Here is a 56673-nt window from a genome sequence, read left to right as displayed (position 1 = left end):
TGACGCGTATCTCCTTTAAATAATAGTTGTCCAGAATAGTTTTTCACTTCCATAATTAAGAAAAAATTAGGTGTTAAAAGCACAGTGTCAATTTGAAAAAAGGAATACTCTCCTGCGGGTAATCGAATATCATGCAATATGAATACATCATTTCGCTTTACCTCTCGTAAAAAGTAATCAACGGTTTGTTCTCCTCGATAACCAGCCTGATGTCTCCCATAAACTTCTTCAATGGCAGCCATTTGACTATGTCTTTTCGGAAGTCGATTCATTAAAATCTCCAATTTCGACAAAAGCAATGGCTTCGAACGTGGTTTCATAATCATGTTATTTATCCTCTCAGTTAAAATGGCTTACATTACCTCTTTTCTTGCTAAGACTTGATTTTCCTTTTAGTGCATAGAGAATTTACATTGTTTTAACAAAAACTCGTTGCTCTTTAAAAAGCTTGGATCAATCAACTATTTCTTTGACCTTGCTACACATTTCTTCAACTTTCCCGCGCTTTCTTCGACCTTGCTACACATTTCTTCAACTTTCCCGCGCTTTCTTCGACCTTGCTACACATTTCTTCGACTTTCCCGCGCTTTCTTCGACCTTGCCACACATTTCTTCAACCTTCTTGCTACCACAGACAAAAGAAGCCACGCCTAAGCGTGGCTTTCACTTTAAATTAGCAAGTTAAACAAAAACGGATCACTGTTGATTTCAATGTATGGAAACCCTTTTTGTTTCATGCGGTTGATGAGCGGGAAGTAGTCTTCTTTGTACTTTAGCTCAATGCCAACAAGAACTGGGCCTTCGTCGCGGTTGTTTCGTTTCGTATATTCAAAGCGAGTGACATCATCAGTTTCTCCAAGTACTTCGTGCAGGAATTCTCGTAAGGCTCCGGCACGTTGTGGGAAGTTGACGATGAAATAATGCTTGAGCCCCTCGTAAATAAGAGAGCGCTCTTTAATTTCCTGCATGCGGTCAATATCATTATTACCACCACTCACAACACAAACAACGTTTTTCCCTTTAATCTCGTCCTTGTAAAAGTCCAGTGCAGCAATCGATAGAGCACCAGCTGGCTCCGCTACGATCGCATTTTCGTTATAAAGCTTCAAGATGGCTGTACATACTTTTCCTTCTGGAATAATGACGATATCATCAAGCACTTCTTTACAAATCTCCATCGTGATGTTTCCGACTTGCTTGACCGCCGCTCCATCAACAAATGAATCAATTTGTTCGAGAGCAACCACTTCATTATTAGCAAGGGACGTTTTCATCCCTGGTGCCCCCTCAGGCTCCACACCGATCATTTTTGTGTTCGGACTAATGCTTTTCACATATGAACCGACACCAGATGCTAAGCCACCGCCGCCAATTGAACAAAATAGATAGTCAATCGGATCAGACATCTCGTTCATAATCTCCACGCCGACTGTTCCTTGCCCAGCAATCGTTCGATAATCATCAAATGGATGGATAAATTCCATTTGCTTCTCTGAACAAAAGCTCATTGCGGCTAAATAAGAGTCATCAAATGTATCTCCGGTTAAAATAACCTCCACATTATCTCCACCAAAAAGTTTCACTTGTGATACTTTTTGTCTTGGCGTGGTAGATGGCATAAAAATGGTCCCTTTAATATTTAACTGCTTGCAAGAAAAAGCTACTCCTTGTGCGTGGTTACCTGCGCTCGCACAAACTACTCCTTTTGCTCGTTCTTCTTCTGACAGGCTATATATAAAGTTGTAAGCGCCGCGTAATTTAAAAGAGCGAACAATTTGCAGATCCTCGCGCTTTAAATAAATATTGCAGCCGAAACGAGCCGATAATAGCTCATTTTTTTGTAGTGGTGTTTGAGTCACCACATCTTTTAACGTTTGATTTGCCATGACGATGTCTTCTACTTTTACTTTCGTTAGCGCACTGCTCACATTTTTCCCCTTCTTTATTTGAATTTTAAGAATTATTCTAACACACTAATAACTCATTTGGATAGAGAATCACGAGAAATTCTCGTGATTCTTTACACCGATCAATCTTTCAATAGCAGCTGCTACTCCATTTTCATCATTGGTGGCTGTCACGTAGTTACATAGTTCTTTCACTTCTTGATTGGCATTGCCCATAGCTATCGGGAAGCCCACACGCTCTAACATAGAAACATCATTGAAATTGTCACCAATCGCCATCGTTTCTTCAAGGGTGATTCCTTTTTCCTTTATGAACTGCTCTAAAGCTATCCCTTTTTGGGCATCACTATGAGTAATTTCGATATTTTCGCTTCCTGAAGAACTAATCGCTAAACCTTGAATAAGAGCGAGCTGTTTTTTAGCTTCGTCTAATTTCTCTTTTTCAAATGAAAAAGCTAAAAATTTGTAAACAGCTGTATCCTCGTCATAAATAACCTCTTCATAGCTGTCCACTAATTGAAGTAACCCTTTTGTAAAACGAATTTTAGCCGCTTCACGGATTTGGTCTTGCGGAATTTCTGAATGAGCCGTTAGAAAAATATTGACCATAATATCAAGTGCTTTGTCATAATCATCTGTGAGTGTGCCTTTTGCTGTATGTATTTCAAAATAGAGTCCGATTTCCTTTAGCATTTGGAAGATACGTGCAGCGGTTTCTTTTTCAATAAAAAAATGGTTCATTACTTCGCCAGAGACGTCCCGAATCTCTGCTCCATTCGCGCAAATGATCGGACAATGAATATCAGCTTGATCGAGGGCATAACGAGCTTCAACATAAGAACGTCCTGTCGCCACAACAACTTCTATCCCTTCTGCTTGAGCTGCTTTGACCGCTCGGCGATTTTCTTCACTAACTTCCATTTTCCCGTTTAAAAGGGTGCCATCCATGTCTGTCGCCATACATTTAATCATTTTTCTCACCTGCTATATGTTGTATTGTATTCACTTACTTATTTTAGCATGAATGGAACTCACTATGTTTTTCAAGAAAAGTAGAGAACTTTTTAACAAATCCCTCTGAACTTTTTGTCTAATTTGTGACATTCTATCTTTTCAATTATATATTATTATGTTATAGTTTTTAAAAATAATTCGAATTGTTTTTATATTGAAAATACAAGGAAATTGTAGATTTTTAAGCCGAAACGCATTAAAATTAGTATTTCTTAATAATTATACAAAGAGAGGATAACTAACAAATGGAAAAAACAAACAAATACTCAATCTCACATATTTTACTTTTCCTCATCCCTTCTTTAATTGGCGTCATTTTGTTTATGATCCCAGTAAAAATGGGCGACGGGTACACTATTCCGATCGCCATATTGTCAAATTCTTTAATGGATGCTATAGGAGACTATATTCCAGCGATTATGACCGTTTTGATTATCATATCAGCAGCCGGCACATTATTTGTGAAAGCACTCCGCCCACAATTTGTAAGGAATTCTCATTTTTTAGCTTCTTTGTTTGATATTACTCCTTTTTGGGCAATTGTACGTGTGTTAGGAGCTATTTTTGCTACCCTTACCTTGTTGAAAATAGGTCCTGAAGCAATTTACTCAGAGAATACGGGTGGACTACTCTTAACCGCTTTGTTACCAGTTTTGTTTGCTACTTTCTTATTCGCTGGGTTGTTATTGCCTCTACTTTTAAATTTTGGACTACTTGAGTTTATTGGCTATTCATTGACAAAAGTAATGCGTCCACTATTTAAATTGCCTGGGCGGTCATCTGTCGACTGCCTTACGTCTTGGCTCGGTGACGGTACGATTGGGGTACTATTGACGAGCAAGCAATATGAAGAAGGCTTTTATACGAAAAAAGAAGCCGCGATTATCGGTACTACTTTCTCTGTCGTTTCTGTTACTTTCTGTTTAGTCGTCATTTCTCAAGTCAATTTAGCCGACCATTTCATTGCTTTTTATGGCACGGTCATTTTCTCAGGAATTGTTGCGGCCCTCATTTTGCCGCGCATCCCACCACTATCTAGAAAAGAAGATACATTTATCAACGGAAACGAGAGAACAGCATCTGAAGAACGGATTCCTGCAGGTTTTTCTCCGATTTCTTACGGCTTTAATCAAGCGATTGAGCAAGCACAAAAAAATAAACCTACTCAAGTAGTGAAAGACGGAATTCATAACGTAATCGATATGTGGCTTGGTGTAGCACCGGTAGTCATGGCGTTAGGTACAGTAGCTCTAGTAATTGCAGAAACGACTCCTGTATTCCAATGGCTAGGAATGCCGTTCATTCCATTGCTTGAACTCCTGCAAATCCCATTTGCTGCTGAAGCATCTGAAACGATTATGGTTGGATTCGCAGATATGTTCTTACCTTCTGTTATTGGTGCAGGAATTGAAAGTGAATTAACACGTTTTGTTATTGCGACACTTTCCGTTTCTCAGCTCGTCTATATTTCAGAAATGGGCGGTCTAATCCTAGGAACAAAAATTCCAGTATCATTTAAAGACCTGATCTTGATCTTCCTATTAAGAACACTCATCACCCTACCAATCATCGCCGGAGTCGCCCACTTAGTATTTTAATCGAAATGCGGAAGGCGCCGTTTAGCGACGTATGGACTGGAATGATCCGCACGAGATAAAGGAAACACGATGAACGGTAGTGAATCGATGTTGACTTATCGCAGTGAAAAACCGGCAACGCACCCTCGATTCATCACGAGCGTGTGTTGCCGGTTTTTTATGCTGATTATCCAAATCTGTATGGAAAAGGGTTTCTCTACCACTCTTATCTCGGTATAATAAAGCTAGTAGAGAAAGGAAGTGAGTGCATGACTCATAAAAGTTGGTTTCAATTTGGGATTGGAATTATTCTTCTACTTATCATTATTATGCTATTTAGGGAAGTACAAGATATTTTCTATCCATTGATGATTGTGGTGCAAACCGTATTTTTACCGATTTTATTAGCTGGTGTTTTATTTTACTTAACACGTCCGATGGTTAACTGGCTCGAAGGGAAACGTTTCCCTAAATGGTCTTCAATTTTAATTGTATTCATTTTACTTTTTGGAGTATTTTGGATGTTGTCAACCATTATCGGCCCACTTGTAAATGAACAAATGACGAAGCTGATTAAAAATACACCGCGAATGTTTCATGCAGCCGAAGAAGGCATTAGTTACATAATGAACCAACGTGAGCGACTACCAGAAAGTGCCGTTCAAGCGATTGAGGAAGCCCTTAATAAAATTCAAATAATGGCTATGTCTTTCGGTACTTGGCTCATTAATTTTATTCAGTCATTGCTTCAAGCAACATTTTCGATCGTATTGGTTCCATTCTTCTTGGTTTATATGCTGAAAGACCGTGAAAAGTTCGCTCCTTTTATAACGCAATTTTTCACTGGGAATCGCAAAGAGTGGATTCAGAAGACGCTAAGTGATTTAGATAACACATTAAAATCCTATATACAAGGACAACTATTTGTTAGCTTTCTCATAGGGGTTATGCTCTTTATTGGATATTTATTCATCGGATTGGATTATGCACTCCTTTTAGCGCTGTTCGGTATGGCAACGAATGTTATTCCGTTTTTAGGACCTTATTTGGCGGTTGCTCCTGCTCTATTAGTAGCGTGGGCACAAGACCCTCAACTAGTGATTTACGTAGCGATCATTATGCTAGTAGCGCAGCAAATTGAGTCGAATTTAATTTCACCAAATGTGATGGGGAAAGCGCTTGATATCCATCCATTAACCGTCATCACTGTCATCCTTACCGCTGGAAATTTAGCTGGTATTTTGGGAGTTATTTTAGCTATTCCTGCTTACGCCATCATCAAAACGGTCGTCGTTAACTTATATGATATGCGTCAGGAAATTAAACAAGCAGCGACTAAAAATGTGTAGTAGGACTGTCCTCGGACAGTCTTTTTCTCTTGAAAGATATTTCTATCGTTAAAAGAACATACTTAAGATGAAAGGAGAAAATAAGATGAGTCATCTGAGAAAAAACACCTTAATTGTACTCCTTACCATCTTTACTTGTATCGGTTATTATTTACTTACTCAAACAAAAGCAGCGACTGCTCCACCCTCTAACGTTACGGTATTTGTTCATGGCTATAAAGGGACCGCAGTTTCCTTCCGTTCGATGCTCCATCGTTTTGAAAATCAGCATCATTGGGGAAAACAAGCAATCGTATGCAAAGTGACGAAAGACGGTCGCGTGCTGACCTCTAAAGTACAGCGCTACACAGAAAATGATCGCTTGTTCGTTCAAGTCGTATTTGAAAATAATCGTGCAAGCTTTGAAGATACAGCCTACTGGCTCTCTGAAGTGATGCATACATTGAAGTCGCATTATGGCATCGATCGAGTCAATCTAGTTGGTCATTCGATGGGTGGTATTGTGTCCACAAAATTTTTAGAGGATTATAGACACAGAAGCAAATATCCACATGTTGAAAAGCTTGTTGTGATTGGCAGTCCATTTAAAGGGGTAAAAAGTGAGGATTACTTGAAAGCGAACACAGGAGGAGCTGCATATGACTTGATACCTAATTCTCCTGCCGCTCAACAATTAGATGACAATAAAGAAGCTTTCCCGAAGCACGTAAAAGTGCTTACGATTGCTGGAGTCGGTGATCAACTAGTGGCTGTTGATAGTGCGTTAGCGATCAAAAACATCGTTCCTAAAGAAAACTATACCGAAGCCATCATTGTAGACCGCAACATTAACCATAGCGGCTTACATGAAAGCGATGAAGTCGATGCACTAATCGGACAATTTTTATGGAACGAGAAATGAGGGCCAGAAATCTCTTCTGACCCTCTCTCTTTAAATCTTTTGTAAAATATGGTGGCAAACGTGACTGACGATCATTGGATCTTTCCTTTGTTCATACAATGTTTCGATCTGATCTTTGTATTGCTTACTTTCTGCTAAATAACGAGTTGCTTTTTTCATTAAGTCACTGTATTGATCGGCCACTTTATTTATTTTTGTTGCATTTTTTTCATCGGTTCCCTCTTCAATAATCTCTTCATAAAGATCAATAATACTATCAGACGGTCTGTTAGGAAAGTATTCATGCGGGGCGGTGCTATCGAATATAGCAAAGTCCAGCTCCCTAATGATTACCATATCGATACTGTTTGGGTCAAATCCACAATGATACACTTCTGTGTCATACCCTCGCTCTTCTACGGCAGCGGCAATTTTTTTCATCATCGTTGACTTCCCTGACCCCGGTCTCCCTTTAATAAAGTAGCGATTGTTGAGATTCTCCGTTAAATTATCGATGAAATCAACCGCTCCTTTCGGGGTAGCCGCCCCGAGAAAGCGGTGTTTACTTACCACTGCCTCCCGATGTTGATCATTTACAGGAATAAGTTGCTGAATAATGTTGGCCGTCAGTTGATTGGCTCTCCGTTGATCGAGTGCTTGAATGTAAATATGCTCCCATTCATCATGTACATCAAGCGCTTTTCTAAAACAAGCGTAAGCCTTTGTTGTAGCTGTATTCGCTTTTTCTACAAGCTCAAGCATTTCCTGTGCTGCTTGTTCAGAGACAGGCTTTCTTTCTGGAATAGTGACATATTGTTTGTTTGCCCCCGCTATTTCTTTAGTAGAAAGGCTATACGCATACACAGCTGTTTTTTCATCTGTCATAATGATCCCTTCAAGAGCATCTGGGTCAGAAGCACAATGAATGAATTCCACATTCATCCCCAATTCTACACAGCGCTCAGCCAATTGTCCGATACAAGCCTTTCTGTCCACTTCTGTTCCACCATCTACAATAAACACTTGCTCGATCCCCTGAAGGTTCGTTTCAAGTAAGCTATAAAACCCTTTCGCCGTGTTTCCCCGTGTAAAATAACGAATCGCTTGACCGCTCATATCTACACCTCTTTATTGATCGATTTAGACTGGTTTCACTTTATATATATGATGATCAAAAGTGGTTTATGTTCAGAGAGTAGTGTTGGGAAGTCGGAGAAGACCCGCTAATGTCCATCAAATTACTTGAATGTCGAAGAATCCTCTCTAAAGGTCAATCAAATTACCCAAACATCGAAGAACTGCCACATAAGATCGAAGAAATCCCTCGAACACACGAAAAAGAAGTAGCCCCAGTTCGGAGGCTACCTCTCATGTAACAATAACAATTGTCGTTGTTCAGATCACTTACTTGAAAATTTCCCGGTGAGCTTCTTTGATGTTGTTCAGTGCATCATCTAGGCATTTATATTCTTGCCCGATTTTGTAGCTTTTCACGTTCATTAGTGAGCAATCTTCACCTGGATTGTGTAGTACTTTTAAATATTCTTCTGTAGATCCTTCGACTTCTCCAAATCTGCCTTCATGAAAGACTGCTTGAGAATGCTGAAGTTTTTCGTAAATAACTAGGAAATCCTCTTTAATTTCACCGTCAAAATAATTTCTTGAATCAAGTAAGTTGACAACAACCATTATTATTTTTCACTTCCTGTTCTTTTATTATGTCCACATTATATCTCAAAAAAAGCAAAAAAATACCATGTTCATTATCTTTTCATCAAAAAGTCACATAACATTAACAGAAGCTTCACATAATATTCAAGAATGTCATATCTTTTACTTGATCAAATCAAATTGTGCATTGCCTTTTGTCAAATGAATCAAATCAGTTGTTTTTAATTCGAGCTGGATGCCGATTTTTCCTCCGCTAGCAATGATCGTCTCTAACGAGTTGGCACTTGCATCAATAAAAGTGGGATAGAGCTTTTTCATTCCAATCGGTGAGCAACCACCTCGAATGTAGCCTGTATGCTTTTGAATATCCTTCACGGGTATCATTTCAAGCTTTTTCTCTCCCGCTGCTTTCGCTGCTTTTTTCAAATCTAATTCTTCTGCTACTGGAATCACGAATACGTATAAGTCCTTCGCTCCACTCGTGACTAACGTTTTGTAAACCATTTCCTGATTTCTACCTATTTTATTGGCAACGGAAATACCATCAATTTTTCCGTCCTTATTTTCGTATACTAATGTTTCATAAGTCAATTTAGCGGCATCAAGCATCCGCATCGCATTTGTTTTCGCTTTGCTCATTAATCTCTTCCTTTCTTCCTTCTTTCATATGATCTTGATAAGATAAGTATATACGATAAGCAAGAAGAGGTGGAGATTATGGATCGTCTTACAGTGACTTCTATTATGGATGTAATGAGGACATTTCTTCCATACAATACGTCTGTAGCTGTATCAGACTCAGAGAAATTTATTTATTATCAGCCGAGTAAGCTTGTGGATTTGCAAATCCGTCCTGGTGAACCTTTTAAAAAAGGAGGTGTGACAGGAAAGGCAATTTCAGAAAAACATACCGTTTCTGAATATATCGATAGTGAGGTGTATGGCACACCTTATTATGCCATGGCCGTGCCACTATTCAACGGAGATCAAGTGATCGGTGCGGTGACGACGATTTTCCCTGCAAAGCCGTCGCCGATTTCAACCAATTTTTTTACGATAAAATCAGAGGATTGTTGGTATCCTATTCCTTATAAAGATGTGATCTATCTGGAAGCGGAAAGTCGTAAAACAAAGGTGCAAGCTGTCAACAGAGAGGGCTATCACAAAATGAATTTAACTGAGCTTGAATTTTTATTGCCGATGGATCATTTTATTCGCGTCCATCGTTCTTACATTGTCAATGTCAACTTCATTCAGGAAATTCAACCGGATTCTCACTCTACTTTCCTGCTGATTATGAAGAATAAAATGAAGATACCAGTTAGCCAAACCTACTCCAGTTTGTTCAGAAAAGCACTTAACTATTAACTTTCTGTTTCATGTGTGATATATTCTGTTTCGGTGCAAATTAAAGGCTTTTCATGCAAAAACGGATGAGCAAGCACCGAAAAGTTGATAGAATATTTAAAAAAGTAAAGAGAGGGATTATTTGTGAATTCTCGAATCACAGAACGTTTGCGCAATGCACAATTGCAATCGTTAATTGTATCTGCCGATGAGGCTGCCTCTTGGATTAAGGACGGAATGACTCTTGGATTAAGTGGTTTTACACGCGCTGGCGATGCGAAAGCTGTCCCAATGGCGTTAGTAGATCGTTCTAAAGATGAACCATTTAAAGTTGATGTATATACCGGAGCTTCACTTGGGTTTGATATCGATAAATTAATGGCGGAAGCGGGGATCGTCAATAAACGCTTACCGTTCCAAGCAGACCCAGCGATGCGCAAGAAGATCAATCAAGGAGAAATGTACTTCACAGATCAACATTTATCTCATGTCGCTGAGATGGTGCGAGCTGATGTACTAAACCCCATTGATTTCGCTATTGTCGAAGCGGTAGCTATCACAGAGGATGGAGCGATTATCCCAACAACATCTGTCGGAAACTCTTCCATTTTCTTAGAGAAAGCAGAAAATATCATTATTGAATTGAACGTGGCTCAACCATTAGCTCTTGAAGGTCTACATGACATTTACGAAGTGGGTGAACAAGGTAAACGCTTGCCGATTCCATTAACTTCTGTAGATGCCAGAATCGGTACGAAAGGCATTTATGTAGACATGAATAAAATTAGAGGAATCGTGTTAACGGACGACTTAGATTCTCCTTCAACGATCACTCCTCCAGATGAAGATACAGCAACAATGGCTAACCATTTAATTACCTTCCTTCGTGAAGAAATTAAAGCTGGCCGTTTAACGAATAAACTGGCTCCATTACAATCAGGAATTGGCACAGTTGCCAACGCTGTTCTCCACGGATTATTGGATTCGGAATTTGAAGACCTGGAAGTGTATTCTGAAGTATTACAGGATGCAGTATTTGATTTATTAGATAACGGCAAAGTTCGATTTGCTTCTGGATGTTCCATCACATTATCCGAAGAAAAAATGAAGCAAGTGTTTGCGAATATGGAAAAATACAGTGACCAACTTATGTTGCGTCCACAAGAGATTTCTAATCACCCTGAAATCATTCGTCGACTCGGCCTAATTTCTATCAATACAGCTCTAGAAGCAGATATTTATGGAAATATTAACTCAACTCATGTTGGTGGCACGAAAATGATGAATGGGATCGGCGGTTCTGGAGATTTCGCTCGCAATTGCCGTTTAGCGATCTTTGTCACTAAATCAATTGCAAAGGATGGCAAGATTTCAAGCATTGTGCCGTTCGTCTCTCATGTCGACCATACAGAGCATGATGTCGATGTCCTTGTCACAGAACAAGGCTACGCTGATTTACGTGGTCTTGCACCGGTGGAACGCGCTCGCGTCATCATTAATAACTGCGTTCATCCAATGTATAAAAAGCAAATCTCTGCTTATTTTGATGAAGCACTAAAACGCGGTGGTCACACACCACATGTATTAGAAAAAGCATTTTCTTGGCATACAAATTTTGCTGAAAATGGCACGATGCTAAAAGAAGAATTTGCTGCAACTAAATCATAACCTTTGATAACGTCTGCAAGGTAGTTTAGACACCTTTGTGAAGACTAACCCCAGACTTCCAATCTCAAAAATGCGCTTTTGTCTAAACTGCCGGGCGTTAATATAAAGTGAAACTTCAATCAGTGGGGGTTCTGTTCATCCCCCACTGATTGTTAGTTGAACCAATCGGGCGTTTATGGGCTGTTGATCCCCACCTATACGCCTGCGTTTCTTTTGCTCTGTTAAGGTGGGGATCTTACAGCCCGTTAATGCGGGATAAATAATACACTCCCAATACTGTCAAAGAAGAGGGTTGCTTATAAATAGCAACCCTCTTCTTTCTTGTTTAACGACTAACGGAATCGCTCGACTTCTCTTTTGTTGTCTTTTCTGATGTTACTTTTTGTTGAATATTGGAAGGCTCTAATCCATGTCCAAGCGTCCCAAATTTTGTGCCTGGAAATGGATCGACTAGCTCGGTCTGGTTACTGTATATACGCGGTGTTTTGTAAAGAGCAGCTAACGCCTGCGCCATCGGCATTTCATGATAGCGCTCCGGCCAACGTTTTTTCAGTTCGGCTTTCACGAGCGGATAATATTTAGAGCTCATTCCAGGAAATAAGTGATGCTCTGTATGATAAGAAAAGTTGAAATGAAGCATGTCCACCCACTTTGGAACGGTAACGCTTAAACTGTTAGCGAGCGGATCATTCACCGGCGTCATCGGATTTAAGCGATGATTCGTCGCAATGTAAGCCATGACAATAAAATTACCGATTAACAACGGAATAACAAACGCAAACAGCCATTTTAACGGGCCGATTAGGAATAGAAGCCCAATCCATGTCGCCCATGGCAAAAGCAGCTGCAACCAAACAGACACGCGTTTATTTGGCTTAAACTCTAAAATAAACCGTTTAAACATTCGGAGCGAATGAAACGTAAACGTAATCGCTAAAAACGCCATACCTAAAAACCCGCGAAGTGAAGTTGGAAGTTTGTATATACCCTTTAATAATGGACTTTTGGCAAACTGTTCAATCGTCGGCCATGCATCCGGGTCCTTCTCTTCATCTTGCGTGTGGATATGATGCGTCATATTATGCCACTTTCTCCATAGACGTGGTCCTGTACTTAACGGAAAAAAGGCGATTCCTCCTGTTAAATCACGTATCCATGCTTTTCTAACAACGGTTCCGTGTAAAATCTCATGACCAAGTAGGCCCATTGAAGCAAAAGAAGAGCCTAAGATCACAGCAATCGGTACATAAAACCATACATTCAAATCAGTCAAACTAATCGTCAATATTCCTGCAATGACAATCAATAAATGAACTAAACCGGCCCATAGTCTTTCGGGAGCGGGCTTAAACGCTTTTTTGGGAAGATGCGGCGCAACTCGGGCAGCATACCAACCAAATGATTGAAGCTCTTTCACTAAACGTCCCTCATTTCAATTTTTTGTTCTTCTTCAATATTGTCCGAAAACTCAAAATTATAAACCCTATCCTACCACTCGATTTTCACCCTTGTCAATCAAAATTATGACTTGGTATTAAAATAAGATATCATAAATAGATCATAAAATAAAAACATCCTGAAATTTTACGAAAAAAAGCCGAGATTCAACGATAACCTTGAATCTCGGCTTTTGATTATTTCTTCATCATTTCAAATACTTGCTGAACGTCTTTATCACCACGTCCAGAAATGTTAACAATAATAATTTGATCCTGCTTCATCTCTGGAGCCATTTTGATCGCATGAGCGACAGCATGAGAGCTTTCAAGAGCTGGGATGATCCCTTCCGTCCGCGACAGCGTTTGGAAGGCATCCAACACTTCCTGATTAGTTACCATATAATACTCAGCGCGACCCGACTCTTTTAATTCACTGTGCTCTGGACCAACACCTGGATAATCAAGCCCAGCTGCAATCGAATAGGTCGGCTGGGGATTGCCCTCCTCATCCATTAACACGAGGCATTTGAAGCCGTGCAAGACAGCTGGCTTTCCTTTCGTTAAAGAAGCTGCTTGATCTGGCTCCACCCCAATGAGGCGAACAGATGGCTCTTCTAAGTAATGAGCGAACGCTCCAATCGCATTGCTTCCACCACCGACACAAGCGATGACCGCATCCGGCAAGCGCCCTTCTTTTTCAAGGATTTGTCGCTTCGACTCCTCGCTAATAATCGAATGGAAATGCTTCACCATCGTTGGATACGGGTGAGGGCCAACTGCAGAGCCTAACAGGTAAAAGGTGTTTTTATAATTAGCGATAAGATCATTCAACGCTTCGTCTACAGCGTCCTTTAAACGACCTTGCCCCTTTTCAACAGAAACGACTTTCGCTCCTAACAACTCCATCCGGAATACATTCAATGCTTGACGGCGGATATCCTCAGCACCCATATAAATGACACATTCCATACCAAACATGGCACAAACAGTCGCAGTTGCTACGCCGTGCTGCCCCGCACCTGTTTCAGCGATGACCCGCTTCGCTCCCATCTTTTTCGCTAGCAAAATTTGTCCCATGACGTTATTGATCTTATGTGACCCCGTATGGTTTAAATCTTCCCGCTTTAAATAGATTTTCGCTCCACCTAACTGCTCTGTTAACTGACTAGCATATGTCAGCGGATTTTCACGACCAACGTATTCTTTTAAATAATATTTAAATTCCTCGACAAACTCTGGATCATCTTTATACTTATGAAATTGCTCGGCAATATAATTCAATGCCTCTTTCATCTCAGGCGGCACAAAGCTTCCACCAAACTGTCCAAAATATCCCTCTTCTAACTGTACTTTACTCATCTCTATCTCTGCTCCTCTCAACTTTCGAAAAACTATTCTGAAAATTTATCTATTACTATAACAAAAAAAGCCACCCTTTTTCAACCTTTTTATAAGTTCTTTAAGGGTAGCTCTATGCTAATTAATGAAAGACAATTGTTTTATTTCCGTGTACAATCACACGATCTTCTAAATGCCATTTAACTGCACGCGCTAGGACACGACGTTCAATCGACTGACCAATTTTCTTCAAACCAGCTACATCGTCACGATGGTTCACCCGCTCAATATCCTGTTCAATAATCGGACCTTCATCCAAATCATTCGTCACATAATGCGACGTGGCTCCAATTAGCTTCACTCCGCGTTCATATGCTCGCTCATACGGTCTCGCACCGATGAAGGCAGGAAGGAAAGAGTGATGGATATTAATAATTTGATTCGGAAAATGGCTGACGAAATCCTCTGTTAAAATTTGCATATAACGTGCCAAGACGATGACATCGACTTGATGTTCTTTCAACAATTGAATTTGTTGCTGTTCTACTTGCTGGCGAATGTCCTTATTGGCTGGGATATAATAAAATGGAATGCCAAGCGATTCTACCATCTCTCTCGTACTCTCGTGGTTACTAATAACAAGAGCAATATCGGTTGGAAGATCACCACTTTGCCACTCCCAAAGCAGCTCAAGTAAGCAATGAGGTTCTTTAGAAGCGAAGATCGCCATCTTTTTTCGTTCCTCAGCATACGTAAATTGATACTCCATAGCAAACTCAGATGCTAGCGTCTCAAAATCTTTCTCCATTTGACCAGCATTCTCTGCTAAATTCGGGCGATCGAACTCAATTCGAATGAAAAAGGTGCCGCCTTCGGGATTATTAGAATATTGATTAGACTCAATAATATTGGCTTCATGTTCAAATAAAAATTTAGAAATAGCCGCGACAATTCCCGGACGATCCGGACATTTGACTAGCAATCTTCCGCGACTACCTAGCTTCTCCTCTTGAAGTAAAGGTTTTGTCTGCACGTTCGTTTTCATAGTTTGAACCTACCTTTTTACGATAATTAATTATCCATTATACCGTAAGAAAAACAGAATGAAAATAATTTTCTGACACCAACATCCTTATAAACCATATAAGTTACATTTATCATACAAGCTCGTTTTGCTAATGCCTAATAACTTAGCTGCCTCTATTTTATTATTTCCTGTCTTCTTCAATGCCAGTCCTAAAGCAGATTTCTCCGCTTGAGCTAACGTTTGTTTTAATGGAAGCACTGCTTGCTCTTCTCGTTCAGGTAATTTCGTGATAGCGGGTTCTTCCTGCAAATAAAGAGGTAAATGATGCAATTGAATGACCTTGCCATCTAAGACATTAACAGCCCGCTCTAATACATTTTCTAATTCTCTAATGTTGCCCGGCCACGAATGGAGCAACAAACGATTCATCACTTCTAAAGAGATCGTCAGTTGCTCGCGACTAAATGTTTTTGCTAACTTCTTTAATAACACGTGAGCAATGGCGAGCAAATCCTCTTGGCGCTCTCGTAAAGAAGGAATATCAATTTTCATGACGTTGAGTCGATAATATAAATCTTCGCGAAACTCTCCCTTGTGCACCATCTCTTCTAAATTGCGATGAGTAGCAGCGATAACGCGAACATCAATCGGAACTGGTCTTTGCCCACCGATTCTCTCAATCTCTTTTTCCTGTAGCACGCGAAGCAGCTTGCCTTGCATCGGTAGTAGCATATCTCCTACTTCATCCAGAAAGATTGTTCCACGGTGAGCAAGCTCGAACTTTCCTTTTTTCCCCCCTTTCGTTGCCCCAGTAAAAGCTCCGTCCTCATAGCCGAACAGTTCTGATTCTAACAATGGCTCAGGGATCGCCGCCGAATTCACTCGCACAAATGGAAAGGGCGCTCGCTGGCTCTTTCCGTGAATCGCATGAGCAAATAATTCCTTTCCTGTCCCAGAGGGTCCCATCAATAGTACGGATGATTGACTTCCTGCCACACGCTGGGCTAACTTTTTTGCTTCTTTAAACTGGGGATTCTCGCCGATTAAGTCAGCAAAGCTATACTTGCTTTTTAACTCTTTTTCAAATTTCTTTTTATAATATTTCAGTTCCTCGAGAAAGGGTTGAACTTTGTCCGAATATGCCATCCAATCCTCAGAATTGCGAAACATGACGGTACCGACAGCTCCAACTAGTTCTCCGTTAACGTATAAAGGATAGCGGTTGGCAATCATTTCATTTCCTTTAATCGGATGAATCGAAGCGATTTCCGGCTGTGACGTCTGGACGATCAGGTGCATTCTCGTATTTTCAATGACATCACGCACATCTTTCCCTATTGCTTCCGAGACGGTTGTTCCAAGATAGTCGCAATAAGCTGCATTAATATAAATAATGATGCCACGCCGATCAACTACTACTACCCATTCCGTGGCGATATTAATGATTTCCTCCAGCCATTCATACGGCAACTCACTGACTAGCCCCTTCATACCTACAATCCCCGTCCTTCCCTTTTCGTTACTACTATTATAGTAACAAAAATTGGGATAAAAAAACCTTTCAAGCAGTGAATCACTTGAAAGGCTGTTATTTTCTATTGTACTGTATATCCTCCATCGAGAACCACCGCTTGACCGGTCACTCCCTTTGCTTTCTCACTAGCTAGGAAAATAGCATAATCAGCGATTTCCTCCACACCTAGCAAACGCTTTTGTGGAACGAGCGGATAAATGACTTCCTCTAATACATTTTCTAATGGTACATTTCTCGTTTTCGCTAAATCCTCCAGTTGACCGCGCACAAGCGGTGTGTCCACATACCCTGGACAGAGAGCATTGACTGTTATGCCGTGAGCAGCCGTTTCTAGCGCAGCGACTTTCGTTAAGCCAATGACGCCATGCTTAGCACTGTTATAAGCTGCTTTCCCAGCAAAGCCCACAAGACCATTAATAGACGCCATATTAATAATTCGACCCGAGCCATTTTTCTTCATAATCGGCAAGGCGTGCTTGATAAAAACAAAAGGTGCGGTCAGCATCACTTTGATCAACAGCTCAAATTTCTCTGTTGAAAATTGTTCAAGCGGTGCAACATGCTGTAACCCTGCATTATTCACTAAAATATCGACCGTTCCAAATTGATCAACCGCAAATTGAAGACAATCCTGTACTTGCTGTTCATTCGTCACATCGCAAGCAACCGCTGCTACGTCAAACCCCTGTGCTGTCAATTGCTCCGCCGCTGTTTTAGCCGCCTCTTCCTTTAAATCAGCAATGATCACTTTTGCCCCTTCTTTCGCAAAAGAACGAGCCACTTCTAAACCAATTCCGCTCGCTGAACCTGTCACTAAAGCTACTTGTCCTGTTAACATTTTTCTTCCCCCTTTACACTAATCCCGTTAAGCTATACATCGCAATAATAAAGAAAACCGCTACTGTTTTAATAATGGTGATTGCAAAAATATCACGATAAGATTGGCGATGTGTTAAGCCCGTCACCGCTAGTAACGTAATAACCGCTCCATTGTGCGGCAATGTATCCATTCCGCCAGAGGCCATCGAAATGACACGATGCATCACTTCTGGTGGGATATTAAACTCATTGATAGCAGCCAAATACTTGTCCGCCATTGCGCTCAAAGCAATCCCCATCCCGCCTGAAGCAGATCCGGTGACCCCTGCGAGAGCAGTCGTTGTTACCGCTCCATTGACGAGCGGGTTCGTAAACGTTTCAGAAATCCCTTTACTGATGACCGTAAAGCCTGGCAAAGAAGCAATCACGCCGCCAAAACCATACTCAGCTCCCGTATTCATCGCTGCCAGCAAAGCTCCTCCAATCGACGCATTGATCCCCGCTTGAAAATTAAGTTTAACTCGCTTCCAATTGTATAACAGTGCCGCAACAATCCCTGTTACTAATGCCATTTGTACGGACCAAATCGCCACAACTGATGGCAGCTCTATTTTTCCGAACGCCTCTAACCCAATGTCGGCAAAGTCAAAGCCATTTGGATACCATTTCGGCAAAGCGTCTGTAAATACTTTATTCATCACCGCCACGAGAATGAGTGGAACAAATGCCAATACTCTTCTAGCAGTCGATTCTTTTTCTTTTGAGATCCCATCATTCGTTTCTTCTTCAACCACTTCATGATTAATTCCGTAATAACCTTCACCTACGCTTGCCGCTTTTCGACGGCGACTTTCAAGATAAAGCATCCCGATCATAAAAACAAAGATCGCACCAATAATCCCAAGAGTAGGAGCAGCATAAATATTTGTTTGAAAAAATGTTGTAGGAATGACATTTTGAATTTGTGGTGTACCGGGTAATGCATCCATCGTAAACGTAAACGCCCCAAGCGCAATCGTTCCTGGAATTAATCTTTTCGGAATGTCTGCTTCCATAAATAAGTTTTTAGCAAACGGATAAACGGCAAAAACAACAACAAACAAGCTAACACCGCTATACGTTAAAATCGCACACATCAGCACAATCGCTAGCATCGCTTGCTTCGCCCCAACCCACTGAACGATCGTCTTCGCAATCGACTCAGCAATTCCGGACATTTCGACCACCTTACCGAAAATCGCTCCTAACAAAAACACAGGAAAGTAAAGTTTAATAAATCCGACCATTTTCTCCATAAAAATATTAGAGAAAAACGGAAGCACAAAGTTCGGATCTGTCAAAAACACCGCTAACAATGCGCAAATCGGTGCAAATAAAATAACAGAAAACCCTCGATAAGCCACAAACATTAATAGTCCTAATGCCAACAAAATAATGACTAAATCCATTCGTCAACCCCCTTGTTTTTAGTCCTTGCTTTTAACTAAAAATGCAAATTCCATGCCAAATACTGAGAATATGTAAATACCAATCTTCTCAAACGATGAACTTCCTATTTTTCGGAAATATTAAACGTTTATTTTCCGGAATAACGGAAACTTCCGAAATATCGGAAATGGGGCAACTAGACAAAATTTCTCCCTTATTAGTAACCCATTCACTCCGCTGAATTGCCACACACCCCTCAAATGAATTATTATCAGAATAGAAAGAATATTAAGGTGCGAGGAGGAGCGAAATGAACATTTTTTCAAAAGAGTATGCGAAATCATTAGATCAGCAAGATGAGTTAGCTCATTTTCGTGAGGAATTTTATTTGAAGGCAGGTCGGATTTATCTCGATGGGAATTCACTTGGATTGCTGTCTAAGCGAGCGGAAAGAGCTGTGCTTGATTTGCTTCACTCATGGAAGGAGTACGGAATTGATGGGTGGACGCAGGGAAAGCACCCGTGGTTCCATTTATCAGAATCTTTAAGTGAAGAAATGATCATGCTTACAGGATCGGATGCCGAAGAAGTCATTGTCACGGGATCGACTACTTCTAACCTCCATCAATTAGTAGCTAGCTTTTATGAGCCAAAAGGAAAGCGAACGAAAATTTTGGCCGATGAGCTGACGTTTCCAACAGATATTTATGCATTAAAGAGCCAACTGCAATTAAGAGGTTACGCCCCTACCGAGCATTTAGTTCTTGTTAAAAGTGAGGATGGGCGACTATTGAAAGAAGAAGACATTATCGTAGCAATGACCGAGGAAATCGCCTTAATTATTTTACCAGGTGTGCTGTATCGCAGCGGACAAGTGCTGGATATGGAACGGCTGACAAAAGCGGCTCATGAGCGAGGAATTTTGATCGGCTTTGACCTTTGTCATTCAATTGGCTCGATTCCCCATGAGTTAAGTCGTTGGGGTGTTGATTTTGCTTTTTGGTGTAATTATAAACATGTAAACGGCGGGCCTGGCAGTACGGCGGCGCTCTATGTTAATAAGAAGCATTTTGGTCAAGTACCGGGGCTTGCCGGCTGGTTTGGTTCAAAAAAAGAGACGCAGTTTGATATGACATTGGATCTAGATCATGCTGAACATGCCGGAGCTTATCAAATGGGTACGCCACATATTTTAAGCACAGCACCATTAATTGGCGCATTGGAGCTGTTTAACGAAGCGGGCATCGACCGTATCCGCAACAAATCATTGCAACTGACAAATTATATGATGGAACTAATCGAGCATGAGTTAGCGGAATTCCATTTCACAATCGCGAATCCTCGCCATGATCGTCAGCGCGGCGGTCACTTATTTCTTGAGCATATAGAAGCGGCACGCATTTGCAAAGCGTTAAAAGCTCATGAAGTCATCCCTGATTTCCGAGCACCTAATGGCCTTCGATTAGCACCAGTTGCTCTGTACAACACGTTTGAAGAAGCTTGGCAGACGGTGCAAATCTTGAAAGAAATCATGGAAACAGAGCAATATAAGCAATATAAAAATGAACGGGATGTGGTCGCGTAATGAGTTCTAAGTGGATCGATATTACGCAGCCACTCAACAGCCGAATCGCTCATTGGCCGGGAGATATTCCTTTTTCCTATGAACTTTCTTATACAAAAGCAGAAACAGGCTCCGTCAACATTGGAAAAATGACAACAAGCTTGCATACTGGCACTCATGTTGATTCCCCTTTTCACTTTGATAATGAAGGGAAACAAATCCATCAACTAGACGTTGAAATTTTTATCGGCAAAGCACTAGTGATCGATGCGTCTAGCCTAGATTCTATTGGACCGCAACAGCTAGAGGCTTACGCATTAGATGGAGCAGAACGATTGCTGCTACGAACCACTTCGAAGAGCGAGCCAACATTATTTCCCGGGAAAGTGACTCCCCTTGATCCAGCACTTGGCCCATTTTTAAAAGAAAAAGGAATTTGTTTACTCGGAGTAGATGTCCCTTCAGTGGATGATTTAAATAGTAAAGAAATGGCGGTTCATCATTCATTGCACAAAAACGGAGTCCATATTTTAGAAAACATTGTACTTGATCATGTCGAACCAGGGTTGTATGAGATGGCTGCGTTACCACTATTAATTGAAGGGGCTGATGGTAGCCCTGTACGAGCTGTTATTCGACCAGTAGAAGAAAGGGGAAAATCACATGACAATGAATGAAAAATCGATTCATACCGATTTCACGAACAACATGACCTACGGAGAATATCTTGGGCTCGATCAGCTACTCAGCGCTCAACATCGGTTGTCTGGTCATCATGATGAAATGCTCTTTATCATCATTCATCAGGTGAGCGAATTGTGGATGAAGCTGATCATTCATGAAATGGAAGCAGCGATTAAACTTATTGCACAAGATGAGCTACAACCTGCCTTTAAAATGTTAGCCCGCGTGTCTAAAATTCAAACGCAGATTATTCAAGCGTGGGATGTCCTCTCTACGTTAACACCAGCTGAATATATGGAGTTTCGCGAAAAGTTAGGCCAAGCTTCCGGATTTCAGTCCTATCAATACCGGCAAATTGAATTTTTGCTCGGCTATAAAACGGCGCACATTTTAGCAATTTATCAAAAAGATCCGCAACTTCATGATATATTAGAAAAAGCTTATCATGCCCCAAGCATTTATGATGCGGCGATCGAAGCATTGGCACGTGCCGGCTTTCCGATTAATCCAGACTTAATCGGCCGCGATTATTCGGTGACTTATACAGGTGACCCGACGGTTGAAGCGGCTTGGCTTTCAGTCTATGCCGATGTGGAAAAACATTGGGCGCTCTATCAACTGGCGGAAAAGCTAATCGATATTGAAGACTGGCTACAGCAATGGCGATTCCGCCATATGAAAACGGTCGAACGAATTATCGGCTTTAAAATGGGAACCGGTGGATCATCGGGGGTGCAATATTTGAAAAAAGTGCTCGATCATCGCTTTTTTCCTGAGCTTTGGGATTTACGCACGAAGCTTTAATGAAACAGGAGGGATTTTATGGACAATAGAGAACAATGGTCCTCACGTATCGGATTTATCTTATCATCAGCAGGAGCCGCGATCGGTTTGGGAGCGATTTGGAAATTCCCGTACGTAACTGGACAAAGTGGCGGCGGCGCCTTTCTTCTTCTCTTTATATTATTTACGCTATTAATCGGCTTGCCGATGTTGATTTCAGAATTTATCATTGGTCGCGGCTCTGGAAAAGAAGCGGTCAGTGCTTATAAAAAATTAGCGCCAAGTAGCTTTTGGACGGTGACCGGAAAATTGGGTGTCATTGGCTGCTTCCTATTGCTATCGTTTTATAGTGTGGTTGGTGGCTGGGTGCTCACCTACACGGTCATGTCACTTGGTGGAAAAGTGATTGGAAACGGTGCCGATTACGGGGCAATGTTCGGACAAATTACTAGTTCCCCCATGATTACGATCGGTGGATTGGCAGCGTTTTTACTCATTAATATCGTTGTCATTGCATCTGGCATTCAAAATGGGATTGAAAAAGCGAGCAAATATATGATGCCGCTATTATTTATCTTCTTTATCGTGCTCGTCATCCGTTCACTGACATTAGATGGCGCAATGGAAGGCGTTCGCTTTTTCCTACAGCCAGACTTTTCGAAAATTACTGGTGAAGCAGTGCTTTATGCGCTTGGACAATCATTCTTCTCATTAGCAGTTGGATTTTCGTGCATGGTGACATACAGCTCGTATTTAAATAAAAACGTGAGCATTCCAACGTCTGCCGGATCGGTCGCGTTAATGAATATTTTCGTATCAGTGTTAGCAGGGCTTGCTATTTTTCCAGTTGTTTTTGCGTTTGGCTTTGAGCCGACAGCAGGACCAGGTCTTCTTTTCATCGTTTTGCCGTCTGTATTTTCACAAATGCCGTTTGGCGAATTATTCTTATTTATGTTCTTATTGCTCTTCTTATTTGCGACGTTAACGTCTGCTTTCAGCTTATTAGAAATCATTGTAGCCGCCTTTCTCGAAAATGGAGCATCAAGAAAAGTGGTCACTTGGGTCGCTGGTATAACGGTGTTTATTGCCGGTATCCCTGCTGCGCTTTCTTCTAGTCTGCCCGCAGACGTCAAGATTTTTGATAAAACGGTCTTTGACGCAACCGACTACCTTGTCAGCAACATCATGCTGCCGCTCGGCAACTTGCTCATCGCCCTATTTATCGCTTGGAAGATGAACCAACAACTCGTCAAACAAGAATTTATGCTCGGCCAATCGCTAGCTCCAAGCACTTATACGACTTGGCAGTTATTAATGAAATGGGTCGTACCACTAACGATTATCGTTGTCTTTTTAAACTCACTTGGTTTAGTTGGCTAAGACCTAAAAAGGAGACCCCCGCAAAAAGAGGTCTCCTTTTTTCTCTTATAAAATATCCAACCAAATTTTAATCGCTGTTGCCGCAATTAAAATCGCCAGCAACCATTGTAAAACTTTTGTGTTCATCTTTTGTCCTGCTTTCGCTCCAAGCGGTGAAGCGATGACGCTCGCAACAATCATGATTACAGCCGGCCAAAACAGCACTTGCCCTGTCATGAGCTTCCCAGCTGTTGAGCCGATTGAGGAAATGAAAGTAATGGCTAAGGAGCTAGCAATCGTCATTCTCGTTGGAATTTTCAACACAACAAGCATAATTGGAACTAAAAGAAAGGCTCCCGCTGCTCCGACAATACCCGCACCGATTCCGACAATAAAAGCTAGAGCCGCCGCGAGCCAGCCATTAAATGTGACTTCGCTCATTGGGCGATCATCGAGATTTTTCTTCGGAACAAACATCATAATGGCTGCTAATGCCGCAAGAATCCCGTACACGACATTGATGACTTCTTCTGACAGCCCTTCAGAACCGAAGCCGCCGATAAAACTACCGAGGAGAACCGCTCCCCCCATGTATATAATTAATTTTTTATTTAAATAATCGCTTTTGCGATACGCCCACACACCTGCAATCGTCGCAAAGAACACTTGAACCGCACTAATTCCAGATACCTCATGCGCGCTAAATGCCGCAAAGCCAAGCAATGGTGGAATATATAACAACATCGGGTATTTAATAATCGAACCACCGATGCCGACCATACCAGAAATAAATGAACCGATAAAACCGATCATAAAGATCAAAACCCAATACATGAGATCCATTTGTGCCCCTCCCGTACTCCTTTTACTATGTAAAAAATAGATTGACGTTTGTACTTCTACTTCAGTATAGAAAAAAAAGAAGCGTTCATACATAGGGGGGTTCCCCTATCGAAGTAGTAAATATGAAAATTTATTGAAGGTTTCAACTGTTGAAATAGAGAAAATACTGAAATAGGTGAAGTGATCGATCACTCTCGTAATAGAAAAACGCGAGGCTCGTCCCCGCGTTAATGGATGTCACTGAAGTAGTTTTTAATCCCGTATTGGATCATTTCGTGTTTTTGTTTTAGCCCTAGCTTGTTCATCATATTTGCTTTATGATTTTCCACGGTTTTGGTGCTAATGTGCAACTTTTCTGCAATTTCTTTATTCGTATAGCCAAGGACGTTTAAACGTAATACTTCCTGTTCTCGCAAAGTTAACGGTGAGATAGGCTTTTCTTTTTCCTTCATCATCTTTTCAATCTGTTCCTCACTCAAGTCCGTGTTGTAATAACGGCGCCCGTGGTAGACATGATAGAGCGCTTCATGCAGTTCGCTTCCTTGGCTCTTCTTTAAAATATAGCCGTGTGCCCCTGATTGAATGGCTTTGCGAATGTAAGCTTCTTCATCATGCATCGTTAACAGCACAACTTTAATGTTCGGCTGTTGCAAAAGAAGCTGCCTTGTCGTTGTGAACCCATCGAGTCCGTTCGGCATCGAAATATCCATTAAGACGACATCCGGCTCCGTTTGCATCGCTAACACCAACGCTTCATTTCCATCTCCAGCATCAGCTGTTACTTCAATATCTTGATAATTTTCCAGAAGTAAAATAATCCCTTTTCTTATTAAATCATGATCATCGACTACCATCACTTTCATTTGCGATTGCCTCGCTTTCATCTATCATCATTGTAGCCATAATTCGTGTGCCTTCACCTGATGCTGACTGAATGAAAAAGCGGCCATTTAACTGCTCAATTCGTTCCCGCATATGTTCAAGACCAAGTCCGCCTTTTACCTTCTCTAAATCAAAACCGACGCCATCATCATGCACTTCAACAATGAGCTGCTTCCGTTCTTTCCAAAGAAACAAGTACACTTCGCGTGCCTGTGCGTATTTCACTATGTTATGCAATGCTTCCTGTACGGTACGATACACATTGATTTCCACTGCAGACGGCAAACGTCCACTAATATTCGTTTTAAAAGCGATGGACAGAGGAGAGGTAGATTCAACAGACTGAATGAGCGTTTCTAAAGCGGATACTAACCCTAATCGATCTAAGCTCGTTGGCCGAAGCTGATGAGAATAGGCTTTAATATCAGACATCGCTTTGTCTAATTCAGCTCTCACCTCATTTAAATAGTCAAGGAGACGAGCATCTTCAACTGTTGATTCAATCGCCTGCAAAGCAACTGAGATCGTATACAGTGATTGGCTCACCCCATCATGTAGCTCATGAGCAAGACGCTTATGTTCTTTTTCCTGAGCTTCAATCAACTGCTTAATCACTTTTTTTGATAGTCTGACTTCTTCCTCTTTTTGCCGTAATGTTTGATCGCGAAGCACAAGTAAATACTCTTTCTCTTGGCTGTCTTGATCTTGATAAATTAACGCTGTACTCATTTCCACATCTAGCTCATTGCCATGATAAACGGGCATTTGCGATAAAAAATAGGGTACTTCATTCCTTGCGATTAAATAACAGCGATTTTCTCCATGAGAAACTTTTCGTTCTTGACAATAAGAGCAAAAAGGAACTTGACCACCAATGTTCCAGCCTGTGAGTCGATGGGCCGCTGGATTCATTAGTAATATGTCCCGATTTTGATTCATTACGATGATCCCATCTTGAATATGTTCAAAAATTTGGTGTAAATATTTTTGTTCCACAGGATACTGTTCCATTGATCTATTTCCCTTCTAAAGCACTTTCTTTTATTGTAAACGAAAAGCCGCCAGTGATAAATTTTCACCGGCGGTTTCATCAATAATTATTTTACAGCTTCCAGTACATCTGTCTTCCAACGTGAGTAGCCACCTAACAGATTCGTTACGTTTTTAATTCCTTTTGCTTGAAGCACACTTGCTGCGATAGCAGAACGGCCACCAGCAGCACATTGAACAAGAATCGGTTGATCTTGCGGCACTTCATCTAAGCGATCTGGTAATGTGCCGAGCATCACATGGATCGCGCCAGCAATATGCCCTTCATCCCACTCTGTTTGATTGCGAACGTCAAGCACTTGAATGTCGCCTTTTTCCACTTTTTCTTGAATTGCAGCTGGTTCAATATTTTCATAGCTTTCAAGCTCAGATACTTGCTCTAATGCGGCATTGACATTCATGTAACCAACGGTGTTGTCGATACCGATCGAACGAAGCGCCTTTAAAATGTCTGATAGATTTCCTTCTTCAATAAGCAAGTAAAGTGGTGCTTCATAATTAACAAGCCAGCCAGCCCAATTTGTGAAAGACTTATTGAATGGAATGTTAATCGTGCCCGCAATATGACGTTCACCAAACTCAGAAGAAGCACGAGTATCAATCACCATATCATTTTCAAGCCATTCATGAAGAGCGGAAGCATCCGTTGCTTCAACTGGTACTTGTAAATCTTTAAATAAAGCAGGACCGACTTTATTGACACGCTTCATCACAGCGAAATATTTTGGTGGTTCTGGCTGACCATCGAGCAATGCTTTCACAAACTCAGCTTCATCGTCAAATTGCAATGCCCAGTTGAACATTTTTTCATAACCGACAGTCGAAGAAGGAATAGCACCTAATGCTTTACCACAAGCACTACCTGCCCCATGAGCTGGCCATACTTGCAAGTAATCAGGAAGCTGCTTAAAGCGCTCAAGCGACACAAACATGTCTTTCGCTCCTGCATCCGCTGTGCCCTCATAACCTGCCGCTTTCTCTAACAAGTCTGGACGACCGACGTCACCAACGAACACAAAGTCACCCGTGAAAATACCCATCGGACGATCCGCACCGCCACCGTTGTCTGTTAGGATAAAAGAAATACTCTCAGGTGTATGACCGGGTGTATGCATCGCTTCTAACGTTAAGTTACCAATCTTAAATTTGTCGCCATCTTTCAGCAGTTGATGATCAATGTTTTCAAGATTTTGATACTTCCAGTTTTCATCGCCTTCATCAGACACATACATTTTCGCTCCAAAACGATCGGCAATCTCGCGAGATCCAGCAACAAAATCAGCATGAATATGTGTCTCAGCCGCCGCTGTTAACTTGAGCCCTTCCTTTTCCGCTACTTCAATGTATTGCTCAATATCACGAGACGCATCAATGACGACCGACTCCCCCGTCTTCTGACATCCCACTAAATAAGACGCATGCGCTAACTTCTCATCATAAAAATAACGTAATAACATTCCAATCGCTCCTTTTTTTCGGTGGAGGTGCCTGTCACTCCCCGGTTTTTGTCGAAAAATCGTTATTGTTTTTTAGGCAAGGTGTCAATTAATGCTTGTACGTAAGACAATCCTCGTTGGACGGATGGGTCTTTCATCCATTTTAAGATGGTGAAGACGGAAATGTGTTGCGTATTGGCTTCCGCTTTCATTTGGACTTCTTCCCACAATGTCTTGCCTTGTTCTACTTTTTCTTGAATAGGCTCCAAATATCCTTCTGCGCTCTTTTGCAAGTATTCGATTGATTTTTGATCTCCTAACACTTGCTCCATAAAGTGGACAACCGTTTCAAGTTTTTCAGTTAGCTGTAAAAGCAAAGGTAATTTCTCTAGCAGGCGAAGGCCAGCTTCGAGCGTATCTATATCTACATTAGTGTAGTCGAGCTTCATTTTCACTTTTTCCATTGTATGCTGATCTTCCATCGCAGCTTGGCCAAAAGATAATATGTTATCGACCTGTTCTAGCTTTTCCGTTAAAGTAGGCAGCTTTTCTATTAGCTTTTGAAGAGAAGCTTGTACTTCCAGTTTATCTAACTCATCGACCCAGTCTTGTTTTGATAATGAGGTTGCCATCGCTCTTCACTCCTTTCCTGCTATTACATAATTCCTTTCAGCATACCGTCCCAATACATAATTGGCAGTAAATCCTTTTTCATAATATACATGCTGCGGCGTTCCTTCGCTTGGTTCACCGGGAAGGACTCGCTTGGGATTTTACCATATTTAAACTCTGCTAATACTAAGCTGTTATAGCCTGTGACGAGCGGACAAGAGCTGTAGCCATCATATGTCGCACCCATCGGCTCTTCTTTCATAAGAGACATCACATTTTCTGCTACAACAGGGGCTTGCTTACGAATCGCCGCTCCTGTTTTTGAGGTTGGTAAGTCGGCACAATCCCCTAAAGCAAATACATTTTCATACGTTTGATGCTGTAATGTATAAGGATGAACATCGACCCAACCTGCTTCACTCGCTAACGGACTTTCACTAATGAAAGAAGGAGCTCGCATCGGTGGAGTGACGTGAATCATATCGTAATTGACCACCGTTTGTTCGTGTGTATCTAAGTTTTCGAACACTGCTTCTTTTTGATCTGCTCTAATTTCAATTAAGTTCTGACGGAAGCGGGCATCAATCTTTTTACGTGCCACGACTTTCTCCAATGTGTCACGATATTTCTGAACATCAAAAATCGCTGGATTCGCCGAACCGAAGATCACATTCGTTTGATCTCTCATTCCTGTACGACTAAAGTGATCTTCTGCTAAATACATAATCTTCTGAGGAGCGCCACCACATTTGACTGGTGTAGCTGGGTGAGTAAACACCGCATTTCCACCTTTAAGCGTCCGAATAGCTTCCCACGTATAGTCTGTATATTGATAAGAATAGTTACTGCAGACGCCACCTTTACCAAGGGCATCCTTCAAACCTTTTATCCCATCCCAATGAATCTCGATTCCTGCAGCTACAATTAAATAATCATAGGAAATCTTTTCTCCGTTCCCTAACTCGACGATGTTTTGCGTCGGGTCAAATGAAGCCGCGGCTTGTTGAATCAATACAACACCTTCAGGAATTAATTCTTCCATCGTGCGCTCTGTATCCTCTTTCTTCGCAGCTCCTCCACCGACTAGCGTCCATAATGGTTGATAATAATGATGCTTCGCTGGATCGATAATCGCTACCTCTTGTGCAAGCGATTTCATTCCATTCAACAATCTAGCAGCAGTACTAATTCCTGCTGAACCGCCGCCCACAATTACTACCTGATAATGCTTATTCATCTTTATCTTCCTCCTAGTCATAATCAATGACAAGTTCAGGGGCGAACCCTGTGAGTTGTTATAGCTGTTTATACATTTATAATAGTGAGAATATTTCATTCATACCATAGGGGGTTACCCCTATATTATCGATAGCAACTACTAATCAATCACTCAGGGGAAAAAAACAGGTTCACCCCTTCTCAAACTGGGTATAAGATAACTACACAGAACTTTCCTACAAAACATTTATTTCCTATATCATTTCGGCATTGATTTTATATCTTATTGGCATTGACGGTATCGATCATCAGGAATTATTATTTAATTAAAGGAAATAATTGAAATTTTCAAACGAACGGATGGGGGATGAGAGTATGACAGTAACGAAAGAATGGACTCAAAACGCTACGCATACAGCGAAAAAATATGTGCAAGAAGTATTTGAAACGGTTCAAAAACGCAATCCAGGGGAAAGCGAATTTCATCAAGCAGTAAAGGAAATTTTCGACTCGCTTGTACCGGTGTTCGCTAAGTACCCTAAATATATGGACCAAGGCATACTAGAAAGAATCGTGGAGCCTGAGCGTTTAATTACTTTTCGTGTGCCTTGGGTAGATGATCAAGGAAAAGTTCAAGTCAACCGCGGCTTCCGTGTTCAATACAATAGCGCCCTCGGTCCATACAAAGGTGGACTTCGTTTTCATCCCTCCGTTAATGCCAGCATCATCAAGTTTCTAGGCTTCGAACAAATTTTCAAAAACTCCCTAACGAATCAACCGATCGGCGGCGGAAAAGGTGGTTCGGATTTTGACCCGAAAGATAAGTCCGATGCAGAAGTAATGCGCTTTACGCAAAGCTTCATGACGGAGCTGGCTCGCCATATCGGCCCGGATACAGACGTGCCAGCGGGTGACATCGGTGTTGGCGCTCGTGAAATCGGTTATATGTTCGGTCAATATAAACGCATTCAAAACGCTTATCATGCCGGTGTATTAACTGGTAAAGGTCTGCATTACGGCGGTAGTTTAACAAGAACGGAAGCAACAGGCTACGGTACTGTTTACTTTGTTGCCGAAATGCTGAAAGATAGCAGTTTAAGCTTTAAAGACAGCACTGTCATTGTTTCCGGCTCCGGCAATGTTTCTATCTATGCAATTGAAAAAGCAACACAGCTCGGTGCAAAAGTCGTTGCTTGCAGTGATTCTAATGGCTATATTTATGATAAAAATGGTATTGACCTCGCAACAGTTAAACGTCTAAAAGAAGTAGAAAGAAAACGAATTAGCGAATACGTTCTCAATCATCCGGGAGCAGAGTATGTAGAAGGCTGTTCTGGCATTTGGAACATTCCTTGCGATATTGCTCTTCCATGTGCAACGCAAAACGAAATTGACGCAACAGCAGCTGCTACCCTCGCTAAAAACGGAGTGAAAGCCATTGGTGAAGGCGCTAATATGCCAAGTACGCTAGAAGCGATTGATGTTTTTCTAAAAGCAAACGTATTGTTCGGACCAGCAAAAGCAGCTAATGCCGGTGGTGTCGCTGTTTCCGCACTAGAAATGGCTCAAAACAGCATGCGGATGCCATGGACATTTGAAGAAGTAGATGACAAACTACACACAATTATGAAAAATATTTACAAAAATAGTGTGCAAGCCGCGAATGAATTTGGCTTCGAAGGAAATCTCGTCGTAGGTGCCAACATTGCTGGCTTCCTCAAAGTGGCCGATGCAATGATCGACCAAGGTGTTGTGTAAAAAAAGCGAGAAAGGCAGGCTCTGAAAAAAAAGAGCCTGCCTTTTTACATTGAGGGAGAAAATACCTTTTCTTTTTAGAACAAACATACTATGATTAGAAAGTTATTTATTTTTTATTTGATGAAAGGCTGGGAATATTTTGAGGAAATTTCTGAAAAGTTATCAATTTACTTTTCTATTATTAGCCGGCATTATTATTGGCGGCATTGCAGGTGTCGTGTTTGGTCCTAAAGCGGCTATTGTCAAACCTTTTGGGGATTTATTTTTAAATTTAATGTTTATGCTTATCATACCGCTCGTATTTTTCAGCATCGCCTCAGCGATTGCTTCGATGGACGGAATGAAGCGTCTAGGAAAAATTATGGGCAGTATTTTTATCGTCTTCTTCGTCACAGCGATCATTGCAGCTGTTGTAGGCATGGTAGGTGTGACGTTGTTTAACCCGCTTGCCAACACAGATGTATCAGCTATTAAAGAGTTAATGGTTCAATTCGAGCCAGTAGAAACTGAAGCAGAAGACTTAACTCTGCTCGGACATCTTGTAAACACATTTACAGTAGCTGATTTCTCTTTATTGCTGTCTAAAAGCAATATGCTACAACTCATCGTCTTTTCGATTCTGTTCGGTTTAGCTACCACAATGGCAAAAGAACACGGCAAACCGATGGCGAACTTTTTAGCTTCTGGTACAGCCGTTATGATGAAAATGGTATCGATCATTATGTACTACGCTCCGATTGGACTAGGTTGCTACTTTGCGGCCATTATCGGGGAACTAGGACCACAAATTCTGGGTGGCTATGCTCGAACATTCGTCTTATACCTAGGTTTAACTGTGCTTTATTACTTCGGCTTCTTTACGCTGTATGCGTTTATCGCAGCTGGAAAAGACGGCGTGAAGGTATTTTGGAAACACGCAGCTGCTCCATCGGTCACAGCGATCGCTACATGCTCAAGTGCCGCAAGCATTCCGGTCAACTTAACCGCTGTGAAAAAAATGGGCGTTCCGAAAGATATCGCTGAAACGATTATCCCACTCGGTGCCAACACACATAAAGATGGCTCCGTATTTGGTGGCGTGTTGAAAATCGTCTTCCTGTTTGCGCTGTTTGGCAAAGACATGACAAGCTTAACGAGCATTTTAAGCATCATCGGCGTCTCTTTCCTTGTCGGTGCGGTCATGGGGGCGATCCCAGGTGGTGGAATGATCGGTGAAATGCTGATTTTAAGCGTATTTGGCTTCCCTCCTGAAGTGTTGCCGATCATCGCCGTTATCAGTACGATCATCGATGCACCAGCTACATTGTTGAACTCAACAGGAAACACCGTTTGTGCGATGCTCGTCACACGACTAGTCGAGGGGAAAAACTGGCTACAGAGACAACTAGTAATCAGCAGTTAATCAAAAAGAGTGAAGACCTCGTTAGGTTTTCACTCTTTTTGATGGGTATAAGGGCAACGCAAATCTACAAAAACCTCTTTCTGATTTCCGAAGAAGGCAGCATACACTGATCTTTTTTGCCGAACCATTTGTATCTATTTTTCGCCACCCATTGATACACCTTATCTCTGAGCGGTCGAGGAATGATTAATAGATAATAAAATAACTTCCATCCCCCTGATAAATGTTTGCATATACGAAGAGCCGCTGTTGACTGATGATAACAACTTTCACCATCAATCAGTAGTAAACTATCAATATTAGAAGGGACTTGATGCGATCCCACTAAGCTTTGTCCGATGTCACTTTGTAACGAAGCAAATTTATAGTGCGCATTCGGATCTCTTTTAATAATAAATTGCACACTATGATCACAAAAGTTGCATTCGCCATCAAATAAGACAATCTTACTCATTGACGCTCCCCCTTTTTTTATCATTTTAACAATATGTAAACATAATTAATAACTATTTTGCTTCCTTATCATTTGTAAATAATAACCTTAATATTGTAACATATAGGAAATCTGCAAATGAGGAGATCTTAATGATGAACAACTACTTATAACCTGTTATCTATGACCTCTGGGCTCGACCACCTCCGAATACTGCCCTTATTTGATCGACAAATAAATATAAAAAACGGAGGAATATAAAGATGAGTAAACCAGATTTAACTGTTGCTTTAGTATGTGGACCTGATTGTGATATGGATTCTAATGCGATTCGTTCCGCTATTGAATATTTTGGAGGGCGTGTCATTACTTATTGGATTGGAAGACCAAACGATTTAATAGGCGTACTCTCTGGAGAGGAGCTGTACCCGGACACGGATTATATCATTCTTAATTTCCACGGCGATGAAGGTCAATTCGTTATGCCAGAGTTAGATGAATCCGTCTATGGGGTCAATGAACCAAAAGGCGATTTCAGTCCAAATGATGTAAAGCGATTTGCCAAATTAAAGGATAAAATTATTTTAGCGAATGGTTGTACACTAGGAGTACCGCTATTGGCGCAAGCCTTTATGGATAGTGGCTGCCAAGCATACATTGGCCCCGATGATTACCCGGATGGAAATGCAGCACTTATGTTTGCCTTACGATTCTTTTATGAAATCATTCAGAACAAAAAAAGCGTAAAAGAAGCGTTTGAACTAGCGAAAACAACTGATGAAGAAATGTCTATGTACCAATTCTACGAGAGAAAATAATAAAAAAGGCGAGTACCTATTTTTTCGGTACTCGCCTTTTTGCGCCAATATTCTGTTATCATGAAGGAAAGCTTGTCGATTGGACGGAGTTGAATATGTGTTGGACTTGTTGATGATTGTGTTGCCAGCCTTTCTTATTTTTTTCACTGGTTTTGTTGGTCAAAAATTGATAGGATTTGAGATTCGCTCGATTTCGATGATGGCTCTTTATATTATGTCGCCATTTCTTGCGTTTCGCACCTTTTATACGAATAAGCTGACGATGGAGTATGTCTATATTATTAGCTTCTGCTTTATCCTCTGCTTTGTATTAATCGCCATCGTTGCGGTCACAGGCATAATGATGAAAGCTTCAAGGCAAAAAATAGCGGCAATGATTCTTGGTGGCGCCTTTATGAATAGCGGTAACTACGGAGCACCGGTTGTTCTTTTCGCCTTTGGAGCCGTCGGTTTTGATTATGCGGTCATCATGATGGTGTTCCAGTCGCTATTAATGAATACGATTGGGCTATTTTTCGCTTCTCTCGGCAGCAAACAGAGGATGACATTCAAACAATCATTACTCCGGGTCCTGCGCATGCCTGTTATTTACGGTACCTCTTTAGGACTTACTTTTCAGCTACTGTCAATTGATCTGCCGAAACCGTTTATGGATGCGATTAGCTTAGTTGCCAACGCCTCAATTCCGACGATCATGCTCGTTCTCGGTATGCAACTAGCAGTGATCGCAAAAAAACGAGTGGCTTACCGTTTTGTGTCTGCTGTCACGACTATCCGTTTGATCGCTTCGCCAGCACTTGCGGTCGTGATCACATCGTTTCTTCCTCTGAATGACTTGTTAAAAGATGTGCTCATTTTGCAAGCGGCGATGCCCGCAGCCGCCAACACGACATTAGCAGCGATACAGTTCGGCACGGAGCCAGATCTCGTTTCTTTTAACACGTTAGTCACGACGTTATTAAGCATCGTAACCATCCCTGCTACACTGTTCTTTTTAGGTGTATAAATGAAAAGGCTGTCTTTGCAACAGCCTTTTTATCGTCTTACTAACAATTCCTCTCCTCGTTTACATCCGTTGATCGGCTGATCCACCATAGCAACCTCTGCTTTCGCTTCTTCCTCCTTCTCCGCTTCCTTTTCCTCTTCCTTTTCATTCGAAGTCAGCTTTGAAAAAGGAATCGGTGCTGGCAAAGTATTTAACACTTGCTCTGGTATATCAGGACTACCTGGCGTGTACACATCGAGAAAACTATTGGCCATTTGCAAATAGCCGGCCGTGTTCGGATGAACATCTTTCGGATTTGGAAGCAAAGACTTCGCACTATTGCCAAAACGCGAGCTCACCGGCACAAAATGAGCACCAGCTCGTTCCGCTTCTTGTTTAATAATTTGGTTTAAAATCCCCAGCTGTTTTTCGACAGATGGCTTATGCTGTTCTTTCACATGGGGGTATGGAAAATAATAGCCCATCGCATACACCTCTGCATGAGGATTCAACTTTTCAATTTTATCGAGCAATTGAATATACGTTTTCCGCACACGATTGAGGGCAAATGCCGCTGGAATCGGCTCGTAGCTAAGCATGCCGCGGACGGAATCATTGCGAATAAGCGGCAATAAATCATTCGCTCCAGCGGAAATTGTAATGATATTCGCTTTACGAACATCTTGCTGGGCTCCTTTTTTATCGAGTTGCTCGAGCACTTGCTCTGTTGTATAACCCGGAAACGCCCAATTTTTCGAAAAGCTCGCTAAGCTACCAGACTGCTGTAAAGAGAGAGCAATTAAGTCCGCATAACCCGCCCCAATCTCTTTGTTCGGGGTTTGTCCAGCTGCTAATGAATCACCCAATGCTACGTAATGAAGTCCCGCCGCCTCTGCTTTCACCGGCAAGGCGGTAGCAACCGCTAGCAAAAAGACAACAACATATAAACAAATTCGCTTCCTCATAGAATTCTTCCTTTCTTCACGATATGCTATAATTAAATCTTATCATAACTCAAATATATGGAGGCTATATGCTAACTTTTGAAGAAAAACTGGAAATTATTGAATCTTTCCCACAACTTGAGCGTAAAAATGTTTCTCTTGGCCGCGTCAATTTTCACTTTGAAGACAGTGTAACAGATAAGAAAAATATTGTGTATCATCTCCACCCAAACGGAAACGGTTTTGTTTATGCTGGCGAATTGTCTCATTATCCAACCGACTCTAAGGGAATGGTCAATATTCGTGATTTTTCAGCGGAAGAACTACGAACGGTCCTAGATGAAGCTATTCTTTCGCTATCACCGAAATCAAATGAAGAACAAGCGATTATTGGAGATGCTTATGAAGAGAAATGGGTTAATGAAGATGGACATACATTACTACTCATTGAAGAAGATGAAATGTGGAATGTGTATGCTGGCTTGAATTTAGACGGTACGTTCCATACGTACGAAGCCGCTTTACAATACTTAGATGAAGAAGGCTTTCGTCGACTTTCTTAATCTGAAAAGAGCGTAACTGCCTAATCATATAAGTGGCAGTCACGCTCTTTTATTTTCACATCCGTTATTTCGTTCTGTCTTGCAAATGAGCCAGCAACGTCTCGGTAATGAGTCCTGGCTTCCCATCCCCAACCTTTCGGTGATTAACAACCGTTACTGGCAGTACTTCACACAGCGTACTCGTTAGAAAAGCTTCATCTGCTTCAACAAGCTCTGCCTCCGTAAATGCCCGCTCGATAAACGGAATCGCTAGCTCCTCAGCGATCGCTTTGACGGCGATACGCGTAATACCAGGTAAAATATAGTTGGTCAGCGGTGCCGTTTGAACGCTTCCTTCTTTCACAATGAAAAAGTTAGAGCTCGACCCTTCCGTAATAAATCCGTCTCGCACAAGCACCGACTCAAAGCAATTCTGCTCATATGCTTCCTGCTTTGCCAACACATTCGGCAACAAATTCAGCGATTTAATATAGCAATTTTTCCAGCGTTCATCTTCTAACAGTAAGACTTTAACTCCTTGCTGACGTAATTCTTCCGAAATAGGTTGAGAAGGCTTGACTGTCATAGAAATCGAAGCTGAGCATTGAGGGAATAGATGCTGTCTCGGTGCCACTCCCCTAGTTGCCTGCATATATAAGTCCGCATTCTTTAGCCCACTGCTCTCGACTAGTTCAAGCATCGCCTTCTCCAATTCTTCCGGCTCGCTTCCAATCGTAAGCTTAATCGCCTTTGCACCACCGTACAGCCGCTCTAAATGCTCTTTCATCATAAACGGCTTCTTGTTGTAAAAACGAATCACTTCATAGACACCGTCACCAAACTGATGACCACGTTCCTCAATCGGAATGACCGGCTCCTGTCCATCAATGAACCTTCCATTAAAGTAAGCGAACGTCATCTCCATCCCCTTTCCACACCTACTGCCTATTGTATGCATTATAGCTACCGTTTTTTCTAATCCATTACAAAGAACCCTAGATTCATATCTAGAGTTCTCCAACCTACTTATCCGAGCGCTACATCTAAAATCATCATAACAGTAAAACCACACATCACACCTGTTGTCGCAAAGTCGGTGCTTCCAGACGATTGCGATTGCGGAATCAATTGTTCAACGACGACAAAGATCATCGCTCCAGCCGCAAAAGCAAGCGCATACGGTAGAATCGGCTGTACAGCGAGCACAGCAACCGCGCCAATCACAGCCGCAATTGGTTCAACAATAGCCGATAATTGTCCGTAATTGAAAGCTTTTACACGAGACAGCCCTTCTCCACGCAACGGCACAGAAAGAGCAGCGCCTTCTGGCATATTTTGAATACCGATCCCGATAGCAAGCCCAATTGCCCCAATTACAGAAGCATCGGAAAGACCTAAAGAGGCTGCCCCGAAAGCCACACCGATCGCTAACCCTTCAGGAATATTATGCAGCGTAATCGCCAAAAACAATAACGTCGACTTGTTTAATTTCGTTTTAGGACCTTCCGCTTCATGTTCAGCTAAACCAATATCAAGATGAGGCACAACCACATCGAGCAGTCGGATGAACAAGCCTCCCGCTAAAAATCCAATCGCTGGCGGAAGCCATGGAATTTGGCCATTTTGCTCACTGAAGTCAATTGCTGGAGCTAACAATGACCAAAAAGAAGCCGCAATCATTACACCTGCTGCAAAACCAAACATCGCGTTCATCCAGTTTTGATTCATTTGACGAAAGAAAAAGACCATGGATGCCCCAAGCGCCGTCAAGCCCCACGTCATTAACCCACCAAACAACGCCTGAATAGCTGGGTTTAACTGAGAAAACCACTCCATAAACATGTGTACCGATCCCTTCCTTTAAGCTCATTTCTTTATTATTGTGCATCAAGGAAAGTTTTACAGTCAATGGACAACTTCTCCTTAACTCTTAATTTTATGACAGTTTTGAACGAAATGAACCCCCTTATTCTTTCAATTTTTGATAGACTTAGGGAAAAATCACCCATTTTGGAGGTTCAGATGAATTCATTTCAAAGTAGTCCATTTATTAGAGCCCTTGAGTTTAAACAAGAAAGCGTTCCTTCTTTTCAACGATATCCCTTTCACTTTCCTTTTGTTCAGTCGGAGCAAATCTCTTTCCATCCGAAAGTGACTTATATTATCGGGGAAAACGGAATGGGCAAATCGACCTTATTAGAAGCGATTGCCATCGCCTCAGGGTTTAATCCAGAAGGCGGCACATTTAATTTCAACTTTTCTACTCATGACTCTCACTCAGAATTGGAAAAATACACAAAACTGATTAAAGGCATCTTAAAGCCAAAAGATGGCTTTTTCTTGCGCGCAGAAACCTTTTATAATTTAGCATCGAATATTGAAGACCTAGATAAAGAAGGATTCGGCGGACGGATCATCGATTCTTATGGTGGCGTTTCGCTTCATGAGCAATCCCACGGAGAATCATTTTTTGCCGCCTTTACCCACCGATTCAGCGGAAATGGGCTTTATATTCTCGACGAACCAGAGGCCGCTTTATCGCCTTTACGACAACTGTCGATGTTATCCCGAATGCACGAGTTAGTAGCAGAGAACTCACAGTTTATTATTGCTACTCACTCTCCGTTATTAATGGCTTACCCTGAATCGAAAATTTTAGAATTAACAGAAGGTGGCCTGCAAGAGAAACCGCTAGAAGAAACCGGACATTATCAAATCATGAGACAGTTTTTTGATGATAAAGAGCGGCTGCTGCATCATTTATTGAAGGAATAGAAAAACTAATTTGCAACTATTTTTTCATAAAGTAAAAGATATAATTTGAAAAGTCATTTATTTTTTTACTATTTTCTCCTTTTGACCTCCACAACTGACTTTCATAAGGCTACAAAGTTTCCCTAATGCCAACCTTGTTGCTCTAGACCCACACGATTTTCACCTGTTATGCTAATGTCTAACAGTTGAATGAAAACTGGAGGAATGAAGAAATGGAAACATATGAAGATATAAAAAAGGGAGAAAAAGGCGCATGGATCAGCATTATCGCTTACATTTTCCTCTCGGTATTAAAGCTAACGGTTGGTTACATCGGAGGCTCTCAGGCGCTCCAAGCCGATGGATTAAATAACTCAACAGATGTAGTTGCCTCGATTGCGATTTTGATCGGGTTGAAAATTGCTCGTAAGCCACCAGATGAAGATCATCGATACGGTCATTTTCGGGCAGAAACGATCGCTTCTTTAATCGCGGCCTTTATTATGATGACCGTTGGATTTCAAGTACTCATTGAAGCAGGCCGGTCACTCTTTTCAGAAGAACAAACGACACCAAGTATGCTTACTGCTTGGGTCGCTTTATTCAGTGCCATATTTATGTTCGGAATTTATTTTTACAACTCTAAACTAGCTAAAAGCATTAATAGCAAGTCGCTAATGGCAGCGGCACAAGATAACCGTTCCGATGCACTCGTTAGCATTGGTGCCTTCATCGGTATTATAGGGGCACAGTTAGGCATCGACTGGCTCGATGTGCTAACAGCCTTCATCGTTGGACTCATTATCATTAAAACCGCTTGGGAAATTTTCAGGGAGGCGTCTCATGCCCTGACTGACGGCTATGATGAAGTAGAATTGGAAAATATTAAAAAAACCATCCAACAAGTCGTTGGTGTTCAAAACGTGCGAAGCATCAAAGCCCGCTTACACGGCAACTTAACCCTCGTCGATGTCGTCGTCTGCGTCAATCCCGAACTCAATGTCACCGAAAGCCACACAATCACCGAAAACATCGAAGCTATACTCTTAAAGAAATACAAAATCCGAGACGCCATCATCCATATCGAGCCCGCAGACGACCACTTCCATCCGATTTAATAGAAAAGTGGAAGGCGCCGTTCAGCGACATATGAACTGGAACGAGCCGATCGAGACAAAGTGTGAAAAAGAGTGTAATTCAGTAAAAAACAGGCCATGTAGAAAGTCAATTCTCACAGACTTTCTACATGGCCCTCTTTTATTTTTCAACAAAATCCGGGGCGTGACAGGCACCTGCCAACCCATGCATGATCATGTGCACCGTTAAGTTGATTTCTGCTTCGTCGTTCCAGTCGGCTTCTGGCATAAATAAGTATCTCGCTAATAAGTAACCGAATATGCTGGAAGCGACAAAGCGAATAACGCTGTATGGTGGAATTTCCACAATTTTACCTTTTGCTTGATAATGCTCAACAATTTGCTTTAGTCTATCAAATACTTTTGTCGCCACGTGTTCTTTAAACTGTTCTTTTAGCTTCGGCTGGAACGGTATTTCTTGAATTAAAATGCGAAAAAGCAGCAAATTATTTTTAAGGAATTCCGCCCGGTTTTCAATCATCGCTTTTAAAAAATCTTCAAAGTTTTCATGCTCTTGATTCAGCACCTTATTTAAGTCTTTGATTACAAACGGAGCAATAAATTTCGCCATAATGGGCGAGACAATCGACAACAACAGCTCCTGTTTCGTTTTGTAATGTCGAAAAATCGTCCCTTCCGCAACGCCCGCCTTTTTGGCAATTTCACTCGTGGATGTGGCGGCGTAGCCCTTCTCAGCGAATGATTCAATCGCCGCTGCTAAAATCTTCTTTTGCTTCTCAGTCAATCCATCGTCCATATGAAATAGTTCCTCTAACATTTGATCTTCAACAGACATCGTCTTCTATCATCCTCCTCCGAACTACACTTTCCGATACTTTCTAAGAGCTAAAATGTTCAACGCCATAAACAAGATCGAAAAGCCTGCTAGCGCCAAAAGATCGAAGCTGATTTCCTCCCAGCCATACCCTCGAATCATCACATCTCTCAAACCTTCTGCTGCGTAATAAAGCGGTGTCAATGGCCCGATCCAACTTAGCCATTCAGAGATTGTTTCTAAATTAAACAAACCTGAAAAAAAGAATTGTGGCACGACAACAAGCGGGATGAATTGAATCATTTGCAGTTCATTATTAGCAAACGCCGATAATAAAATACCGAGAGTAAGCGCCGTTAACGATAAAAGCAACGTAATCAGCAACACATATCCGAACGCACCTTCCATCAACATCCCAAGCACATAAATCCCATATGAAGCAATGATCGTCGCTTGAATCATCGTAAAAATTCCAAATCCAAGCACATAGCCAAGGACGATTTCCCATTTTCGCAGCGGACTAGCAAGCAATCTCTCAAGCGTCCCCGTTGTGCGCTCTCTTAAAAATGAGACACCCGCAATTAAAAACACAAAGAAAAAAACAAAAAAGCCGAGTAGTACAGGTCCAAAATAATCAAATTGCCCCATCTCACTAGAGCCATGTAAATATTCGAGCGTCAGTTCTGGCGCTTTTTCATTTTTTTGCAACGGCTGAAGAGCCGCTTGTAGCCATTTAACGGTCGCTCCTGTGACAGTTGGATCACTTCCTTCTAAATAAACAGAAGGAGTTCGCTGATCAAACACGACATATCCATCAATCATTTGCTTCTCTAAACCTTCGAGCGCTTCCGCTTCATTTGCATATTCATGAATATCAGCACCTTCTAAGTTCAATTGCGTCATCATCGGTTCCGAAATATCAACTAAACCGACTTTAGGTGTATAATCATCGCCATTAAAAACTAAATGAAGCATCGTTAACACAAGAATTGGCGCAAAAATTAATAATCCCATCGTCCGTTTATCGCGTACAATTTGCCGTAAAATTCTAATCACTAACGCTTTTACTCTCATGTTAAGCCCCTCCATACACAAGAAATGCTTCTTCAATCGTGGCCGAATCGGTCTGTTTCTTTAATTCATTAGGTGTACCAACAGCAATCAAAGAGCCATCTCGCATCAATGCTAAACGATCACATTTTTCCGCTTCATCCATGACATGAGTCGTGACAATCAATGTCGTTCCTTTCGCCTTTAACTTGTAAAAGGCATTCCAAATGCTTTTGCGTAAAACGGGATCGATACCAACAGTAGGCTCATCAAGGATGAGAAGCTGTGGTTCGTGAAGAAGGGCAATGGCTAATGAAAGTCTTCTTTTCATGCCACCAGAATAAGTAGAAACGAGCTTGTTCACGTGATCCGTTAACTGTACAACCTCCATGACAGCCTCTATTCTTTGCTGTTGCTTTTTTCCTTGTAAGCCATACAATGAAGCAAAAAACTGTAAATTCTCCTTGGCAGACAACTCCCCATATAACGCATCAGATTGTGCCATATAACCGATTTTCTCAATTAATTTTAACGAGGGCATTTTCTGTTGAAAAAGAAAATTCTCACCAGATGTCGGCAAATCCAATCCCACTAATTGCTTCACTAACGTCGTTTTCCCCGCGCCAGACGGACCTAGAAGACCAAAGATTTCTCCACCGTTAATTTGTAACGTAATATCCTTTAACACTTGATGCTTTCCAAACGCTTTAGAGACATGCTGAACAGAGACAATTGCATTCGACGAGCTCATTTCTATCCCTCCCCATAATGATAGTGAGTAATCACTCATTATCATTATAACACAAGTAAAGTGAGTGATCACTCACTATTTACTTAAAAATAGCGGCATGAAAAAGCCAAGGTGTCACTTTAAGAGTTATAGTAGAATTTATAGTTGACGAAAAATCGGAAAATAGCCCCAACCCCTTATTTTAAGCGTATGCAAAGATTCTTTGCTTCCCTATTTAAGCTATGCAAACTCTAATTGCTAGGTTTTTTCATCATGACTTCCAATAATAGAGACAGAAGGAGGAAACAGAATGAAAGTCGGAAAGACAATATCTGAAATCAGAAAAACCAACAAAATGACACAAGAGGAATTTGCTAGTTTATTTCATGTTACTAGACAAACTGTGTCGAATTGGGAAAACGAAAAAAGCTATCCAGATTTACAAACACTAGTAGATATTAGCAATAGGTTTGATGTATCGCTGGATAGAATGTTAAAGGGGGATACCGTTATGGTGAAAACAATTGATAGAGAAATCAAAATAGGGAAACAATTTAAAAAAGGTATTATTGTTTTGGGTAGTATTTTAATAGTTGTGGGTATGATATGGTCTATACTTTGGAATATCAATAAAAATACAGTTGAGGGTAAATTTCAGAGTGGCGTAGAGGAGTTAGGGTTTATTTACAACGAACAACTGGGCTATTATACGAAAGAGATGGGAGATGGAACCACATTCAAACTTCCAAATCAAAAAATGCCTGATCTATTAGATTTTTCTCTTGATTTTCATGCAAAACATTTAGATTATTATACTGAAATTAGAGATGAACCATTATGGCTAAGATGGAGTGGAAAGGATAAAGATGGGCAGAATCCTGTGAGTATCCACCTACTAGAAGGAAGCTTATCTAAAAAGGAAGAAGAAGATCTCAAGAACGGAACTGAACTTTCTAATATCATAGATGAAGCAGAAAAGATATATGAAACGGTGTATAAATGACTTTTAACTCCAAATAAACAATTGGATATTTATATCACAAAAGGAGTAAATTCTACGGAGTTTACTCCTTTTTCATATTTACCTTCTTATAGCGCAAAATAATGCTTAAAATAAGCGCAAATTACCTCCTAAAGTGATAGCCAAGGCTACACTATTTTTTTTTCCTATTCGGAATCGTACGTAATACTTCTGAAACGATGAGTCCCATCGCAATCGCTCCCGAGATCATGAAGGCTTTAGCCGCTAACGTCAAGGCGGTGTTGTAATCATTTTGAACAAAACTACGCATCGCATTGTAAGAAATTCCTCCGGGAACGAGCGGAATAATGCCCGCCACCGTAAAAATAATAATCGGCATTTTGTATCTTTTGGAGTACACGTGACTAATAATAGCGATCACAAAAGCGGATATACCAGTCGAGAGCACGGCATTGACGCCTTCTTTCCAAAACAGATAATAGACGATCCAGCCAATCATCCCAACGAATCCGCTTGTGAGAAGTGATTCTTTCGGTGCGTTAAAAATAATCCCAAAGGCCGCTGCGGCTATAAAGCTCGTGACTAGCTGCACAACAATGTCCATCTAAAATCCTCCATTCTGAAAAAAAGTGACAACAACAGCGATTCCTGTACCAATCGCAAAAGCAGTCAAAAAGGCTTCTGCCCCCCGCGCCAAGCCGGAAATTAAATGCCCTGCCATTAAATCACGCACAGCATTGGTAATTAGCAAGCCAGGTACAAGTGGCATCACCGAACCGATAATAATTTTATCCAATTCCTTACCCATTCCCACCCAGACAAAAAAGTAAGAAAGTAAACCGATAATAACCGCCGCCGTAAATTCAGAGAAAAACTTGATCGGTATCATCCGGTGCAAATAAATGACCGATGCAAACCCCACTCCTCCAGCAATCATCGCTGGAACAAAGTCATACCAACCACCTTGGAACATCATCAAAAAACAACCGCTAGCAATAAAAGCAGCCACAATTCGCATGGAGAGCGAAAAGGCCATACCCACCTTTTGCAAATCCTTTAACTCCTGATACGCTTGCTCCACCGTAAGTTCACCGGCACTAATCTTTCTCGAAATACTGTTCACCATACAAACTTTTTGCAAATCTACCGTTCTCTCGGAAATACGAATTAATTTCGTCTTCGTCGGCTTTTGCGTCTCTATCGAAAACATAATGCCCGTTGGTGTCACGTAACAATGGGATTCCTTAATACCAAAAGACTGAGCAATTCTTATCATCGTATCCTCTACTCGATACGTCTCTGCCCCGCTCTCTAACATCATCTTGCCCGCCAGTAAGCTCACATCCATAATGTCGTATTTTTCTTCTAATTGAGGTTCCATCGTATCTCTCCATGAGTTTTTTTTATCATTATACCCATCAAAGTGACGAAACGAAAACTAGGTTTAGGTTAATTTTTTTACTATTTAGAAATTAACAACAACAATACGTCTTGTTAAGGAGACTGATTTATAAAAAAAGGCGCCATCCCTGGCACCTTCTCTTTGATTAGTTCTCCAACATCATTTGCTCTAATGTCAACGGCTCGATGTATTCCCCATGCTTATATGCACGCATATTACCACCAGAAATTTCGTCAATTAACACGATTTGTCCATCAGCTAAACGACCAAATTCAAATTTAATATCGTATAATTCGATTTCTTTCTTTGCTAACTCTTCTTTCACTGTGTGAGCAATTTTCTGTGTTAGCTCTTTCAACACTGTATATTCTTCTTTTGTCAAAATCCCCAACATATCAAGAGCGTCCTCTGTAATTGGTGGGTCTTGGCGATCATCATCCTTTAATGTCACTTCCACGAAAGCATCTAACGCTTGACCTTCTTCTGCATACATGCCATAGCGACGAAGAAAGCTTCCAACTGCTCGGAAACGACAAATCACTTCTAGCCCTTTACCGAATACAGTCGCTGGTTTCACTGTCATAGTTGCTTCTTCAATGTTGGCGTCAACATAATGAGTCGGAATCTCTTTTTCTTGTAAAACTTCAAAAAAGTGTTTCGTTAAGCGAAGCCCCGCGCGGCCTGCTCCTTCCATCGTTAAACCAACTGTGTTAGCTCCTGGATCAAACACTCCATTTTCTCCAGTTACATCGTCTTTAAATTTTAAAAGATAATTTCCATCCTCCAGTGCATAAACATCCTTTGTTTTCCCTTTGTAAGTTAGTTTCATCAATTATTCCCCTTTTATAAATTTTTTGAATCCTTTCTTATTATGCAACAATTTCATTCGAAAAAGAATCTTAAAAATGACGATTCCTGTCACTCCGATTGTAGAAATTTGATATGCTTAAGAAAAAGAGACAGGAAAGGAGTTGAATGAGCCGTGGAACTATTAAAAAAAGCACGAGCCATGAAAGATAGCCAAACCGCCGTTCCCTATTATGAACAGGTCGAACACAAGTGGTTTGAAGCGAAAGACTTCGCTGTGTATGCAGAAGGTCTCCATTATATAGGGCGAACGCAAGAAGGAATCGCCATTATTGAAAAGGGGCTAACACATTTTCCGGATGATGCTTACTTACATGGAGTGGCTGGTCATATTTTTAGAGAAGATAACCGCGAGGAAGAAGCTCTGATCTTTTTAAACAAAGCGATTAGCCTAGAAGACTATTATTGGTATTATTATACAAGAGCACTTGTTCACCAAGATTTAGGATATATTGATGAAGCATTAGCTGACTATAAACAAGCGATTAAACGTGAAGAGGAACTCGGTCACCCACAAGTAAATTCTTCTTGGTATGAATATGGCTACGTGTTATTTGACCATGGGTTTGTCGACAAAGCACTAGCTGCTTTTCAACAAGCTGTTCAATCAGAGGACAATGCCGTTCCGATGTTTTATTACCGTTTAGCGAAAGCCTACGAAGAAAATGACGAACTAGATGCAGCTTTAGAAAATATGGAGAAAGCCTGTCAGCTTCTCGCTTTTTTCCAATCTATGGAGGATGAAGGCTTGCAGCTATATTGGGATCGAGCACGCTATTCCGCTGATGCCGTACATACTTTTCAATCAATCATTAAAGAGGGCTTTGACTTTCTGCCCGATTATGCCCATTTATTACTTGAAACTGATCAAACAGAAGAGGCGGAAGAAGCATTAAATGAAGCTATACATCGCTATCCAGATGCCTTTAGCTTATATATTGAACGCGGAATTCTTCTATTTGAGCTAGAAAAATACGAAGAAAGCTTGGCCGATTTTCATCGAGCACAGGAACTAGATGAAAAAGACCCCGATCCTCAATATTGGTTAAGTCGTGTCCATTATTTCTCGGGAAATTTACATCAAGCACTCGTTCATTGTCATGAGTTAGTCAAGCTAGATAGTGAAGATGCGAGCGTATACAAACTAAGAGCCCAACTCTACGGAAAACTCGGTCGCTTTGAAAAGGCGGAAAATGATTACACCATCGCTTTAGAAAAAGAAGAAGATATGAAGGATCAAACGTTACGCGAAAGAAGCTTCGTACGCTATCAGCAAGGAAAGTTTGAACAAGCCTATGATGATTTACTATCCGCTTTACAAGAGAATCCATCACTGAATGAAGTGAGCGAGTATGCACTCGATGAAGGAATGGTGTTGCTTGGAATGGGGTACTTAGAAGAGGCAGAGCAATCCTTCACGAAAGGAATCGAGCTAGAGCCTGATTCGCCTGTCATTTTAGAAAAGCTAGCCCGCTGTCGGCTTTCCCAAGAAAAATTCCAAGAGGCGCTAGAAGACTGCGATATAGCGATAGAAGTAGCGCCAGAATATACGGCTTTATATCATTTGAGAGGCTTTATTCATTTGCGTATGGGACAGTTAGAGCAGGCTCTGACAGATATCGAGCAGTTTATTGAACGTGTTCCAAGTAGCTTCCAAGGATATGTCACTTTAGGATTGATCTATGAATCACTCGGGAAAGATGAAGAGGCAGAGGAACTATATAATATGGCCATCACTATCAATGCTTTTATACCTGAGCCCTATTACCGAAGAGCCTTCCTTCGTGCAGAGCAAGGCCTGCTCGATGAAGCCGCCTCCGACTATGTACAATGGGTGTCTTTATACGGTAAAGAACTCTCCACCGATACATGGCCCCTGCTACTCGAACAAATTGAAGACATCGATAAGACAGTACTCAAACTAGCTCAAAAGAAAATCAAACAAATTTACGGAAAAACCCCGCATCTTCTATCGTGAAGAGCGGGGCTTTCTCTTGTTTTATCAATAGGCTGTATCCAATGAAACGGTAACTTTGAACAGGTCGCCGTCTACTTCAATATCAAGCTGCCCATCGTGTAAATCAATGATGGATTTGGCGATGGCAAGCCCTAGACCTGAACCATCTGTATGACGAGAGCGATCGCCACGTTTAAAGCGTTCGAATAGTTCATCGAGATTGTCTCCAAGTTCATATTTCGTCACATTTTTAAAAGTGATTACTGCCTGATTCCCCTCCGTTTTCATCGAAATATAAACCCTCGTATTTTCCAAGGAATATTTCAAGATGTTGCCGATTAAATTATCAAATACTCGCCAAATTTTCTGACCGTCCACATAAGCGTAGACAGGCTCATCTGGATTGGTCACTCGAAAATGCAAATCGGATTCACCGATTGTTTCGCTGTATTCCGCTAATGCTTGCTGAAGCAGTTGAACGAGATCCGCTTTTTCTTTAACCAATTCAGCATTTCCGCTCGCCATTTTTGACGCTTCAAATAAATCATCAATCAACACTTTTAACCGCTTCGATTTACGGTCGATGATCTCGGTATAGGCTACCCGCTCTTCTTCTGCCAAGTCTGGCGTTTTCAACAGCTCCGTATAAGAAATAATCGAAGTAAGAGGTGTACGTAAATCATGGCTGACATTCGTGATTAGCTCCGTTTTTAGCCGCTCGCTTTTTGCCTGCTCTCTTTGCGACACCTTGACGCCTTGCTTCAATTGATTCATATTTTCCGCCATTTTGGCAAACACTGACTTCCCTTGGACCGGAAGATCCGGTTCTGGATATCCAGCCGCCACCCTCTCTGTATGCTGAGCGATTTGGTTAAAATAAGCGATACGCTTGAATAGTAGAAAAAGGGTAGGCATCGTAATAATGAAAAACAGTAATAGATACAACAGCAATACTTCTACATAGCCATCCCACCACCATTCTATAACTACAATCGGCACCCCAAAACCAGTAAAAAAGAACACCGACAACAAAAGGAACAATTGAACGCCAACCGAGCGAACTTCGAATACATGTTTCACTAACTCAACGGTTCTCATGAACAAACTGTTTTTCCATTCTGCTTCTATTCCTGGGCCCTCTTTCATACGTAGCAATAGTAGCTTTGCTTGAAAGACCATAACCGCTGTAGAAATAGAAGATAAAACGAAGATAAATAATACCTCCGTAACCAAATATAACGGGTTGCTATAATAATGAAAATTATAATACCTACCCACAAAAATGAACGTCATAAAAGTCGTGATCAGTAAAGCAACAATGCTCACATCTGCTGGAATTTTATTGTAATAATGACTAAATTTCTTACTGATAACGGGTGGAATCACTGTCCTTTTCCAGCTAATTATTATACTAACGACTAATGCCAGTAATCCACTAATCACGAAGATAATAAAGTTTCTCTGTGACCTCTTGAAATAAGAATACTCAGTGACAACCGGAGCAGAATCTCGTACATGCTTAGTAACCGCGATTCTTCCTTCATAAGTACCTCCTGTAGTCGTCTGAATTTCTATATTATATCCTTCTGGTTCCATAACAACTTCACCCGTTGTAAAATACGTTAAATTTTTATCTGTATACGTGGATGAATCATCAAACTCTAAGTAATTCGGCGAATCGTATTTGCGAATATGAAACATATCCTTGTCATTAAATACATCACTAAGCGAGCCGTCTGACAAATTAACATTCGTATACACGTCACCCGTGGAAGTATTTTCTAAATAATATTTAAATACGTCCCCATACTCATCAAATTGACGACGTTCATTTTGATGGGTCACATAAAACTCATCAACCGCTTTTTCTTTTTCTGCTTGAATTTTTTTCCGCACATAGTCATCGCTTTTGAAGTTATTCGTGATATCTTTAATCTTCTTGTCTCTTTCCTCTTCGTACACTTTCGCCACTTCTTGGTTTTCCGCTAAAAGAGCCTCTTGAATCTTCCCAGCATATCGCTCTTTAATCGTCGTCACTTGCTCCGCTAAACTCCCGTAGTAATTGCGATGTTCTTCAATTTCCTCTTTCGTGACGGTAATCTTCTTCTTCGCTTCTGCCGCTGTTGTACTATTTAACTCATATATATTTAAATCATTGATAAATTCTTCAAGTTGACTTTCAAATTGAGGGGTATCAAAATAATCTTTTTTCAAATACGTACTTCCATGATTCATTAAAGCAATGATCGCACTTAATCCATATGTAAATAACAACAGCCAACCAATAAATTTTAGATTATTTCTCCATTTTGTATCCAATTCCCCACACCACCTTTAAATATCTTGGATTTTTCGGATCGATTTCTATTTTTTCTCTAATTTTACGAATATGGACGGCCACGGTATTTTCGGCATTATACCCAGGCTCTTGCCAGACACGTTCATAAATTTCATTAATCGAAAACACACGACCAGCATGAACCATTAACAATTCCACGATTTTATACTCGGTCGGCGTTAATTTAACTGCCTCCCCATTAACGGCCACTTCCTTTGCCGATTGATCGAGAGTTAAGCCGTTTAAATCAATGACCTGTGTCACGCCTTCATATGTACCCAACCTGACGTATCGACGCAACTGTGACTTCACTCGCGCCACTAGTTCCATCGGGTTAAACGGCTTCGTAACGTAATCATCGGCCCCGACTTGCAAGCCTAAAATTTTATCGGTATCTTCACTTTTGGCACTAAGAATAATGATCGGGATATTTTTTTGTTCACGGATTTTAAATGTCGTCGCAATGCCATCTAATCGCGGCATCATCACATCGAGAATAATGAGATGGATCGAATGCTCATTCAACTTTTCAATCGCATCGATTCCGTCCTCCGCTTTGATCACAGTTATGCCTTCATTTTTTAAATATATTTCGATCGCATCGCGAATTTCTTTTTCATCATCAACGACTAACACATTATATTGGGTCATTTTTCCTCACACTCCTTTCGAAAGTATATCATTTGTTCGTTACTGTGATTATAGCGAGCAAATCTTAATAAACGCCCAGCATAAATCTTAAGAATTTCTTAATAAAAAAAGAACCTGCTTCGCGACAGGTTCTTTACTGATTTCCAATATAAGCATGGACTAGTCCATGCCCGCTATCATCTAAATCTTTGGCTAGCTTCTCAAGAGCGACTAAGAAGGCTTCTCTACTCCCGTCACAAATGGCTAGCACAGGCCAGCTATAATCTTCTCTTCCTTCCTTTAAAAAACGAATGAGATGTTCGCGGTTGCTATTGAAGCCAAAGCGCCCGCACATATAGCCTTGTTCCCCGCTATGACGATATTTAATTGCTCTCAGCAATTCAAAAATATCATAGTATCGTTCAAACTCCGCTTCATCAAAAGCAAGCTGCGTGTCGATGAACACTTTTTTCATATATGGATAAATAAAAACAGTTTCCATCGGCAAATGATAGGCTTTGTCGGACGAAACGTAGTGAAATAAACGTCCAAGCCCTAATGAGGGTGAGGTATATTTCAAAAAAGAAAGGTGATGACTGTAAGGATCATGTACTTTCGGCCGGGTAAAAAGCAGGTTGAGCAGATGATAATTTTTCTTCATCACAGCCGCAATGCCGACACTGTAAAGAGCAGCTTGGAGCGGCATTTGCTGCAAGCTAAGTAGATGAGGTTGTCCGCGATGCTTTCTGGACCCGGTCAACCGCTCTAATGTTTGCATAAGGAGCGCCTCTTGCTCCTCTCTCTTCATATAATATGATAGAACAGCGAGCAACATCGATAACGCTCGACTTTGCTCCTTAACCGTTTCAATTTTTTCAATCATAGACTCTGGAGTGATATGACCGTCGTATTGTTGCTGCATAAGAAAAGACACAACTTCTTTCGTATGTTCCGTTACCATCTCGCGCAAATCGATTTCTTGATCATCCGTTATATACCGCTTTAACCGCTTCATCTTAATTTGAATATGCTCTGGGCTGATTCTCTTCACCTTTGATATATTGGCTACATTTTCATGTAAATCAGTAAAGAAATGATCTGCTCCACGCGTATCGACAATTTTACACGCGTCACGAAATTTAATGAGTTCCTCCGCATGAGGAGTTAAGTTTTCCGTAAAAGCATGCCAGTACCACGAATAGCGTCTCCCCTTTACCGATTTAATGATATCGCGCAAAGCAGTATCCCATTCAGCAGACCAGCCTGAAACAATGACACCATATTCATCAAATACCCGATGAATCATGCTTTCAAGTGATTCCGAATAGTGATCAAGTTCATCCGTCACATTTTTAAAACGCGTATCACGATAGTCCCCGTTAATTTTCAAAATCGTACATTGGGCGTGAGCAAGCGGCTTCATCCCTTCGATATCCGTTTGATGATACACTGTTTGATATTGAATACTTAACTCATCTAAAGCATGCTCCAAAAGCCGATCAAAATTGGTCGTCACAATCACTTTTACATACCCTTTTTGAACTAATTTGGCGAGCGCATGATGAGCATCGGTCGGTATTTTTTGCTTCTCCTTAATTTCTTCAGGTGTCGGTTCGAAAAACTCTTTTAACAAGCCATTGCGTTCTGACGATGTTTTCGCTAATATTTCAATCACTTCATTATATAAAGGTGTTTTCCCATACTTTTTTTCATACCATCCCATTGGGTCTTCCTCATTGTCACCGCTTACCTGCATCATCCGCCGGCAAAGCTCACGTAACACCCCGCGTCCTGTAGGGATTCCCGCTGCATAAGAAATGCCAGAACCAAGCAGCAACGCATACACCCCTTTATTCGCTTCCACTGAAAAAGCTAACGATAACAACTTCTCATCCACTCTATGACGGCCTCCTCTCTGAACGAAAACGTGAAATAATCAATGTAACTATGTATATGAACCACTTCTCGAATCTATACCCGAAACCCTCTAATTTTACTTTTATTTAACATAGAAAAGGCAGCCCACTCAATTACAGCAGGATGCCTTTTCCACCATTCTTATTTTTCTTTGCTATCTTTTCCGAGAACAAGTTGGCCCAATGAATAAAGCGAGCTACCTGCAATGACGAGATAAACAGACATTGCCAATAAGGCTAGATCTAGTTCGTAGCCAGCCATTTCGCCATTCCCCATAAATCCAGCTGCTATTTTCACCTTTGAAATAGCTACAAGCATCACAATTACAAATAGGCCAGCAATAATGCGTGTGCCTAACCCTAAAATCAGTGCCACACCTCCAACTAATTCAACGGCAGCCACAATGTATGCCATAAAACTCGGAAGCCCAATGCTATCAAACCAACCAGCAATATTCTCAATTCCTCCTTGAAACTTCGCCAACCCATGAACGAAAAATGTCAAACCTAAAATCACTCGTAAAATCAGTGCACCTAACTCATGCTTCTTTGTCATGTTGAAACTCTCCTTTTAGAATATAATTATTAATTGATTACTTTTCGTAACTTAATTTATATTAAAAAATTAGTTTAGTCAAGTAACAAAATAAAAAAAGTTAATAGTCACTATTTCGACTATTAACTAAATTTGGTGTTTCATACTTTTCCTATGGCTTATCCCCTGTCAACCAAGCAATCAAATACCCAATGAATATTATAATAAAAAACAGTAGTTTCATGAGCCAAGAACTAAGCATGGTCCTCATCCTTTTCCCCTTAATCATTTACCATCATTTTACCATTTTATAATTAATAATTGAAATATTTACACCAATAACCGATAATAGTAAAAAGTAACTATTCAGAAAATTGCTTCATGTCATCAGGAGGGAGAAAGATGTTTAATAACAAGACCATTCGGACAAAGTTACTAATTGTTTCCATTACTTTGTTATTACTACCTAGTTTAATAATTGGGACAGCTGCCTACTTTAGTTCGAAAAAAAATCTAGATACAACTGGAGAGAAATCATTAAAAAACGGCGTAGAAATGGCCCTGCAAATCATTGATGCTCTCAATCAAAAGGTAGAAGACGGAAGCATGACCATTGAGGAAGCCCAAGAACAAGCAAGGATTTATTTAATTGGGCCTAAAAAAGCAGACGGAATTAGAGAACTGAAAAATACCGTCGACCTTGGAGAACACGGATACTTCAATGCCTTCAATGAAAAAGGGATCGATGTTGCTCATTACTCGGATGAAGGAGATAATTCCTGGGAAATAAAAGATGTAAAGGGTAAACTTTTCGTCCAAGAAGTGATTAAAAAAGCTCAAAATGGAGGTGGATTTACGACTTACGAATGGAAGTTACCGAACAACCCGGAGAAAACGGGTGAAAAAATTGTGTACAGTGCTCTCGATCCGAATTGGGGCTGGGTCGTCGCTGCTGGTACATATAAAATGGATTTTAACGCGGGAGCGAATCAAGTATTGAGCATTGTTGGAGTGACACTTACGATATCCACTATTATCGGTATTGCCGTAATTATCTGGTTTACTGGATCTTTATCGAAGCCCCTTCGTTTAGTGACAAAGCATGTCAACCGATTAGCCAACGGAGATTTAACCGTTGAGCCTTTGCATATTAAAAATAAAGATGAAATCGGTATTTTAGCCAATAATTTTAATGTGATGGCTACCAACATGAGAGAGATCATCAAGACAGTTGAACATTCGATTCAACAGGTAAGCGCTTCTACAGAGAACTTAAATGCTATTTCAGAAGAAACATCCGCTTCGAGTCAAGAAATCGGCGGTGCCATTGACGAAATTGCTAGCGGCACTGCGAAGCAAGCAGAAGATGCGGAAGTTTCTAATAAGAAAATGGCCGAGTTGTCGACACAAATTGAAAAGGTTGAGCAGTTAAATGAAAAAATGGCGGTCCGAAGCCAAGCGGCTAATGACGCCAGTCAAGCCGGCTTAGCTCAAATGACTAGCTTGCAATTGAAGTCAGAAGAAGCCAATCAGCTTTCTCATACGGTTGTAGAGGTGATGACTCGCTTATCGACTAGAGTGACGGAAATTGAAAATGTCATATCTGTCATTCATACGATCTCGGATCAAACGAATCTTCTAGCACTAAATGCCTCGATTGAAGCTGCAAGAGCTGGGGAGCACGGAAAAGGATTTGCGGTCGTTGCTGAAGAAGTAAGAAAGCTGGCCGAGCAATCCTCACAAGCCACTGGAGATGTACGCCAAACACTGACTGGCATCATTAATGAATCACAGCAAGCTCTTCAAGCCATTGAGCTGAGTCAAAATTTAAGCAATGAACAAACAAAAGCCGTATCTGATACGAAGCAATCCTTTGAGCTTATTGTCGACTCTATTAAAGAGATCGTCTCTTCCATTAACGAAGTCGATCATGAAGTGCAAGGAATGGCTATTCATAAAGGTGAAGCATTGGTATCGATTGAACACATGGCAGCGATCGCTCAAAATTCTTCCGCGTCGACCGAAGAAATTGCCGCCTCAATGGAAGAGCAACTGCGCGCTGTCGCGACTATTGCTAACGCCGCTGAACAACTAAACGAAGCGGGCGATGAACTGAAACAAAAAATTTCTAGACTGCGATTGCATTAATTTAAATTTAGACCTCCAAAGCGTTCATGTATTGGAGGTCTAAATTTTTTTATACACGCCAATACTGGGACAATTGAATATCATGCTTTTTTATTTTTCTCATAAGAGTTGATTGAGGAATATCGAGAAATTCAGCAGCTTTTCTAGTTGTTTTTCCCTTTTTGAGTGCATAAAGGATATAATTTTTTTCAACAGTATCTATGTATTGTCTTAACGGCTGATTTTCAATTATATTTTGTGGTTGTTCTATTTTTCCTATAATATGCTCAGGTAGATCTGACAATTGTATACGCTCATTTTCCGACATCACGATTAACCGTTCGATCAAATTAGCAAGTTCCCTTACATTTCCTGGCCAACGGTATAATTGTAGCTTCTCTACTACTTCTTTAGACAATGTCCGATTCATTTTATACTTATCATTATATTTTTTTACAAAATTCTGTAATAACGGAAAAACATCTTCCGGACGTTCTCGTAAAGGTGCAACATGAACAGCTAGAACATTTAACCGATAAAATAAATCTGAGCGAAACAAGCCTTCTTCCGATAATTTTTGTAAGTCTTTATTCGTTGCAGCAATAATACGTACGTCTGCTACATGAAGCTGCACTTCTCCAATAGGTAAGTATGTTTTATCTTGGATTAACTGTAGTACTTTGACCTGTAAATGTAATGGCATTTCACCAATCTCATCTAAGAAAAGCGTTCCTCCTTCTGCCATTTCTACTAAGCCAATTTTTCCTTTTTCAGAAGCTCCAGTAAAAGCCCCTTTTCGATAGCCAAATAGTTCTGACTCTAATAAACTATCAGGAATTGCTCCACAATTAATCTGAACAAATGGTTTATTATAGCGATCACTTAATTTATGAATATAGTTGGCAAACACATTTTTTCCACAACCTGTCTCCCCAGTGATGAGGACCGAGGCATCAACCGTTGCAATTTTTTCTGCTTGTTCTAACGTTTTTTTAAACTCTGGGCTTTCACCTATTAATAACTTGCCCTCATTGTTAGATTCTTGACTTACTGCAAATTTTCGAAGCTCTTGTGTATAGCGATGTAAAATGGCTTCTACTTCATTTTGTTGATCTGCATAAGAAAGATCTTGGTCAACTATTCTCCCGTGAATAACTACCCAT

52 protein-coding genes and 1 pseudogene (1 of these 53 cut by a window edge) are annotated in these 56673 nt (G+C 41.0%); 20 read left to right on the top strand and 33 right to left on the bottom strand.

The genetic code is table 11. From position 1 onward, the window contains the following. The 3 genes from CEF22_RS01380 to CEF22_RS01370 form a co-directional block, all read right to left on the bottom strand. Window positions 1-326: nuclease-related domain-containing protein (locus CEF22_RS01380; RefSeq protein WP_198507999.1), on the bottom strand; the 326-nt coding region annotated here is incomplete at its 3' end. A 342-nt stretch (window positions 327-668) separates the two neighbouring features. Further along, the gene (gene ilvA / locus CEF22_RS01375) at window positions 669-1928 is read right to left on the bottom strand and encodes a threonine ammonia-lyase IlvA (RefSeq protein WP_100401443.1); all 1260 of its coding nucleotides are present in this window, start codon (window positions 1926-1928) and stop codon (window positions 669-671) included. A gap of 69 nt (window positions 1929-1997) precedes the next feature. Next, complete coding sequence (locus CEF22_RS01370) at window positions 1998-2879, bottom strand: Cof-type HAD-IIB family hydrolase (RefSeq protein ID WP_100401442.1); 882 nt, start codon at window positions 2877-2879, stop codon at window positions 1998-2000. Between the two features lie 287 nt (window positions 2880-3166). On the opposite strand from CEF22_RS01370, the gene CEF22_RS01365 reads away from it, so the two are divergent. The 3 genes from CEF22_RS01365 (at window position 3167) to CEF22_RS01355 (ending at window position 6748) form a co-directional block, all read left to right on the top strand. Beyond that, window positions 3167-4519 (top strand): YjiH family protein, encoded by a 1353-nt coding sequence (locus tag CEF22_RS01365; protein ID WP_100401441.1) that lies wholly within the window; start codon window positions 3167-3169, stop codon window positions 4517-4519. 248 nt (window positions 4520-4767) lie between these two features. After that, the gene (locus CEF22_RS01360) at window positions 4768-5847 is read left to right on the top strand and encodes an AI-2E family transporter (RefSeq protein ID WP_100401440.1); all 1080 of its coding nucleotides are present in this window, start codon (window positions 4768-4770) and stop codon (window positions 5845-5847) included. Window positions 5848-5932: 85 nt separating this feature from the next. Beyond that, window positions 5933-6748, top strand: a complete 816-nt coding sequence (locus CEF22_RS01355; RefSeq protein WP_157843124.1) for an alpha/beta fold hydrolase — start codon at window positions 5933-5935, stop codon at window positions 6746-6748. Between the two features lie 30 nt (window positions 6749-6778). Here the strand turns inward: CEF22_RS01355 and CEF22_RS01350 are convergent, their stop codons facing one another. From CEF22_RS01350 to ybaK, 3 genes are all read right to left on the bottom strand, one after another. Continuing rightward, a complete protein-coding gene (locus CEF22_RS01350) occupies window positions 6779-7843 on the bottom strand; it encodes a hypothetical protein (RefSeq protein WP_095479211.1) in 1065 nt (354 codons plus the stop codon). Window positions 7844-8131: 288 nt separating this feature from the next. Beyond that, the gene (locus CEF22_RS01345; protein ID WP_094833960.1) at window positions 8132-8416 is read right to left on the bottom strand and encodes a hypothetical protein; all 285 of its coding nucleotides are present in this window, start codon (window positions 8414-8416) and stop codon (window positions 8132-8134) included. Between the two features lie 144 nt (window positions 8417-8560). Continuing rightward, on the bottom strand, window positions 8561-9037 hold the full coding sequence (ybaK, locus tag CEF22_RS01340) for a Cys-tRNA(Pro) deacylase (RefSeq protein ID WP_100401438.1): 477 nt from the start codon (window positions 9035-9037) through the stop codon (window positions 8561-8563). 78 nt (window positions 9038-9115) lie between these two features. Between ybaK and CEF22_RS01335 the strand changes: the two genes are divergently transcribed. Continuing rightward, on the top strand, window positions 9116-9766 hold the full coding sequence (locus CEF22_RS01335; RefSeq protein WP_100401437.1) for a LytTR family DNA-binding domain-containing protein: 651 nt from the start codon (window positions 9116-9118) through the stop codon (window positions 9764-9766). A 123-nt stretch (window positions 9767-9889) separates the two neighbouring features. Beyond that, entirely contained in the window at window positions 9890-11413 is a 1524-nt protein-coding gene (locus tag CEF22_RS01330; protein ID WP_100401436.1) for an acetyl-CoA hydrolase/transferase family protein, read from the top strand. A 325-nt stretch (window positions 11414-11738) separates the two neighbouring features. On the opposite strand, the gene CEF22_RS01325 is transcribed toward CEF22_RS01330, so the two are convergent. From CEF22_RS01325 to CEF22_RS01300, 6 genes are all read right to left on the bottom strand, one after another. Beyond that, window positions 11739-12830 carry a Delta(10) desaturase DesB gene (locus tag CEF22_RS01325; protein ID WP_100401435.1) on the bottom strand — a complete coding sequence of 364 codons (1092 nt, stop codon included), beginning with the start codon at window positions 12828-12830 and terminating at the stop codon, window positions 11739-11741. A 217-nt stretch (window positions 12831-13047) separates the two neighbouring features. Further along, the gene (gene trpB / locus CEF22_RS01320) at window positions 13048-14211 is read right to left on the bottom strand and encodes a tryptophan synthase subunit beta (RefSeq protein ID WP_100401434.1); all 1164 of its coding nucleotides are present in this window, start codon (window positions 14209-14211) and stop codon (window positions 13048-13050) included. A gap of 121 nt (window positions 14212-14332) precedes the next feature. Further along, window positions 14333-15235: a formyltetrahydrofolate deformylase gene (gene purU, locus CEF22_RS01315; RefSeq protein ID WP_100401433.1), complete on the bottom strand. Its 903-nt coding sequence runs from the start codon at window positions 15233-15235 to the stop codon at window positions 14333-14335. An 87-nt stretch (window positions 15236-15322) separates the two neighbouring features. Further along, complete coding sequence (locus CEF22_RS01310) at window positions 15323-16708, bottom strand: sigma-54 interaction domain-containing protein (RefSeq protein WP_100401432.1); 1386 nt, start codon at window positions 16706-16708, stop codon at window positions 15323-15325. 104 nt (window positions 16709-16812) lie between these two features. Beyond that, window positions 16813-17589 carry a 3-hydroxybutyrate dehydrogenase gene (locus CEF22_RS01305; protein WP_100401431.1) on the bottom strand — a complete coding sequence of 259 codons (777 nt, stop codon included), beginning with the start codon at window positions 17587-17589 and terminating at the stop codon, window positions 16813-16815. Window positions 17590-17602: 13 nt separating this feature from the next. Continuing rightward, the gene (locus tag CEF22_RS01300) at window positions 17603-19018 is read right to left on the bottom strand and encodes a GntP family permease (RefSeq protein ID WP_100401430.1); all 1416 of its coding nucleotides are present in this window, start codon (window positions 19016-19018) and stop codon (window positions 17603-17605) included. 290 nt (window positions 19019-19308) lie between these two features. Here CEF22_RS01300 and kynU point away from each other — a divergent pair, with 290 nt between their 5' ends. Genes kynU through CEF22_RS01280 form a run of 4 tightly spaced genes read left to right on the top strand, consistent with a single transcriptional unit; the run spans window position 19309 to window position 23409 of the window. Further along, entirely contained in the window at window positions 19309-20583 is a 1275-nt protein-coding gene (kynU, locus tag CEF22_RS01295; protein WP_100401429.1) for a kynureninase, read from the top strand. Further along, window positions 20583-21239 carry an arylformamidase gene (gene kynB, locus CEF22_RS01290; protein ID WP_100401428.1) on the top strand — a complete coding sequence of 219 codons (657 nt, stop codon included), beginning with the start codon at window positions 20583-20585 and terminating at the stop codon, window positions 21237-21239. The genes kynU and kynB overlap by 1 nt, the downstream gene beginning before the upstream one ends. Next, window positions 21226-22050: a tryptophan 2,3-dioxygenase gene (kynA, locus tag CEF22_RS01285; protein WP_100401427.1), complete on the top strand. Its 825-nt coding sequence runs from the start codon at window positions 21226-21228 to the stop codon at window positions 22048-22050. Before kynB ends, kynA begins: the two co-directional genes overlap by 14 nt. 18 nt (window positions 22051-22068) lie before the next feature. Then, a complete protein-coding gene (locus CEF22_RS01280) occupies window positions 22069-23409 on the top strand; it encodes a sodium-dependent transporter (protein ID WP_100401426.1) in 1341 nt (446 codons plus the stop codon). Window positions 23410-23454: 45 nt separating this feature from the next. On the opposite strand, the gene CEF22_RS01275 is transcribed toward CEF22_RS01280, so the two are convergent. The 6 genes from CEF22_RS01275 to CEF22_RS01250 form a co-directional block, all read right to left on the bottom strand. Further along, window positions 23455-24231 carry a sulfite exporter TauE/SafE family protein gene (locus CEF22_RS01275; protein ID WP_100403870.1) on the bottom strand — a complete coding sequence of 259 codons (777 nt, stop codon included), beginning with the start codon at window positions 24229-24231 and terminating at the stop codon, window positions 23455-23457. A gap of 227 nt (window positions 24232-24458) precedes the next feature. Next, window positions 24459-25094, bottom strand: a complete 636-nt coding sequence (locus CEF22_RS01270; protein WP_100401425.1) for a response regulator — start codon at window positions 25092-25094, stop codon at window positions 24459-24461. Then, complete coding sequence (locus tag CEF22_RS01265) at window positions 25072-26124, bottom strand: sensor histidine kinase (protein WP_100401424.1); 1053 nt, start codon at window positions 26122-26124, stop codon at window positions 25072-25074. The genes CEF22_RS01270 and CEF22_RS01265 overlap by 23 nt, the downstream gene beginning before the upstream one ends. 86 nt (window positions 26125-26210) lie before the next feature. After that, window positions 26211-27620, bottom strand: a complete 1410-nt coding sequence (locus CEF22_RS01260) for an MBL fold metallo-hydrolase (RefSeq protein WP_100401423.1) — start codon at window positions 27618-27620, stop codon at window positions 26211-26213. A 62-nt stretch (window positions 27621-27682) separates the two neighbouring features. After that, window positions 27683-28231, bottom strand: coding sequence for a DUF1641 domain-containing protein (locus CEF22_RS01255; RefSeq protein WP_100401422.1), 549 nt, complete (start codon window positions 28229-28231; stop codon window positions 27683-27685). Between the two features lie 23 nt (window positions 28232-28254). Then, window positions 28255-29448, bottom strand: a complete 1194-nt coding sequence (locus CEF22_RS01250) for an NAD(P)/FAD-dependent oxidoreductase (RefSeq protein WP_100401421.1) — start codon at window positions 29446-29448, stop codon at window positions 28255-28257. 356 nt (window positions 29449-29804) lie between these two features. Between CEF22_RS01250 and gdhA the strand changes: the two genes are divergently transcribed. Together gdhA and CEF22_RS01240 are read left to right on the top strand one after the other, a co-directional pair. Beyond that, the gene (gene gdhA, locus CEF22_RS01245; protein WP_100401420.1) at window positions 29805-31187 is read left to right on the top strand and encodes an NADP-specific glutamate dehydrogenase; all 1383 of its coding nucleotides are present in this window, start codon (window positions 29805-29807) and stop codon (window positions 31185-31187) included. A 139-nt stretch (window positions 31188-31326) separates the two neighbouring features. Then, complete coding sequence (locus CEF22_RS01240; protein WP_100401419.1) at window positions 31327-32589, top strand: dicarboxylate/amino acid:cation symporter; 1263 nt, start codon at window positions 31327-31329, stop codon at window positions 32587-32589. 64 nt (window positions 32590-32653) lie between these two features. On the opposite strand, the gene CEF22_RS01235 is transcribed toward CEF22_RS01240, so the two are convergent. Continuing rightward, window positions 32654-33043, bottom strand: a complete 390-nt coding sequence (locus tag CEF22_RS01235) for a thiol-disulfide oxidoreductase DCC family protein (protein WP_100401418.1) — start codon at window positions 33041-33043, stop codon at window positions 32654-32656. A 242-nt stretch (window positions 33044-33285) separates the two neighbouring features. On the opposite strand from CEF22_RS01235, the gene CEF22_RS01230 reads away from it, so the two are divergent. Both CEF22_RS01230 and CEF22_RS01225 read left to right on the top strand, forming a co-directional pair. Then, a complete protein-coding gene (locus tag CEF22_RS01230) occupies window positions 33286-33840 on the top strand; it encodes a delta-aminolevulinic acid dehydratase (protein WP_095479956.1) in 555 nt (184 codons plus the stop codon). 100 nt (window positions 33841-33940) lie between these two features. Continuing rightward, window positions 33941-34846, top strand: a complete 906-nt coding sequence (locus tag CEF22_RS01225) for an AEC family transporter (protein WP_100403869.1) — start codon at window positions 33941-33943, stop codon at window positions 34844-34846. Window positions 34847-34875: 29 nt separating this feature from the next. Here the strand turns inward: CEF22_RS01225 and CEF22_RS01220 are convergent, their stop codons facing one another. Continuing rightward, complete coding sequence (locus CEF22_RS01220; protein ID WP_100401417.1) at window positions 34876-35790, bottom strand: SGNH/GDSL hydrolase family protein; 915 nt, start codon at window positions 35788-35790, stop codon at window positions 34876-34878. A gap of 68 nt (window positions 35791-35858) precedes the next feature. Here CEF22_RS01220 and CEF22_RS01215 point away from each other — a divergent pair, with 68 nt between their 5' ends. Continuing rightward, the gene (locus tag CEF22_RS01215; protein ID WP_100401416.1) at window positions 35859-36332 is read left to right on the top strand and encodes a hypothetical protein; all 474 of its coding nucleotides are present in this window, start codon (window positions 35859-35861) and stop codon (window positions 36330-36332) included. Between the two features lie 64 nt (window positions 36333-36396). Here CEF22_RS01215 and dat read toward each other — a convergent pair whose 3' ends face one another. Together dat and CEF22_RS01205 are read right to left on the bottom strand one after the other, a co-directional pair. After that, window positions 36397-37236, bottom strand: a complete 840-nt coding sequence (gene dat / locus CEF22_RS01210; protein WP_232726035.1) for a D-amino-acid transaminase — start codon at window positions 37234-37236, stop codon at window positions 36397-36399. Window positions 37237-37337: 101 nt separating this feature from the next. Beyond that, window positions 37338-38153 (bottom strand): ZIP family metal transporter, encoded by an 816-nt coding sequence (locus CEF22_RS01205; RefSeq protein ID WP_232726034.1) that lies wholly within the window; start codon window positions 38151-38153, stop codon window positions 37338-37340. A 180-nt stretch (window positions 38154-38333) separates the two neighbouring features. Here CEF22_RS01205 and CEF22_RS01200 point away from each other — a divergent pair, with 180 nt between their 5' ends. Further along, a complete protein-coding gene (locus tag CEF22_RS01200) occupies window positions 38334-39086 on the top strand; it encodes an AAA family ATPase (protein WP_100401415.1) in 753 nt (250 codons plus the stop codon). 212 nt (window positions 39087-39298) lie between these two features. Continuing rightward, window positions 39299-40183: a cation diffusion facilitator family transporter gene (locus CEF22_RS01195; RefSeq protein ID WP_100401414.1), complete on the top strand. Its 885-nt coding sequence runs from the start codon at window positions 39299-39301 to the stop codon at window positions 40181-40183. A 139-nt stretch (window positions 40184-40322) separates the two neighbouring features. On the opposite strand, the gene CEF22_RS01190 is transcribed toward CEF22_RS01195, so the two are convergent. Genes CEF22_RS01190 through CEF22_RS01180 form a run of 3 tightly spaced genes read right to left on the bottom strand, consistent with a single transcriptional unit; the run spans window position 40323 to window position 42777 of the window. Continuing rightward, complete coding sequence (locus CEF22_RS01190; RefSeq protein WP_100401413.1) at window positions 40323-40997, bottom strand: TetR/AcrR family transcriptional regulator; 675 nt, start codon at window positions 40995-40997, stop codon at window positions 40323-40325. Between the two features lie 24 nt (window positions 40998-41021). Beyond that, complete coding sequence (locus CEF22_RS01185; RefSeq protein WP_100401412.1) at window positions 41022-42050, bottom strand: ABC transporter permease; 1029 nt, start codon at window positions 42048-42050, stop codon at window positions 41022-41024. A 1-nt stretch (window position 42051) separates the two neighbouring features. Beyond that, window positions 42052-42777, bottom strand: coding sequence for an ABC transporter ATP-binding protein (locus CEF22_RS01180; protein ID WP_100401411.1), 726 nt, complete (start codon window positions 42775-42777; stop codon window positions 42052-42054). Window positions 42778-43066: 289 nt separating this feature from the next. Here CEF22_RS01180 and CEF22_RS01175 point away from each other — a divergent pair, with 289 nt between their 5' ends. Beyond that, the gene (locus tag CEF22_RS01175; RefSeq protein ID WP_100401410.1) at window positions 43067-43759 is read left to right on the top strand and encodes a helix-turn-helix domain-containing protein; all 693 of its coding nucleotides are present in this window, start codon (window positions 43067-43069) and stop codon (window positions 43757-43759) included. 151 nt (window positions 43760-43910) lie between these two features. Here the strand turns inward: CEF22_RS01175 and CEF22_RS01170 are convergent, their stop codons facing one another. The 3 genes from CEF22_RS01170 to CEF22_RS01160 all read right to left on the bottom strand — a co-directional run bounded on the left by CEF22_RS01170 (window position 43911) and on the right by CEF22_RS01160 (window position 45969). Then, the gene (locus CEF22_RS01170) at window positions 43911-44342 is read right to left on the bottom strand and encodes a threonine/serine exporter family protein (RefSeq protein WP_100401409.1); all 432 of its coding nucleotides are present in this window, start codon (window positions 44340-44342) and stop codon (window positions 43911-43913) included. Next, window positions 44343-45119 carry a threonine/serine exporter family protein gene (locus tag CEF22_RS01165; RefSeq protein ID WP_100401408.1) on the bottom strand — a complete coding sequence of 259 codons (777 nt, stop codon included), beginning with the start codon at window positions 45117-45119 and terminating at the stop codon, window positions 44343-44345. A 166-nt stretch (window positions 45120-45285) separates the two neighbouring features. Continuing rightward, a complete protein-coding gene (locus CEF22_RS01160; RefSeq protein ID WP_100401407.1) occupies window positions 45286-45969 on the bottom strand; it encodes a phosphoribosylaminoimidazolesuccinocarboxamide synthase in 684 nt (227 codons plus the stop codon). 153 nt (window positions 45970-46122) lie between these two features. On the opposite strand from CEF22_RS01160, the gene CEF22_RS01155 reads away from it, so the two are divergent. Further along, complete coding sequence (locus tag CEF22_RS01155; protein ID WP_100401406.1) at window positions 46123-47985, top strand: tetratricopeptide repeat protein; 1863 nt, start codon at window positions 46123-46125, stop codon at window positions 47983-47985. A 24-nt stretch (window positions 47986-48009) separates the two neighbouring features. Here CEF22_RS01155 and CEF22_RS01150 read toward each other — a convergent pair whose 3' ends face one another. The 4 genes from CEF22_RS01150 to CEF22_RS01135 all read right to left on the bottom strand — a co-directional run bounded on the left by CEF22_RS01150 (window position 48010) and on the right by CEF22_RS01135 (window position 53404). Beyond that, on the bottom strand, window positions 48010-50283 hold the full coding sequence (locus tag CEF22_RS01150) for a sensor histidine kinase (protein WP_100401405.1): 2274 nt from the start codon (window positions 50281-50283) through the stop codon (window positions 48010-48012). Continuing rightward, complete coding sequence (locus tag CEF22_RS01145; RefSeq protein ID WP_095477851.1) at window positions 50261-50953, bottom strand: response regulator transcription factor; 693 nt, start codon at window positions 50951-50953, stop codon at window positions 50261-50263. Before CEF22_RS01145 ends, CEF22_RS01150 begins: the two co-directional genes overlap by 23 nt. A 133-nt stretch (window positions 50954-51086) precedes the next feature. Further along, window positions 51087-52829 (bottom strand): SIR2 family protein, encoded by a 1743-nt coding sequence (locus tag CEF22_RS01140; RefSeq protein WP_100401404.1) that lies wholly within the window; start codon window positions 52827-52829, stop codon window positions 51087-51089. A 161-nt stretch (window positions 52830-52990) separates the two neighbouring features. Then, window positions 52991-53404 (bottom strand): DoxX family protein, encoded by a 414-nt coding sequence (locus CEF22_RS01135; protein WP_100401403.1) that lies wholly within the window; start codon window positions 53402-53404, stop codon window positions 52991-52993. 360 nt (window positions 53405-53764) lie between these two features. On the opposite strand from CEF22_RS01135, the pseudogene CEF22_RS18995 reads away from it, so the two are divergent. Then, window positions 53765-54589 (top strand): annotated as a pseudogene (locus CEF22_RS18995) (cache domain-containing protein); the annotation flags it as partial. 351 nt (window positions 54590-54940) lie between these two features. After that, window positions 54941-55531 (top strand): methyl-accepting chemotaxis protein, encoded by a 591-nt coding sequence (locus CEF22_RS18990; protein ID WP_442857381.1) that lies wholly within the window; start codon window positions 54941-54943, stop codon window positions 55529-55531. Window positions 55532-55580: 49 nt separating this feature from the next. Here the strand turns inward: CEF22_RS18990 and CEF22_RS01125 are convergent, their stop codons facing one another. Further along, window positions 55581-56673, bottom strand: partial view of a sigma-54 interaction domain-containing protein gene (locus tag CEF22_RS01125; protein ID WP_100401401.1) — the 3' portion only. Its footprint extends 302 nt past the window's final position; only the last 1093 of its 1395 coding nucleotides appear in the window; the start codon falls outside the window, past its right edge; its stop codon occupies window positions 55581-55583.

Origin of the sequence: Bacillus sp. FJAT-42315, from assembly GCF_002797375.1 — a bacterium.
Lineage (GTDB): Bacteria > Bacillota > Bacilli > Bacillales > Domibacillaceae > Bacillus_CE.
This window is presented reverse-complemented; position numbering and strand designations above follow the sequence as displayed.

Excerpts from the sequence above, each read along its gene's own strand:
- kynB (WP_100401428.1), top strand. The coding sequence starts at position 20,583 with ATGAGTTCTAAGTGGATCGATATTACGCAGCCACTCAACAGCCGAATC.
- CEF22_RS01195 (WP_100401414.1), top strand. The coding sequence starts at position 39,299 with ATGGAAACATATGAAGATATAAAAAAGGGAGAAAAAGGCGCATGGATC.
- CEF22_RS01200 (WP_100401415.1), top strand. The coding sequence starts at position 38,334 with ATGAATTCATTTCAAAGTAGTCCATTTATTAGAGCCCTTGAGTTTAAA.
- CEF22_RS01300 (WP_100401430.1), bottom strand. The coding sequence starts at position 19,018 with ATGGATTTAGTCATTATTTTGTTGGCATTAGGACTATTAATGTTTGTG.
- CEF22_RS01165 (WP_100401408.1), bottom strand. The coding sequence starts at position 45,119 with ATGGAACCTCAATTAGAAGAAAAATACGACATTATGGATGTGAGCTTA.
- CEF22_RS01350 (WP_095479211.1), bottom strand. The coding sequence starts at position 7,843 with ATGAGCGGTCAAGCGATTCGTTATTTTACACGGGGAAACACGGCGAAA.
- CEF22_RS01235 (WP_100401418.1), bottom strand. The coding sequence starts at position 33,043 with ATGAGTAAGATTGTCTTATTTGATGGCGAATGCAACTTTTGTGATCAT.
- CEF22_RS01345 (WP_094833960.1), bottom strand. The coding sequence starts at position 8,416 with ATGGTTGTTGTCAACTTACTTGATTCAAGAAATTATTTTGACGGTGAA.
- CEF22_RS01365 (WP_100401441.1), top strand. The coding sequence starts at position 3,167 with ATGGAAAAAACAAACAAATACTCAATCTCACATATTTTACTTTTCCTC.
- CEF22_RS01275 (WP_100403870.1), bottom strand. The coding sequence starts at position 24,231 with ATGGATCTCATGTATTGGGTTTTGATCTTTATGATCGGTTTTATCGGT.
- CEF22_RS01185 (WP_100401412.1), bottom strand. The coding sequence starts at position 42,050 with ATGAGAGTAAAAGCGTTAGTGATTAGAATTTTACGGCAAATTGTACGC.
- CEF22_RS01255 (WP_100401422.1), bottom strand. The coding sequence starts at position 28,231 with ATGGCAACCTCATTATCAAAACAAGACTGGGTCGATGAGTTAGATAAA.
- CEF22_RS01270 (WP_100401425.1), bottom strand. The coding sequence starts at position 25,094 with ATGAAAGTGATGGTAGTCGATGATCATGATTTAATAAGAAAAGGGATT.
- purU (WP_100401433.1), bottom strand. The coding sequence starts at position 15,235 with ATGAAAACGAACGTGCAGACAAAACCTTTACTTCAAGAGGAGAAGCTA.
- CEF22_RS01230 (WP_095479956.1), top strand. The coding sequence starts at position 33,286 with ATGAGTAAACCAGATTTAACTGTTGCTTTAGTATGTGGACCTGATTGT.
- CEF22_RS01205 (WP_232726034.1), bottom strand. The coding sequence starts at position 38,153 with ATGTTTATGGAGTGGTTTTCTCAGTTAAACCCAGCTATTCAGGCGTTG.
- kynA (WP_100401427.1), top strand. The coding sequence starts at position 21,226 with ATGACAATGAATGAAAAATCGATTCATACCGATTTCACGAACAACATG.
- CEF22_RS01250 (WP_100401421.1), bottom strand. The coding sequence starts at position 29,448 with ATGAATAAGCATTATCAGGTAGTAATTGTGGGCGGCGGTTCAGCAGGA.
- dat (WP_232726035.1), bottom strand. The coding sequence starts at position 37,236 with ATGGAGATGACGTTCGCTTACTTTAATGGAAGGTTCATTGATGGACAG.
- CEF22_RS01310 (WP_100401432.1), bottom strand. The coding sequence starts at position 16,708 with ATGAAGGGGCTAGTCAGTGAGTTGCCGTATGAATGGCTGGAGGAAATC.
- CEF22_RS01370 (WP_100401442.1), bottom strand. The coding sequence starts at position 2,879 with ATGATTAAATGTATGGCGACAGACATGGATGGCACCCTTTTAAACGGG.
- CEF22_RS01190 (WP_100401413.1), bottom strand. The coding sequence starts at position 40,997 with ATGTCTGTTGAAGATCAAATGTTAGAGGAACTATTTCATATGGACGAT.
- CEF22_RS01265 (WP_100401424.1), bottom strand. The coding sequence starts at position 26,124 with ATGGAACAGTATCCTGTGGAACAAAAATATTTACACCAAATTTTTGAA.
- CEF22_RS01280 (WP_100401426.1), top strand. The coding sequence starts at position 22,069 with ATGGACAATAGAGAACAATGGTCCTCACGTATCGGATTTATCTTATCA.
- CEF22_RS01135 (WP_100401403.1), bottom strand. The coding sequence starts at position 53,404 with ATGACAAAGAAGCATGAGTTAGGTGCACTGATTTTACGAGTGATTTTA.
- CEF22_RS01175 (WP_100401410.1), top strand. The coding sequence starts at position 43,067 with ATGAAAGTCGGAAAGACAATATCTGAAATCAGAAAAACCAACAAAATG.
- CEF22_RS01260 (WP_100401423.1), bottom strand. The coding sequence starts at position 27,620 with ATGTTATTACGTTATTTTTATGATGAGAAGTTAGCGCATGCGTCTTAT.
- CEF22_RS01180 (WP_100401411.1), bottom strand. The coding sequence starts at position 42,777 with ATGAGCTCGTCGAATGCAATTGTCTCTGTTCAGCATGTCTCTAAAGCG.
- CEF22_RS01160 (WP_100401407.1), bottom strand. The coding sequence starts at position 45,969 with ATGAAACTAACTTACAAAGGGAAAACAAAGGATGTTTATGCACTGGAG.
- CEF22_RS18990 (WP_442857381.1), top strand. The coding sequence starts at position 54,941 with ATGACTCGCTTATCGACTAGAGTGACGGAAATTGAAAATGTCATATCT.
- CEF22_RS01215 (WP_100401416.1), top strand. The coding sequence starts at position 35,859 with ATGCTAACTTTTGAAGAAAAACTGGAAATTATTGAATCTTTCCCACAA.
- gdhA (WP_100401420.1), top strand. The coding sequence starts at position 29,805 with ATGACAGTAACGAAAGAATGGACTCAAAACGCTACGCATACAGCGAAA.
- ybaK (WP_100401438.1), bottom strand. The coding sequence starts at position 9,037 with ATGAGCAAAGCGAAAACAAATGCGATGCGGATGCTTGATGCCGCTAAA.
- CEF22_RS01145 (WP_095477851.1), bottom strand. The coding sequence starts at position 50,953 with ATGACCCAATATAATGTGTTAGTCGTTGATGATGAAAAAGAAATTCGC.
- CEF22_RS01170 (WP_100401409.1), bottom strand. The coding sequence starts at position 44,342 with ATGGACATTGTTGTGCAGCTAGTCACGAGCTTTATAGCCGCAGCGGCC.
- CEF22_RS01355 (WP_157843124.1), top strand. The coding sequence starts at position 5,933 with ATGAGTCATCTGAGAAAAAACACCTTAATTGTACTCCTTACCATCTTT.
- CEF22_RS01305 (WP_100401431.1), bottom strand. The coding sequence starts at position 17,589 with ATGTTAACAGGACAAGTAGCTTTAGTGACAGGTTCAGCGAGCGGAATT.
- CEF22_RS01360 (WP_100401440.1), top strand. The coding sequence starts at position 4,768 with ATGACTCATAAAAGTTGGTTTCAATTTGGGATTGGAATTATTCTTCTA.
- CEF22_RS01220 (WP_100401417.1), bottom strand. The coding sequence starts at position 35,790 with ATGAGGAAGCGAATTTGTTTATATGTTGTTGTCTTTTTGCTAGCGGTT.
- trpB (WP_100401434.1), bottom strand. The coding sequence starts at position 14,211 with ATGAGTAAAGTACAGTTAGAAGAGGGATATTTTGGACAGTTTGGTGGA.
- kynU (WP_100401429.1), top strand. The coding sequence starts at position 19,309 with ATGAACATTTTTTCAAAAGAGTATGCGAAATCATTAGATCAGCAAGAT.
- CEF22_RS01335 (WP_100401437.1), top strand. The coding sequence starts at position 9,116 with ATGGATCGTCTTACAGTGACTTCTATTATGGATGTAATGAGGACATTT.